The sequence below is a fragment of the Faecalicatena contorta genome (assembly GCF_001404335.1).
Taxonomy (GTDB): domain Bacteria; phylum Bacillota; class Clostridia; order Lachnospirales; family Lachnospiraceae; genus Faecalicatena; species Faecalicatena contortus_B.
Genome location: NZ_CYZU01000013.1, coordinates 1 through 53,407, shown reverse-complemented (window position 1 = coordinate 53,407; position 53,407 = coordinate 1). Strand labels below are relative to the sequence as shown.

General features: G+C 46.4%; 48 protein-coding genes and 1 tRNA gene. 32 read left to right on the top strand and 17 right to left on the bottom strand.

The window, feature by feature from the left end:
• Both xylB and ARB69_RS08655 read left to right on the top strand, forming a co-directional pair.
• The coding region (xylB, locus tag ARB69_RS08660) for a xylulokinase (protein WP_070102375.1) at nucleotides 1–1,422 on the top strand (1,422 nt) is incomplete at its 5' end.
• 308 nt (nucleotides 1,423–1,730) lie between these two features.
• Nucleotides 1,731–2,369: a lactate utilization protein gene (locus tag ARB69_RS08655; protein ID WP_055152642.1), complete on the top strand. Its 639-nt coding sequence runs from the start codon at nucleotides 1,731–1,733 to the stop codon at nucleotides 2,367–2,369.
• A gap of 135 nt (nucleotides 2,370–2,504) precedes the next feature.
• Here the strand turns inward: ARB69_RS08655 and ARB69_RS08650 are convergent, their stop codons facing one another.
• From ARB69_RS08650 to ARB69_RS08600, 11 genes are all read right to left on the bottom strand, one after another.
• The gene (locus ARB69_RS08650) at nucleotides 2,505–3,935 is read right to left on the bottom strand and encodes a HAMP domain-containing sensor histidine kinase (protein WP_055152640.1); all 1,431 of its coding nucleotides are present in this window, start codon (nucleotides 3,933–3,935) and stop codon (nucleotides 2,505–2,507) included.
• 18 nt (nucleotides 3,936–3,953) lie between these two features.
• Entirely contained in the window at nucleotides 3,954–4,643 is a 690-nt protein-coding gene (locus tag ARB69_RS08645; RefSeq protein WP_055152638.1) for a response regulator transcription factor, read from the bottom strand.
• Nucleotides 4,644–4,679: 36 nt separating this feature from the next.
• Complete coding sequence (locus ARB69_RS08640) at nucleotides 4,680–5,459, bottom strand: lantibiotic immunity ABC transporter MutG family permease subunit (protein ID WP_055152636.1); 780 nt, start codon at nucleotides 5,457–5,459, stop codon at nucleotides 4,680–4,682.
• Nucleotides 5,453–6,229 carry a lantibiotic immunity ABC transporter MutE/EpiE family permease subunit gene (locus tag ARB69_RS08635; protein ID WP_242857568.1) on the bottom strand — a complete coding sequence of 259 codons (777 nt, stop codon included), beginning with the start codon at nucleotides 6,227–6,229 and terminating at the stop codon, nucleotides 5,453–5,455. The genes ARB69_RS08640 and ARB69_RS08635 overlap by 7 nt, the downstream gene beginning before the upstream one ends.
• Nucleotides 6,226–6,927 (bottom strand): lantibiotic protection ABC transporter ATP-binding protein, encoded by a 702-nt coding sequence (locus ARB69_RS08630; protein WP_055152634.1) that lies wholly within the window; start codon nucleotides 6,925–6,927, stop codon nucleotides 6,226–6,228. The genes ARB69_RS08635 and ARB69_RS08630 overlap by 4 nt, the downstream gene beginning before the upstream one ends.
• A gap of 594 nt (nucleotides 6,928–7,521) precedes the next feature.
• Nucleotides 7,522–7,592 (bottom strand) — tRNA-Cys (locus tag ARB69_RS08625).
• A gap of 187 nt (nucleotides 7,593–7,779) precedes the next feature.
• The gene (locus tag ARB69_RS08620) at nucleotides 7,780–9,807 is read right to left on the bottom strand and encodes an FtsX-like permease family protein (RefSeq protein ID WP_055152632.1); all 2,028 of its coding nucleotides are present in this window, start codon (nucleotides 9,805–9,807) and stop codon (nucleotides 7,780–7,782) included.
• Nucleotides 9,797–10,561 (bottom strand): ABC transporter ATP-binding protein, encoded by a 765-nt coding sequence (locus ARB69_RS08615; RefSeq protein WP_055152630.1) that lies wholly within the window; start codon nucleotides 10,559–10,561, stop codon nucleotides 9,797–9,799. Before ARB69_RS08615 ends, ARB69_RS08620 begins: the two co-directional genes overlap by 11 nt.
• Nucleotides 10,562–10,798: 237 nt before the next feature.
• A complete protein-coding gene (locus ARB69_RS08610) occupies nucleotides 10,799–11,833 on the bottom strand; it encodes a sensor histidine kinase (protein WP_055152628.1) in 1,035 nt (344 codons plus the stop codon).
• On the bottom strand, nucleotides 11,830–12,504 hold the full coding sequence (locus ARB69_RS08605) for a response regulator transcription factor (RefSeq protein WP_083487053.1): 675 nt from the start codon (nucleotides 12,502–12,504) through the stop codon (nucleotides 11,830–11,832). Before ARB69_RS08605 ends, ARB69_RS08610 begins: the two co-directional genes overlap by 4 nt.
• A 31-nt stretch (nucleotides 12,505–12,535) precedes the next feature.
• Nucleotides 12,536–13,006, bottom strand: coding sequence for a YbaK/EbsC family protein (locus ARB69_RS08600; RefSeq protein WP_050640784.1), 471 nt, complete (start codon nucleotides 13,004–13,006; stop codon nucleotides 12,536–12,538).
• 186 nt (nucleotides 13,007–13,192) lie between these two features.
• Between ARB69_RS08600 and ARB69_RS08595 the strand changes: the two genes are divergently transcribed.
• Nucleotides 13,193–15,160, top strand: a complete 1,968-nt coding sequence (locus ARB69_RS08595) for a DUF7657 domain-containing protein (RefSeq protein WP_050640783.1) — start codon at nucleotides 13,193–13,195, stop codon at nucleotides 15,158–15,160.
• Between the two features lie 80 nt (nucleotides 15,161–15,240).
• Here ARB69_RS08595 and ARB69_RS08590 read toward each other — a convergent pair whose 3' ends face one another.
• A complete protein-coding gene (locus ARB69_RS08590; RefSeq protein WP_055152626.1) occupies nucleotides 15,241–16,230 on the bottom strand; it encodes a glycosyltransferase family 2 protein in 990 nt (329 codons plus the stop codon).
• A 224-nt stretch (nucleotides 16,231–16,454) separates the two neighbouring features.
• On the opposite strand from ARB69_RS08590, the gene ARB69_RS08585 reads away from it, so the two are divergent.
• The 4 genes from ARB69_RS08585 to ARB69_RS08570 all read left to right on the top strand — a co-directional run bounded on the left by ARB69_RS08585 (nucleotide 16,455) and on the right by ARB69_RS08570 (nucleotide 21,278).
• Nucleotides 16,455–17,414 (top strand): leucine-rich repeat protein, encoded by a 960-nt coding sequence (locus ARB69_RS08585; protein ID WP_055152624.1) that lies wholly within the window; start codon nucleotides 16,455–16,457, stop codon nucleotides 17,412–17,414.
• A 62-nt stretch (nucleotides 17,415–17,476) separates the two neighbouring features.
• Nucleotides 17,477–18,799, top strand: coding sequence for a VWA-like domain-containing protein (locus ARB69_RS08580; protein ID WP_055152700.1), 1,323 nt, complete (start codon nucleotides 17,477–17,479; stop codon nucleotides 18,797–18,799).
• A 33-nt stretch (nucleotides 18,800–18,832) separates the two neighbouring features.
• A complete protein-coding gene (locus ARB69_RS08575) occupies nucleotides 18,833–20,329 on the top strand; it encodes an AAA family ATPase (protein WP_055152622.1) in 1,497 nt (498 codons plus the stop codon).
• A 64-nt stretch (nucleotides 20,330–20,393) separates the two neighbouring features.
• Nucleotides 20,394–21,278, top strand: a complete 885-nt coding sequence (locus ARB69_RS08570; protein WP_055152620.1) for a Cof-type HAD-IIB family hydrolase — start codon at nucleotides 20,394–20,396, stop codon at nucleotides 21,276–21,278.
• Between the two features lie 4 nt (nucleotides 21,279–21,282).
• On the opposite strand, the gene ARB69_RS08565 is transcribed toward ARB69_RS08570, so the two are convergent.
• Both ARB69_RS08565 and ARB69_RS08560 read right to left on the bottom strand, forming a co-directional pair.
• Nucleotides 21,283–22,911: an ATP-binding protein gene (locus tag ARB69_RS08565; protein WP_055152618.1), complete on the bottom strand. Its 1,629-nt coding sequence runs from the start codon at nucleotides 22,909–22,911 to the stop codon at nucleotides 21,283–21,285.
• Nucleotides 22,912–22,939: 28 nt separating this feature from the next.
• Complete coding sequence (locus ARB69_RS08560) at nucleotides 22,940–23,662, bottom strand: LytR/AlgR family response regulator transcription factor (RefSeq protein WP_082202950.1); 723 nt, start codon at nucleotides 23,660–23,662, stop codon at nucleotides 22,940–22,942.
• A 188-nt stretch (nucleotides 23,663–23,850) separates the two neighbouring features.
• On the opposite strand from ARB69_RS08560, the gene srtB reads away from it, so the two are divergent.
• The 18 genes from srtB to ARB69_RS08470 all read left to right on the top strand — a co-directional run bounded on the left by srtB (nucleotide 23,851) and on the right by ARB69_RS08470 (nucleotide 42,482).
• Nucleotides 23,851–24,627, top strand: coding sequence for a class B sortase (srtB, locus tag ARB69_RS08555; RefSeq protein WP_055152616.1), 777 nt, complete (start codon nucleotides 23,851–23,853; stop codon nucleotides 24,625–24,627).
• A 68-nt stretch (nucleotides 24,628–24,695) separates the two neighbouring features.
• A complete protein-coding gene (locus ARB69_RS08550; RefSeq protein WP_055152698.1) occupies nucleotides 24,696–24,884 on the top strand; it encodes a DUF951 domain-containing protein in 189 nt (62 codons plus the stop codon).
• Nucleotides 24,885–25,011: 127 nt separating this feature from the next.
• Nucleotides 25,012–25,299, top strand: a complete 288-nt coding sequence (gene rpsF / locus ARB69_RS08545; protein WP_055152614.1) for a 30S ribosomal protein S6 — start codon at nucleotides 25,012–25,014, stop codon at nucleotides 25,297–25,299.
• Nucleotides 25,300–25,313: 14 nt separating this feature from the next.
• On the top strand, nucleotides 25,314–25,760 hold the full coding sequence (locus tag ARB69_RS08540; protein ID WP_050640774.1) for a single-stranded DNA-binding protein: 447 nt from the start codon (nucleotides 25,314–25,316) through the stop codon (nucleotides 25,758–25,760).
• A gap of 45 nt (nucleotides 25,761–25,805) precedes the next feature.
• A complete protein-coding gene (gene rpsR, locus ARB69_RS08535) occupies nucleotides 25,806–26,072 on the top strand; it encodes a 30S ribosomal protein S18 (RefSeq protein WP_025655760.1) in 267 nt (88 codons plus the stop codon).
• 264 nt (nucleotides 26,073–26,336) lie between these two features.
• Nucleotides 26,337–27,740, top strand: a complete 1,404-nt coding sequence (locus ARB69_RS08530; protein ID WP_055152612.1) for an MFS transporter — start codon at nucleotides 26,337–26,339, stop codon at nucleotides 27,738–27,740.
• A gap of 161 nt (nucleotides 27,741–27,901) precedes the next feature.
• Complete coding sequence (locus ARB69_RS08525) at nucleotides 27,902–28,516, top strand: TetR/AcrR family transcriptional regulator C-terminal domain-containing protein (protein WP_050640772.1); 615 nt, start codon at nucleotides 27,902–27,904, stop codon at nucleotides 28,514–28,516.
• Between the two features lie 579 nt (nucleotides 28,517–29,095).
• Nucleotides 29,096–30,388: a group II intron reverse transcriptase/maturase gene (ltrA, locus tag ARB69_RS08520; protein WP_055152610.1), complete on the top strand. Its 1,293-nt coding sequence runs from the start codon at nucleotides 29,096–29,098 to the stop codon at nucleotides 30,386–30,388.
• A 287-nt stretch (nucleotides 30,389–30,675) separates the two neighbouring features.
• Nucleotides 30,676–31,797: an alcohol dehydrogenase catalytic domain-containing protein gene (locus ARB69_RS08515; protein ID WP_055152608.1), complete on the top strand. Its 1,122-nt coding sequence runs from the start codon at nucleotides 30,676–30,678 to the stop codon at nucleotides 31,795–31,797.
• A 36-nt stretch (nucleotides 31,798–31,833) separates the two neighbouring features.
• Nucleotides 31,834–32,604 carry an enoyl-CoA hydratase/isomerase family protein gene (locus ARB69_RS08510; protein ID WP_055152606.1) on the top strand — a complete coding sequence of 257 codons (771 nt, stop codon included), beginning with the start codon at nucleotides 31,834–31,836 and terminating at the stop codon, nucleotides 32,602–32,604.
• A 9-nt stretch (nucleotides 32,605–32,613) separates the two neighbouring features.
• Nucleotides 32,614–33,756 carry an acyl-CoA dehydrogenase family protein gene (locus tag ARB69_RS08505; RefSeq protein ID WP_082202949.1) on the top strand — a complete coding sequence of 381 codons (1,143 nt, stop codon included), beginning with the start codon at nucleotides 32,614–32,616 and terminating at the stop codon, nucleotides 33,754–33,756.
• A 17-nt stretch (nucleotides 33,757–33,773) separates the two neighbouring features.
• Nucleotides 33,774–35,759 carry an FAD-dependent oxidoreductase gene (locus tag ARB69_RS08500; RefSeq protein WP_055152604.1) on the top strand — a complete coding sequence of 662 codons (1,986 nt, stop codon included), beginning with the start codon at nucleotides 33,774–33,776 and terminating at the stop codon, nucleotides 35,757–35,759.
• 16 nt (nucleotides 35,760–35,775) lie between these two features.
• Entirely contained in the window at nucleotides 35,776–37,194 is a 1,419-nt protein-coding gene (locus ARB69_RS08495; RefSeq protein WP_055152602.1) for an aldehyde dehydrogenase family protein, read from the top strand.
• A 23-nt stretch (nucleotides 37,195–37,217) separates the two neighbouring features.
• A complete protein-coding gene (gene buk / locus ARB69_RS08490; protein ID WP_055152600.1) occupies nucleotides 37,218–38,339 on the top strand; it encodes a butyrate kinase in 1,122 nt (373 codons plus the stop codon).
• 34 nt (nucleotides 38,340–38,373) lie between these two features.
• Nucleotides 38,374–39,180, top strand: coding sequence for an electron transfer flavoprotein subunit beta/FixA family protein (locus ARB69_RS08485; RefSeq protein ID WP_055152696.1), 807 nt, complete (start codon nucleotides 38,374–38,376; stop codon nucleotides 39,178–39,180).
• Between the two features lie 13 nt (nucleotides 39,181–39,193).
• The gene (locus tag ARB69_RS08480) at nucleotides 39,194–40,198 is read left to right on the top strand and encodes an electron transfer flavoprotein subunit alpha/FixB family protein (protein WP_055152598.1); all 1,005 of its coding nucleotides are present in this window, start codon (nucleotides 39,194–39,196) and stop codon (nucleotides 40,196–40,198) included.
• Between the two features lie 58 nt (nucleotides 40,199–40,256).
• Complete coding sequence (locus tag ARB69_RS08475; protein WP_050640764.1) at nucleotides 40,257–41,549, top strand: MFS transporter; 1,293 nt, start codon at nucleotides 40,257–40,259, stop codon at nucleotides 41,547–41,549.
• A gap of 27 nt (nucleotides 41,550–41,576) precedes the next feature.
• Complete coding sequence (locus ARB69_RS08470; protein WP_050640763.1) at nucleotides 41,577–42,482, top strand: phosphate acyltransferase; 906 nt, start codon at nucleotides 41,577–41,579, stop codon at nucleotides 42,480–42,482.
• A 118-nt stretch (nucleotides 42,483–42,600) separates the two neighbouring features.
• Here ARB69_RS08470 and ARB69_RS08465 read toward each other — a convergent pair whose 3' ends face one another.
• The 3 genes from ARB69_RS08465 to ARB69_RS08455 are packed head-to-tail and all read right to left on the bottom strand — an operon-like array spanning nucleotide 42,601 to nucleotide 46,116.
• Nucleotides 42,601–44,106, bottom strand: a complete 1,506-nt coding sequence (locus ARB69_RS08465) for a sensor histidine kinase (protein ID WP_055152596.1) — start codon at nucleotides 44,104–44,106, stop codon at nucleotides 42,601–42,603.
• On the bottom strand, nucleotides 44,090–45,679 hold the full coding sequence (locus tag ARB69_RS08460) for a response regulator (RefSeq protein ID WP_055152594.1): 1,590 nt from the start codon (nucleotides 45,677–45,679) through the stop codon (nucleotides 44,090–44,092). The genes ARB69_RS08465 and ARB69_RS08460 overlap by 17 nt, the downstream gene beginning before the upstream one ends.
• A gap of 8 nt (nucleotides 45,680–45,687) precedes the next feature.
• Nucleotides 45,688–46,116: a hypothetical protein gene (locus ARB69_RS08455; protein ID WP_055152592.1), complete on the bottom strand. Its 429-nt coding sequence runs from the start codon at nucleotides 46,114–46,116 to the stop codon at nucleotides 45,688–45,690.
• 318 nt (nucleotides 46,117–46,434) lie between these two features.
• Here ARB69_RS08455 and ARB69_RS08450 point away from each other — a divergent pair, with 318 nt between their 5' ends.
• The 7 genes from ARB69_RS08450 to ARB69_RS08420 all read left to right on the top strand — a co-directional run bounded on the left by ARB69_RS08450 (nucleotide 46,435) and on the right by ARB69_RS08420 (nucleotide 53,290).
• Nucleotides 46,435–47,469, top strand: a complete 1,035-nt coding sequence (locus ARB69_RS08450) for a substrate-binding domain-containing protein (RefSeq protein ID WP_070102382.1) — start codon at nucleotides 46,435–46,437, stop codon at nucleotides 47,467–47,469.
• A gap of 123 nt (nucleotides 47,470–47,592) precedes the next feature.
• Nucleotides 47,593–49,116, top strand: coding sequence for a sugar ABC transporter ATP-binding protein (locus ARB69_RS08445; RefSeq protein ID WP_050640757.1), 1,524 nt, complete (start codon nucleotides 47,593–47,595; stop codon nucleotides 49,114–49,116).
• Nucleotides 49,117–49,148: 32 nt separating this feature from the next.
• A complete protein-coding gene (locus ARB69_RS08440) occupies nucleotides 49,149–50,096 on the top strand; it encodes an ABC transporter permease (protein ID WP_050640756.1) in 948 nt (315 codons plus the stop codon).
• Between the two features lie 74 nt (nucleotides 50,097–50,170).
• Entirely contained in the window at nucleotides 50,171–51,421 is a 1,251-nt protein-coding gene (locus tag ARB69_RS08435; RefSeq protein ID WP_055152588.1) for a uroporphyrinogen decarboxylase family protein, read from the top strand.
• Nucleotides 51,422–51,678: 257 nt separating this feature from the next.
• Complete coding sequence (locus ARB69_RS08430) at nucleotides 51,679–52,017, top strand: DUF134 domain-containing protein (protein ID WP_050640754.1); 339 nt, start codon at nucleotides 51,679–51,681, stop codon at nucleotides 52,015–52,017.
• A 34-nt stretch (nucleotides 52,018–52,051) separates the two neighbouring features.
• On the top strand, nucleotides 52,052–52,864 hold the full coding sequence (locus ARB69_RS08425; protein WP_055152586.1) for an NAD(P)/FAD-dependent oxidoreductase: 813 nt from the start codon (nucleotides 52,052–52,054) through the stop codon (nucleotides 52,862–52,864).
• 51 nt (nucleotides 52,865–52,915) lie between these two features.
• Complete coding sequence (locus tag ARB69_RS08420; protein WP_001129922.1) at nucleotides 52,916–53,290, top strand: TnpV protein; 375 nt, start codon at nucleotides 52,916–52,918, stop codon at nucleotides 53,288–53,290.
• Nucleotides 53,291–53,407: the final 117 nt, after the last annotated feature.

The following is a 53,407-nucleotide window of genomic DNA, read 5'->3' as shown; positions in this document are numbered from 1 at the left end:
CTGATGGATGAAAACGGTAAGATCCACAATATCGTTTCTAAAGAATATCCCCTGTTTTTTCCACACCCCGGCTGGTCGGAGCAGAATCCACAGGATTGGTATGCGCAGACTGTTGAGGGAATCAGGGAATTGACTGCCGATTGCGACAGGCAGCAGATTGCCGGTATCAGTTTTGGAGGGCAGATGCATGGACTTGTGGTACTGGACGAGAAGGACGAGGTTATCCGGCCTGCAATTCTCTGGAATGACGGAAGGACCGGTAAAGAGACGGATTATCTGAACCAGGTGATTGGAAAAGACAAATTGTCTGGATACACGGCAAATATCGCTTTTGCCGGATTTACAGCGCCGAAGATTCTTTGGCTGAGGGAAAATGAGCCGGAGAATTTTGCAAGAATCAGTAAGATTATGCTTCCAAAGGACTATCTGGCATATAAGCTGAGCGGCGTGTTTTGCACAGATTATTCCGATGCATCCGGTATGCTTCTGATGGATGTGAAGAATAAATGCTGGTCTAAGGAAATGATGCAGATCTGTGGTGTTACAGAGCAGCAGCTTCCCACGCTCTATGAGAGCTATGATGTTGTAGGGGATATGAAAGCTGATGTGGCAGCAGAGTTTGGTTTTGGCAGCGGTGTAAAGGTTATCGCAGGAGCCGGGGATAATGCGGCGGCAGCGGTAGGTACCGGAACGGTGGGGGATGGGATGTGCAATATCTCTCTTGGAACATCCGGCACAATTTTTATCTCAAGCAGTTCTTTTGGCGTGGATGACAACAATGCGCTGCATTCATTCGCCCATGCAGACGGCCATTATCATCTAATGGGCTGTATGCTAAGTGCTGCATCCTGCAATAAGTGGTGGATGGATGAGATTCTGAAGACAAAAGAATATGCAGCAGAGCAGGAGGCTATTGTCAAACTGGGAGAAAATCAGGTATTCTATCTGCCATATTTGATGGGAGAGCGCTCCCCGCACAATGATCCGAAAGCAAGGGCAACGTTTACGGGAATGACTATGGATACTACAAGAGAGGAAATGACCCAGGCCGTACTGGAAGGCGTGGCATTCGGGCTGCGAGACTCTCTGGAAGTGGCCAGAAGCCTTGGTATCCGGATCGAAAGAACAAAGATATGCGGCGGCGGGGCAAAGAGCCCGCTCTGGAAAAAAATTATTGCGAATGTCATGAACCTGAAAGTAGATGTCATAGAAAGCGAAGAAGGCCCCGGATACGGAGGCGCGATCCTGGCAGCAGTAGGCTGCGGGGAATATGCATCCGTGGAAGATGCAGCAGGCAAGCTGGTAAAGGTGATTGAGACCGTGGAACCAGATGTACAGCTGGTAGAAAAATATGAAGAACGCTATCAGAAATTCAGGAAGATATACCCGGCCATGAAAAAACTTTTTCAAGAGCTGGCTTAATAAGTGCAAAAGGGGGGACTGACCCCAGTAGTACGCAAGGTTTAGTTTTTCGGCTGGTATATCCGACCGGTAGGAAAGGCTTGTCCACTGGGAGTGGCTCCAAAATGGTGACAGCGTATTAATTCGCTTGGCAGGCTTGCAGTTATTCCTTCATTTCGCGCCCCCATATGTCTACAAGACTTGAAGCTTGCGTTAACCTTCCTTTGAAACTTAAAAATGTTTCTGCCAGGTAGATTTTTCCACCCGCAATGCTTATAATGAATATGTGAAGAACATGTAAACCTTGTAAATGACAGGAGGATGAAAGTATGGATAATTACCGTGCAGAACGCAATCAAATACTTGCAGAACACATGATTAAGAATCTAAAAAGCCGTAATATGGCTGGTTATTATGCAAAGACGAAAGAGGAAGCCCTGAAAATGGCGCTTGAGATGATGCCGGAAGGAAGCAGCGTAGGCTGGGGCGGTTCTGCCTCCGTGACGGAGATTGGACTGAAGCAGGCGGTCTGTGAAGGCAATTATCAGGTGATCAACAGGGATGTCTGTAAGACTCCGGAGGAAAAGCGTCAGGCAGAACTGGCATGCTTTGAGAGTGACTACTTCCTTGCCAGCTCCAATGCCATTACATATGATGGAATACTGGTTAATATAGATAAGTTCGGGAACCGGATCGCGGCCATTGCCTTTGGAGCGAAAAATGTGATTCTAATCGTTGGAATGAATAAAGCGGTTAAAAATCTGGAAGAAGCACTGAGTCGTGTGCACAATGAGGCTACCCCCATAAATGCAGTTCGTCTGGGCATAGATACACCTTGCAGGAACAATGGGCTGTGCTATGACTGTAAAGGTGCAAATTCCATGTGCTGTCAGGTGCTTGTGACGCGTAATTCGGGAGTAAAGGAAAGAATAAAAGTCATACTTGAGAACGACAATCTGGGATTTTAAAGAGAGGATACCGCCGGGACAAGGGAAAAGTCCACCGGCGGTATTGCAGCAGTGCTAAAGTATGCAAGCCCCTCATGAGGGAGGGGGGAGGAGGTGAAGTGGGCTTGCCCAATTCACCTTTTATAATGCTTTTAGTTATGAAATACTATGACAAAACATCACACACGCTCCGCCCGCTTTTGTGTTTTCGATTTCCACAGTACCGCCAAGCTGTTCCACTAATTGTCTGACAATATAGAGTCCAAGCCCGGAATGCCCGCCGTCCGACTGCCGGGCTTCATCGCCGCGATAGAATTTTTCAAGAGCCTTATTTAAATCCTTGGGGCTAAATCCACAGCCAGAATCACAAATCTTATACGTAATCCGTTCTTTCTCTGCCTTTACGGAAATGTGAACCGTCCCACCTGCCGGGGTATACCGCAGACTGTTCGAAATAATATTATCAAAAATCCGCGACAGCCTTTCTGAATCAGTCCATATGGTATTCTCCATGTTACCCTGCATCTCCAAAGCAATTTTAATATCCTTTTGCCCTGCCTGCAGCTCAAATTCATGGACTTTCTGCGTCAAAAAATCAGGTAAGCATACAGGCACAAGATTGGGCTGTATGTCTGATGTTTCCAGACCGGATGAATATTGTATCTTTTGGACAAGAGCCGCACTTTTTTCAGCGTTTTCCCGAATAACGCTGAGATACCGGTATAACTTTTCGCTTCCCTCGGAATTGTTTTTAATCAACGCGTCAGTATATCCCAGAATAATAGAAAGAGGGGACTTCAAATCATGGGCCAGCGCCGCTGCCATTTCCACACGTTCCTGTTCCATTTTCCATTGGGCAGACAGCGAATTCTGAAGTTCCCCTTTCATTTCAGAAAAAGCATGGCAGAGCCTGCCCAGTTCATTGTCTGAATGATAGTCGATTTCAAAGTCGAGATCTTTTTCCTGTATCTTTTTGGACGCATCAATCAAAAGTTGGAGGGGCTGATTGATCTTGCGGGCAAAAACTTTTGAAAACAGGAGTGTAAAACCGATGATATAGAGAAACGGAGAGCACAGAGCCAGGACGACAGCTGCGAATACCATTTTTCCCCTGTTATTTGCAAAGGTTGTTTTAATCTGATAGGAGAGAAGGACGGCCCCTGCTGTATTTCCTCTGTTATCCAGGAGAGGAACTGTATAGATGTAATGCCCCTGCCGAAAAACAGTTGTCCCTGCAAAGCTTTGAAATAGTTCTTCCTTTGTCTCAAACGGTTTCCGGGAATCCGAACCATAGAGGATGTCTCCATTTTCATCTACAACCAGATAAAGCATCCCGCCGTCCGGAATGGTATTCTTTAAACCGGTTTCTTCGGACGGGGACAGCAGATCCAGGTTCGTTTCACGAATATAAGCCTCAATACCGGGAACCTGCCGCTCGTAGTAATCCGGAGTATAAATATCACGGTCCAGGGATTGGGTAAATAAAGAAAATGCAATCGCAGAGGTAAGCGCCGTCCCGATTGCGCTGGCTGTCAGAATCCATATTAAAGTACGCCTGAACTGGGAAGCAAGTGATTGATTCTTCATAGAATGTACCCCGCTTTCTTACGTTTTGTTCCACTTATATCCGATCCCCCAGACGGTGGAGATATACTCTTTGTCAGCCGCTGCTGAAAATTTTGCCCGGATTTTCTTGATGCGTTCAACAACGGTGGAGGAATTTCCTTCGGAATCAAAGCCCCATATCTTTTCGTAGATCTGTTCTCTCGAAAAAACCTGACCCGCATGGAGCGCCAGTAATTCTACAATGTCATACTCCCGTTTGGTCAATTCTATGTCTTTTCCATCAACCCTGACAGTGCGTTCTCTCATATCCAGGCACAGTTTTTCAAAGTACAGCTTAGACCGCTTGTTCTCCGCATTCAAGTACTGCGACCGTCTCTCGCGCCGCAGGTTTGCTTCAATTTTCGCCAACAGCTCATGCAGTCCAAAGGGCTTGGTTATATAGTCATCGCCGCCAAGTGTTAATCCTCTGATCTTATCGGTTTCTGACTGCCGTGCACTCAGGAAAATAACAGGGCACAAGACATCATCCCGGATTGCCCGACACACTTCAAACCCATCTATACCGGGCATCATAATATCCAGAATGATCAGGTCCGGCTGTTTTTGTGACAGATCAATACCCGTTTGCCCGTCATAAGCCGTAAGGACTTCATGCCCCTTTGCTTCCAGCTCGTCCTTGAGCAGCATGACAAGGTCTGTTTCGTCATCAATTATCAATATTTTACTCAATATGGCACTCCCTTCTACTTACAAAACAATCACCGTTTATTCGTAGCTTTTCCTTCCAGCCCATATATTAAACCATATCATCCCTCCAATCAAGAACACAATCAGACCAGCTGCTGCAGCGCTGAGTCCTGTGGATGCCGTTTTTATCAAGCCGGATGTAATCTCTGCCTGCGGTAGGGAAACGGTATGTTTGAGGAAGTAAGTGCCCGGGAGCATCCCCAGTTTGACCGGCCATGTCCATGGAATGAGCGGCCATAACCCTGAACCAAGGCCTGTCAGCCCAAGTATTGCCGCCATTAAAAGACCTCCAAAACTAATGCCGACAGAGGCTCCCATTCCCCATGCGAAGCTGATCCACAGGTGAAGTGCAAGCAGAGGGAGGGTTCCTATAACTGTAAGAGTGGCGCCTGCCACAAAGACCCAGACAGTAACTCCTGCCGGCATTGCGGCCTTCATTCCTGCGCAGAGGAGCAATACCGCGATAAATGTACACACGGCCACACAAAAAAACAATAGTAAAAACTTACCGGCATATAGCCTGACACGGGAAAGCCCGGTGCCTAAAAAGCCGGAAAAGTTTCCGGCAAGTTCTTCCTCCTGCACAATGAAACCTGCTAAAACACCTATGCCTGCCGGGATTATAAACACCGTCCAGATTGTAAAAAAACCTTCAAAAGCAAACGCCTGCGTGCTTCCCTCCCGGGCTGCCAGATAGGCAGCCGTACACAGAGAGAATATAACCGGCATACAAAAAGTAAGCCACCGGACAGCCGTCCGCTTTGTCCGGAGCCATTCTGATAATAAGAGATTCAGCATGTTTCTTCCCTCCTGTTAAACCATACAGCGGTAAGCAGTGTAGCTGCCAGAAATACAGCAAATGGCACCACGATTCCGATTGGGATCACGGATGTATCCAAGAGCGGATCGCCGTTTTCTAATATCGAACCATTTGGATGTACTCCAACAATGGGGCACATCAGCCGTATTGCCCAGCTCCAGGGTACCGTAAACCAGAAAGGTTCAGGCGCGGCAAGAACCCCGGCTGTCATGCCCGCAAATCCGATCCCCATGCTCAGAAACAGCCCTTTCCACGTAGCCGCCCACAATTGAATAGGAATCAGGGCAAGGGAAGCTGCCCAGCAGACAATACTTGCTGCTGCAATCTGCCGGAAGGGAATTGCGCCGGATTTTGCGAATACTCCTGCCAGAATTGCGGCAAGGGTCAGGACCATCGATGAAAGCAGGCTGTAGACCGCCATAGCAGCCACCTTATATATCCAAAGCAGCTTTGGTGAAATACAGCGTGAACGTAAGGCGCGATAATTTCCGGACTTCTTTTCCTGCCCGGCCGCTAATGCAGCAAAAAGTGCAAAACCAAGAGGCAGGAATACAAAGGTCCACCAGTTAAAGATCAGGGCTAAAAGGCTGTCCCACATCCAGGATCTGTTCTGCGACAAGGGATGTTTCATAAGCGTTGCCTGCATAATCAGCGCATACCCTGCGAAAAACACCGGAACCAAAACAATTAGTTTTCCCATAAAAGTTCTTTTGTATTTAAGGAGTTCAGATCGAAGTCCATTCATCATTTATACCCTCCATTCATTATAATATCTGTAAAAAAGTCCTCCAGGTCTGCGCAGGGATCAGGGGCGCCCTGAAACAGCAGCCGTCCGTTACTGATTATTCCGATCTGATCCACAACCTGAGCGGCCTCAGAGAGAATATGGCTGGAGAGCAGGACCGTAATGCCTTTTTCAGGAAAAGAAGAGATCAGTTCCCGCAATTCCTGAATTCCGAAGGGATCAAGTCCATTGGATGGTTCATCCAGCACCAGCAGGGCCGGATCATTCAGAAGCGCTACGGCAATACCCAGCCGTTGTTTCATCCCCATAGAAAACTGAGAAGCCGGCTTTTTACCGGTATTTTTCAAATTAACAGTATCCAGCACCTCATGAATCTTTTCGCCGGGTATCCCCAAGAGCCTGGTGTGTACCAGCAGATTTTCTTCCGCCGTAAGGTTGCCATACAAAGCGGGTGATTCAATTAAAGATCCGATTTTTTCCAGGGCATTTCGTTTCCAGGGCTTCCCGTTAAAATAAATTTGCCCCTCCGTGGGCCTTATCAGTCCGGTAATCATCTTCAGCGTAGTAGACTTTCCGGCTCCGTTCGGTCCCAGCAGCCCGTATACACAATTCCGCCTGATCTTCAGGCTGACTCCGTCAACAGCTAATTGATCTCCATAGCGTTTAGATAAATCATTTGTTTTTAGAATAAGATCATTCATATTAGTCGTTCCTTTCCATAAGATTTAAGCGAGCCAAAATTTCCTCAGGAAAAAGCTCATAGTGATTTGCAAAATATTGTACCTGTCTCTAAAGCCTGATAACGGTCCGGCCAACAGGCTATTTGTCTTTTCAGATACACTCTAACACTGAAAGATAACATTTCTATAACAATTGGTATAATAAAAACGATTTACTATTGAAGGTTAAATAAAAAAGTGGTACACACAAAAATGGGAAAGTATGCCTTAAAATGATCTGTTTGACGAAACAGTTGACGCAGGCCGGATCTGTTACTGTTTGACATTATTACAGGGAACTATTAGAATTGAAAAATATTGATTTATTTGTATTTATAGAAGTTTTTCAGAGAAATAGTATACAGCAGACCTAACAGCGGAAAAGACAGTGGGCTGGCAGCTGCCGGGGAGACACGGAATAAGTTTAAAGCCTTTAAAAAGAGAATAATACAGCATAAAAACGGACATACCGTCTTTTGACGATACGTCCGTCCTGGATCAAAGTCTGTCAGCAATCATAACAAGCTCTTAATTATGAACTCATCATTGTGCACCTTAAACTCTTAAGTTTGGGAGAGGCACAGACCGGATTTGAACCGGTGATCAGGGTGTTGCAGACCCACGCCTTACCGCTTGGCTACTGCGCCTTAGCTAATCGCTGTACTTTATATACTACTCAATCAGCTTTTAGATTATACCAAAAAAATCTCAAACCGTCAAGAGATCAAGCGAACTTTATGAGCGGATGGGGGAGAGGTCGCTTTTGTGTAACGGGACTTCTGCCGGCCCCGTTTCCAGACATCCCCATATCCGGTTCTCACGGCGCCCCCTTCATCAGACCCGTCCCCTTTCACCCCCAAGAATATTTCTCTTGAATTCAATATAAGTTGCTATAAAGTAGATCATATAGATCCCCCCAAAGAGCAGCAGTGATAATCCAAAATAAGACCACACCGGCGCCACCACTCCTGAATATGTGACGAATGCATGGCTGATATAGCCTGCGATCCCTCCGCTGATCAGAAGTGCACCGATAAAGGGGCAGAGGTAGTACAGGAACAGCTGTTTCAGGATGAGGCTGTTCAGTTCTTTTTCCTGCAGGCCCAGTTTTCGCAGCAGGTTATAACGGTAGCGGTATTTACTTGAATCGCTTAGCTGCTGCACTGCCAGTACGGTGAGCGCTACGCACAGGAAGACGAGTCCTATATAAAAGAGCGGGAAAATGAGGGTGGACATGAGGAATTTCATTTCCCGCATTTCGTTCTGCCGTACAAAGGTGTAGCTGTCGGAGACATAGATGTTGTCGGTTCCGTATCCTCTGTGTGCATCGGCATCGCCGTATCCTTCATACTCGTATTCTTCTTCATTCCATGTGATCCCCTGGATGCTCAGGAGGGTGTCTCCGAAGTCCTTGGGAACGGTGCCGTTTATCTGGGCCATCAGAAGCGAATAATACGGCTTCATGGATTCGGCGGTCTGATCCGGTACGATGAGGATGTAGTCAGCCCCGTTGTGCCCGCTCTGCTCGAAGCCTTCTGTGTATATGCCGGAGCAGGTGTACGGGTCGCCGCCTATATCGATTGGATGTTCCGTGAAGGGGGCGGCCGTCTTGGCCAGGCGGGACTTGATGTGGAGCAGATATTCCTTTTCCCCCAGAGATACTTCCGGGTACCCCAGCATTCTGCGCAGATAATTGTAATCGGATAGCTTCATATAGGTGTCATATTTGTAGTAAGAGCTTTTATCTGCCAGGGAATAATTATGAATCAGGAAATTGTTCATGTCATCGGATTCATTTTCAAATATCTGGTAAATATATGCGTCTTTTATTTCCGCCGCTTTTTGTATGGCCTCCTTTTCTCCTGTGAAATCGTAGTCCGGATCCTGATGGTATACGGCAATGTCGAAGGGCCATTTCTCGTCAGACTGTGTGTTCTGGAACTGGTTCAGCATGAGGGCGCAGGAGGCTCCTATTAAAGCGACCATAAAGAGGACCGTCAGTGTGCCAAGCGTGAACTGCATGGTCCGGATCTTGGAGGAAAGCTGGCGCAGCACGAAGATATTGGCCTGGTTCCAGACGCCGGCCCGGCCTTTTTTGATGTAGCCGATGAGGAAAGCGGAGAGCCCCATATAGAGCAGATAAACGGATACCACCAGCCCCAGGATCATGGGATACACGTTCCAATCGTTAAAGCGGCCGAAGAGCAGCATCCAGCCGAAAATGAGCATGAAAGCCACAGAGGCGAAGAACATCCACTGTTTGCCGGATTTGTTGCCGTTCTTTAATTCTTCGTTCTGATGATCCATATACATCATATCCCTGATGTTCATTTTCTTAAACCTGCGTTTATTCCTGAAAAGGGCCAGCAGATAGGATCCGCAGTAGATCCCCGCCGTCATCAGCAGGGTACCTATTTTCCATTCAAGCCGGATGCTGTAGTCTGCATTTACCATGGCATATATCAGGGTGGTGAGGATCTGCTGAAGAAATACTCCGGGGAGCAGGCCGATGACAAATGCCACCCCTCCAAGCAGGATCGTCTCTTTTAAGAAAAGGTTGGCAATCTGCTTTTTGCAAAAGCCCAGAAGGAGATAGGTGGCAAACTCCCGGCTTCGTTTTTCTGCCATGAATTTAACCATATAGTGCACAAGCCAGATAATGATCAGTACGATGAAGAAGGTTGCCATTCCAAGCATGGCCGCCAGCATTCCTGCTTCCGTGCAGATTTCCAGGACGGCATCGGAGAAGATCATAGAATTGAAGGCGAACATCATGGCGGTGATCAAGACCATTGTCATGAGATAAATGAGATAGTCCCTGAGAGAGCGCCTGGCATTGCGCAGGGCCAGCTTAGTCAGCATACCCGTCACCTCCAGTCAGGGAGAGAACGTCCAGGATTTCATTTAGAAATTCTTTCCTTGTCCCCGGGCCCCGGCGCAGCTCATGGAAGATCTGCCCGTCCTTCAGAAAAAGGATGCGGCTGCAGTAACTCGCGGAGAAAGCGTCATGAGTTACCATGAGGATGGTTGCATTGAGCGCGCTGTTCATATAGGAAAATGTTTCGAGCAGCATCCGGGAGGATTTGGAATCCAGGGCCCCGGTCGGCTCATCGGCAAATACGATTTTGGGATGGTTAATGAGAGCCCTTGCACAGGCGCAGCGCTGTTTTTGGCCGCCGGAGACCTGATAAGGGAATTTGTCACGGATAGACCAGATATCCAGCCTCTCCATGATATCTTTTGTCTGCTTTTCAATCTCCCGTTTTCCTTTTTTGGTAAGCGACATGGCAAGAGCGATGTTTTCTTTCAGAGTAAGCGTATCCAGAAGATTGTAGTCCTGGAACACAAAGCCGAGATTGTTTTTGCGGAAGTCCGCCATCTGATCCTCGTTCATGTTTGTAATGTCGTCCCGGCCATACCAGATATGCCCGGAGGTTACGGTGTCTACTGTTGCGAGCAGGTTTAAGAGCGTCGTCTTTCCGCTGCCGCTGGCCCCCATGATTGCGGTAAATTCCCCCTGGTCAATGGTAAAGCTTATGCGGTCAATTGCTTTGGTCAGATTGTTTTTGTTTCCATAATATTTTTCCACATCTTCTATATGGAGCAGTTCCTTCATGAAATCGATACCTTCCTTTCCCGTTACTTCTTGACGGGCGGCTTATCAACCCTTTTATTCCGCGGGTTGTGGATTGCGGGCCGCCTCTGGATATCAATATTGTAACGGAAAATGTGATCAGGTTGTATCAAATCAGCTTTCAGTAACCTTACAAAATTGAAAGATTGTTACTTTATTGGTTCGGATGCCTTGCGGCAAGGTGCACGGCCCTGTGAACAGCAGAGAAAGGGTTCTCTTTTAATCTCTCCCAAAATGGCTGCCGCCATCGGGAAATATCAGCAGGATACGGGTATAGGTTCCGTATTCTGACTGTGCATCCAGGGTGATTCCAAGTTTTCGGCTTAATTTCCTGCAGAGATAGAGACCGATTCCTGTAGACTGCCGGTTTTGCCGTCCATTGCTGCCGGTAAATCCTTTGTCGAAGATACGGCCTAGTTCTTCTGGGCGTATGCCGATTCCGTTGTCCTCAATGGATAGAATTGTTTTCCGCTCCTGTTTTTGTGTACGGATGGTGATAAGGCAGCCGTCTTCTTTTTTATACTTGACGGCATTGATGATGATCTGGCCGATGATGAACTCCAGCCATTTATCGTCGCAGTATACATTTTCACTGCCGGCCTGCATATTTATGGAAACGCCGTTCTGGATCAGATATGGCTGGAGGCGGCGGATTGCGGTATAAACGGGGTTCTTCAGCGGAAATTTCCGTATCATGTAATCCTGGCAGACTGTGTCTGACCGGGCATAGTAAAGGGCCTTGTCCACATCGTTTTCCAGCTCGCCCAGATGGGATTTCAGGCGTCGGGTATCCTCGGGGCTCCAGGAATGTGGTTCCCTGCGGTTGTCACAGATCAGATTCATGGCTGTGAGAGGAAGCTTGACTTCATGAATCCAGTTTTCTATGAATTCCTTATATTCGGTCCGCTCATTTTCCAGATGGTGTATGGCGTCGATGATGGATTTATTGGATTGTTTCAGCAGTCTTCGATAGAGCCTGTCTTCCAGCCGCCAGGATTCCGGCATGATCTCTGAGATCAGATAAGGCTTGTCCAGTCCATTGAGTATATGAAATATTTCACGGAAATAACGGTTTCTTCTGTACCAGGACACAAAAAACCAGACTGCCAGCAGGAAGAACCAGAGGAGATAAAGTAAAATCATCTGATTGTTCTTCAGGCCGCAGATGCCCAAATAAACATAACTCAACAGCATACAAAGTAAATGAAAGAGCAGAAGCAGGATCTTGTCCTTCATGAATTCTAAAAAGTTCATAGCTGATATCCCTGCCCTCTCCTGGTTACGATCAGATTTTCCAGGCCGATTTCTTTCATTTTACCGCGTATGCGGGTGATATTAACGCTTAAAGTATTGTCATCAATAAAAATCTGGTTTTCCCAGAGATCGTCGATCAATTCCTCCCGGGAAATGATTTGCCCTGCCCGTGAAAACAGGTTGCAGCAGATGCGCAGTTCGTTCCGGGTCAGCTGTTCGGATCTGCCTTCATATGTAAGGGTGCCCTGCAGCATATCCAGTTCGCAGCCTTTCCAGGTAAACCTGCAGGGATTCTCCGGTGCTTTGTTGTGCCCCGTCCGCTTCAGGACCGCTGCGATCCGGGCGAGCAGAATGGGCGCCTGGTAAGGCTTTGTTACATAATCGTCACCGCCCATCATCATGCCGTTAAGCTCATCCATGGAATTGCTGCGGCTGGTTACGAAAATGATGGGCACATCCGTCTTTTTTCGGATATCCCGGCAGACCTTCAGGCCGTCGGTTTCCGGTAGCTGGATGTCCAGAAGGATCAGGTCCGGGGCAGTTTCATCCACAAGGCGGGGGATATCAGAGAAATCCTCCGCAGCTTCTGCCTGGTACAAAGCATTTTCCAGCATCAGTTTCAGTTCCAGGCGAATATCTTTCTCGTCTTCCACAATTAAAATGCGGTACAAATAGCAGCCCTCCTGACAGCATTATCTGAATCTAATTCCAGTCTTTTGAAATGCAAATCCATTTCTTGGAATGGGAATGTTTCTCGAGCTCGTCAAGTGTCAGCTCGATTGCACTGTTTCCGCTTCCGGCAGCGGGGTATACAGTCGAGAACCGTTTTAAAGATTCGTCCAGATAGACCCCCACACCATCATTCACAACAAAAGGACAGACACCGCCCGGCGCATGGCCTGTCAGCACTTCAACCTGATCATGCGGGATCATGCGGGCCTTTTCGTGGAACTCTGCTTTAAACTTCTTGTTGTCTGTCCGCGCATCTCCGGCCATTACTATTAGAATTGGACCGTCTGCCGTCAGAAAAGACATGGTTTTGGCGATGCGTGCAGGTTCGCAGCCAACAGCACGGGCAGCTTCCTCCACAGTAGCGCTGGATGCCTCCGGCTCCAGGATTCTGTCCTCCAGGCCGTACCCGGCAAAATATGCTTTGACCTTTTCAATTGACATGATTATCTCCCTCTTTTCTAAAAAATACTTCTGTAATATAGAGTATAACTAATTTAATAGAATGTCAATTTTAGGATTTAGACTGTGGGCTGAAAGTTCATGATTGACGAAATATTGGCTATAAGCTATTATGTCAATAGACATAAGCAAAGAGGGTAAATTTTATATAAAGGAGAATAATTTAGCGTGAAGAATTTGAAGGAAAAAGGGTATTTTGCGGAAAGGCTGTATCAGCTGCGCTATCTTGTGGCGGCCGTTATCCTGTTATGCTCTGTCTTGTTTGAAATTAGCGGGTCTTCCATTGGGTTCTGGTCCGTTCTTCTCGACGGCACATATGAAAGCAGTGCCCAGGATAACAGTGGTGATCTGCTGGGAACCAGCAGGAGCATCAGAACGGATGAATGGGCGGTGAGTACGCCCATGGCTTTTTCGCAGGAATATAACCATACGGGAAAATACCCGTATTTTTCAGAAACAATCAGGGGAGACAGTACGGATGCATTTATTGTATACGGGCAGCCGGTAAAGTCATGGGAGGTCATTTTCCGCCCGTTCCAAATCGGTTATCTTTTTCTGGGACCTTCGCGGGGGCTGGCATTTTTCTGGTGTGCCCGGATGCTGGCGCTGTTTTTGGTATCTCTGGAATTTGGAATGTATTTGACAAAAAAGAAAAAACTACTGTCTTTGACATATGTGCTGTTAGTGTGCTGTTCTCCGGTTGTTGCCTGGTGGTTTGCAATTAACGGTCTGGTGGAGATGCTGGTGTTTGGCCAGTTGGCCGTTCTTATGTTTGTGCGGTGGATGCATACAGAATTCCTGTGGAAGAAACTGTTGCTGTCGGCGGGGATTGCATGGTGTGGGATAGCATATATTCTGGTATTTTATCCCTCCTGGCAGATTCCGCTTGGATATGCTTACCTTTTTCTGTTGATAGGCATTATTCTGCGGGAGCGGAGGAACGTAACATGGAAAAAGGGTTCTGTTATTTTGAGTGCGGTAGTTCTTCTTATGCTGATGACTGGAGCGCTGGGGGCCATTTTCCTGAAGTCTGCAGACACCATTGAGCTGGTATTAAACACATCTTATCCTGGCAGCAGATCCTTTGTGGGGGGAGCTTCGCTTCTAAGAATGTTCAGCTGGGCAGGAGGTTTGTTTTTTCCGTATATTGATCCAGGTCTTGGGATATCTAACGTTTGTGAAGAAGCGCAGTTTTTCTCTTTCTTCCCCTTAGGTATAATTTTAGGGATAATCCAGATTGTTAGGAGTAAAAAGAAGGATCCGCTGTTAATCACGATGACGGCGGGAACTTGTTTTCTTGCCTTGTACTGCGCGTTTCCATGGCCCTCTCTGCTTGCCAAAGCCACACTTCTGAGTATGTGCCAGGGAAGAAGGGTGCTGGTCGGAGTCGGATTTCTCAGTATTGTGCTGCTCGTCTATCTTATCTCGGAAAGTATTGTGAATTATAAGAGCAAAACTGCCGTCACTATTTCTTCTGTAATTGGAGCAGGACTTGCGGGAATCTGTTTTATATATTACACGCAGTTTATGGGAAAGAAGAAGGCACTGGTACTGCTTGCAGTCATCGCTGCTGGGGCAGTCCTCATTTTTGCGGCGATGAAGTGGAAAAGATATGCAGGCCTGGCCTGTTATGCACTGATGATCTCCTTAGTCTGTGGGATAGCGGTAAATCCAGTACATCAGGGGGCAGATTCTATCTATTCCAGTAAACTGACCATGGCCATAAAGGAACAAACAGAAGCGGATCAGGGCAAAGGTTTGTGGATGGTGGAAGGCCTGGGCTTCCCATATCTGAACCTGCCCATAACTGTGGGAGCGCCAACGATCAATACGACAAATGTATATCCGGATCTGGAGCGCTGGGAGCAGTTTGACACTGAAAAAAAAGATTTCAGCAAGTATAATCGTTACGCACATATTATCATAAATATTGTGGATGAGACCTCACAGGAGCCGGTATTTTTCAACCCGTATGATGATCAGTTGGTTGTAAATCTACAACCTGATCAACTGAAGGTACTTCAAGTAAAGCACATTATGACGGATAAAGATTTAAGTGGGTTGAGTTCAGAAGAAATCCAGTTTAATGAGACGGAAAAAATCGGAAGGTATTATCTGTATCAGGTAGAGTATTGACATTGGTTGATATTAAAAAAGAGGCCGCAAAGGGGTCTGACCCCTTTGCGGCTGTTTTTCAGAATTGTTTATCAATTTGTTTAAACCCATTCAGCTGGGTTTTCTTGTTTTATCCCGTCCTCGTCCTCGTTTCTATTTAACGTAAGGTCATACCGGTGCTGACATGCGATCAGTCGTATTTCGAAGTTCTGCCGCTCCTGATGCACGATCGAGGATAGAATCAGTCCGGCAAAGAACGCTATGATTGCGGTCAGGTAAACGAAGCCGCAGACGATCAGTGTCGGGAAGTTGGGCACCAGGCCGGTGTGCGCATAGGTTACGATGACCGGAATGATGAAAATAGTGCTGATAACCGCCAGAAGAAGTGCGAAGGCGGAGAAGAATCCCAGCGGTTTGTAGCTTCTGTAAAGTCTTGCGATTGTACGGAGAACCTTCATTCCGTCACTGTAAGTGTTCAGCTTGGACTCGCTGCCTTCGGGGCGGTCTCTGTATTCGATAACGACATTTTCTACGCGCATATTTTTATCGACGGCGTGGATGCTCATCTCAGTTTCGATCTCAAATCCTTTTGAGAGTACCGGAAATGTTTTTACAAAATTGTAACTGAAAGCGCGGTATCCGGTCATAATATCCTTGATATCATTTTTAAAGAGCAAATTGATTGCTTTTCGGACAAGAGAATTGCCGAAATTATGAAACGGACGTTTGTTTTCTGTGAAATAGGTGGAGGAGAGTCTGTCGCCAACTACCATATCGGCATTGCGGTTAAGAACCTTGTCCACCATGTCCCGTCCGAATTCTGCCGGATATGTGTCGTCACCGTCTACCATTAAATATGCTTCTGCGTCAATTTCACGAAACATGCGGCGGATAACATTTCCTTTCCCCTGCTGGTATTCATGGCGGACAACGGCGCCGGCTTTTTCTGCCAGTATGGCGGTGTCATCTGAAGAATTGTTATCATATACGTATATGGTTGCCTCGGGAAGGGCTTCTTTCCAGTCGGTAACTACCTTGGTGACGGTCTTACCTTCATTATAGCACGGAATTAATACTGCGATTTTATCCATAATATGTTAATCCCCCTAATTCATTTGTAAAATCACTGATTTTATACTACACTATTGATTTATCATATGCAAGGACAAATCTTAAACTTAATCCTGTATCATTTAATGTAAGGAAGTAATACGTGAGTATAAAAGATAAAATAACCAGAGCAGTTGAAAAAAATGCCCCGCACTTTTATAATGAGTAGGTGGCAAAAGGAGTAAAAAGAGGTCAGTAGAAATTTATGAAGTTTTATTACCGGGAAGAGAATCAGTCTATTGAAATTATCAGATGTTTTGGGTGCGACGGGAAAGTAGTTCTGCCGGAGTGTATTGACGGTTTGCCTGTGGAAAAGGTGGCTGCTTATACATTTTCTGACCGCAGGGACAGTGAAGATCGGGAATACCTGGTCTATGAGACGGAAGATCATGCCCTTTTTAAGGGAGAAGAGGAGCTTCTTGCAGGGGGGAATGTGGAAGAAATCATTTTTCCGGATACGGTGCGGGAAATCGGTAATTATATATTTTATGGCTGCAAAAAATTGCGAAAGCTGGAATTCTCCGATGCGCTGGTACGGATCGGCGGCGGCGCTTTTACCGGCTGCGGGGGACTGGCCTTCTTAAAGGTGCATATGAAGAGCGGCAGGCAGTCCTGCGTGAAGGAAATCTTAGGAGAACTGTGGCAGCGGATTGATGTTACGTTCTGCTATGAGCAGGAAGGCAGAAAAGCGGTTCTTGTGTTCCCGGAACATTATGAGGAAGCGGTAGAGAATACGCCGGCACGGATATTATTTACACAGCATCATGGTTCCGGAAATAATTACAGACAGTGTTTTTATAATAAAGTAGTGGATTACCGCAAATATGACAGTCTTTTTTCGGTTGCCGCGGCACGGGATAAAGCAGATGTTCTGGCAGATATGGCATTGTGGCGGCTGGCCTGTCCATATGATCTGTCTGACAATCATAAGCGTTCCTATGAAAATATGATAAGAGACAGGTATCAGGAAGTTGTGCCGTATCTTATAAAAGAAGAACATTTTGATCAAATCAAATTATTTACGGCGCATGCGCTGTGGGATGCGGGGATGTTGGAGTTTGCGCTGGAGACAGCAGCAAAAATGGGCAGGACAGAGATCCTTAGCTATTTGATGAATGAGAAGCAGAAATTTTTCCCAACGGTTAGAAAAGAGTTTAGGCTTTGACGGGAGGGATACGATATAATAAGACTTTGCAGTGCGCAGGAGAAAGGAGGGAACCGGCGGTGATCGAATTAGACAGTGAGCAGAAAAAGGAGATAGCAGTGCGCCTGGAGGCGGTGGGGAATAAGATTCTATTTGCGGCGCGGGATGAACTTTATTTGGGAATGCGTTTTCTGGATGTAGCGCTGAGCAGTTTCTTATATCAGATGGATATTACTGTAAATCCTTTTGGGACAGACGGGAGTTCCATATATTTTCATCCCCAGTATCTGGGGGGGATGTACAGAGAAAACAGGATTCTGGTAAACAGGGGGTATCTGCACATGGTATTCCACTGCATTTTCCGGCACATGGTCAAACGGGAACTGGATGACAGGTACTGGGACCTGAGCTGTGACATTGCGGTTGAACATATGATAGACGGGAACCAGCACCGTTGTGTCCGGTTTTCGAGGAGCCTTCTTAGAAGAGAGACTTACCGCAGGCTGGAGGCGGAGCGGAAAGTACTTAATGCGGAGCGGGTCTATGCGCTGCTGATGGGCTGGAATTTGGAAGAGAAGGAACTGGCGCGTTTGGAGCAGGAGTTTTATGTGGACGACCACAAATATTGGGAAAATAAATACCCACAGCAGAAGCCGGATCCAAACCTGCAGCAGAAATGGCAGGATATGAATGAGCGCATGGAAACGGATCTGGAGACATTTTCAAAAGAATCATCCGAACAGGCGGGGGATTTGCTGGATCAGATAAAAATTGAGAACAGAGACCGGTATAATTATAAAGAGTTTTTGAGAAAATTTGCGGTACTTCGGGAAGAAATCGGCGTGGATGCAGACAGTTTCGATTATTCTTTTTACAGTTACGGGCTGCGGCTTTATGGGAATATGCCTTTGATTGAGCCGCAGGAGACAAAGGAAGTAAAGAAGATTTCGGAATTTGCGGTGGTGATCGATACCTCGATGTCCTGTTCAGGAAGCCTGGTAAGAAGGTTTTTGGAAGAGACGTATTCGGTGCTGAGTGAAGAGGAAAGTTTCTTTAAAAAAGTAAATATTCATATCATACAATGTGATGAGAAGGTGCATTCGGATCAATGTATTACCAATGCAGAAGAGCTGGCAAAATATATGGAACAGCTGACTCTGTACGGGGAAGGCGGGACGGATTACCGGCCGGCTTTTGCCTATGTGGATGCGCTGGCGGAGAAAGGGAGCTTTGAAGATCTGCGGGGGATTCTGTATTTTACGGATGGGTATGGCATATATCCCCGGAAAATGCCTGCTTATAAGACGGCATTTGTTTTTATGCAGGATGATTACTGTGATACGGATGTACCGCCGTGGGCGATCAAACTGACATTGGGCCAGGAAGATCTGGAAGAGACAATATAGTTACTATTTATAAGCTGGAGGACAGGGAAAGCCATGGATATAAAAAGGGCAAAACAGGAAATTAAAGATTCCATAGAAGCATATCTGGCGAAGGATGAGTTCGGCGAATACAGGATTCCCGCCATCCGCCAGAGGCCGGTTCTGCTGATGGGGCCGCCCGGAATCGGGAAGACGCAGATTATGGAACAGATTGCGAAGGAATGTCAGATTGGGCTGGTGGCCTATACCATCACCCATCATACGAGGCAGAGTGCGGTTGGGCTGCCGTTTATTAAGGAGAAGGTGTATGGCGGGAGGAATTACTCTGTAACCGAGTATACGATGAGTGAGATCATCGCGTCGGTATATGAGAAAATTGAGCAGACCGGGATTGCAGAGGGGATTCTTTTTATCGATGAGATCAATTGTGTATCGGAAACACTGGCGCCGACTATGCTTCAGTTTCTGCAGGGCAAGACCTTTGGGAACCAGAAGGTGCCGGAGGGCTGGATTATCGTGGCTGCGGGAAACCCGCCGGAGTATAACAAGTCTGTCCGGGAATTTGATGTCGTGACGCTGGACCGGATCAAGAAGATTGATGTGGAAGAAAACTTCGATGTCTGGAAGGAATATGCATACAGGCAGGGGATTCACCCGGCTGTGATTTCCTATCTGGAACTCAGAAAAGAGAACTTTTACCGGATCGAGACAACGGTGGATGGCAGATACTTTGCAACGGCCCGGGGCTGGGAAGATCTTTCCCAGTTGATCCAGGTTTATGAAAGTCTGCATAAAACGGTGGACAGGGACGTGGTGTACCAGTATATCCAGCACCGCACGATTTCCAAGGATTTCGCAAATTATCTCGAGCTCTATTATAAGTACAAACAGGATTATGGCGTAGAGGATATTCTGAAAGGAAATTGGAGTACGGCAACCCTGCAGAAGGTAAAGGCGGCTCCGTTTGATGAGCATCTGAGTATCGTCAGCCTGCTGAACGGTAAACTCTGCGCGTTATTTACCGAATGTTATATGACGGATGCCTACGTGACAAAACTTTATGAGTATCTGATCTACTACAGGGAGAACCAGGTCACTTCCATGGTAGAGGATATCTGGCATCTGGCGGAAAAAGATCTGGAACAACAGATGCGTTCAGAACTGCTGACCCGCCGGGATGAATTGGTATTAAAACGAGTCATTGCGGCGCTTGAGAGATTTGCTATAAGTATCAAAGGCGAACTATTTATCGGGGACGGTGTGTTCGATGAGGTCAAGGCACTTTTTGAAAAAGAAGTGGATAAGCGGGAAGACGAAATAGACCATACAGCCCGGACACTTCAGTATGTATTCGATTTTTTGGAAGATGCATTTGGACAAAGCCAGGAGATGGTCGCGTTTATAACGGAACTGAATGCAAACTATTATAGTGTCTGGTTTATCAAAGAGAATGGAAGCGACAGTTACTACCGGTATAATAAGGGGCTGCTGTTTGACGAACGGCATCAGGATATTATACGCCAGATGGACGGCGTGGAAGGAATGCTGTAAAGGGGTCAGACCCCTTTACGTTCCGTTTTCAGAATAGTTTAACAATTTGAGAAGGAGATGAAGTATGATTAAAGTTATTGCATCGGATATGGACGGTACGCTGTTGAATGATGACCACCGGCTGGCGCCGGAGACACTGGAGGCGGTACGCCGGGCGTGTGATGCGGGCATACGATTTATGCTTGCAACCGGGAGAAACTTCCGGGGAGCCATGGAAGTTATAAAAGACGCAGACCTGTACTGTGATTACATAGTGGGGAGTGGAGCTGAAGTGCGCAATCCGGAAAAACAGGTCGTGTTTACGGCGCCGATTGATCTGGATTTGTGTGCGGAAATCTATGAAACGCTGCAAAAATATCCGGTATCTCTTGTTTTCTCTACAGATGATTACGATTACAGGATTGGAAGTGAAGAGGAAATAGAGGAGAGTTTTATCCGGCAGCTTAAGGTGTTTCATCTGGATAAAGACATCGATGAAGTACAAGCTAAAAAGGAACCTTTATATGAGCAGATTAAAAAAATGACAAAGAAGATTTCTGATTTTGAAGAACTAAGGGAAGCAGGAGTGCCGGTATATAAAATTTTCCTGTTTTCCGGTGATATTCCTATGTTGAAAAGGATATGGGCGGAACTGGAACAGAACGAAGATATCGCAGTAGCGTCTTCTTTCGAAACAAATCTGGAGATTACGGATGTGAAGGCGCAGAAAGGCCCCGTGCTCAAACAGTATATTGAGTCACTGGGATATAAGATGGAGGAAGTGATGGTGCTGGGAGACAGCATGAATGATTATTCCATGTTGTCCATGGATTTTGGGGCTGTTGTGGCTATGGAAAATGCCGTGCCTGAGGTAAAGGCCGTGGCCGGATATGTGACAAAATCGAATGAAGACCTGGGAGCTGCGCATGCTATCTATAAAGTTCTGGAGCAGTACGGGGCAGGGAACTGAAACATTATACAGTTCCCTGCTTCTGTATATCTAACATGATGGTGACAAGAAAACAGCCTCCCTTATCCACACTTTGAATATCTCCGTTGTATTTATTCACAATGGTTCTGATAATCTGGAGTCCAAGCCCATGCCCGTCCCCTTTTGCAGAAATAAAATCTAATTGTTTCGGGTGCTCCAAAGGTGATTTAGAATTCTTAACATCCACAATCCAAAAATTTGCCCGTTCCTGCATACAGATATTCAACAGGCGTTTGTCCTGCGGTACCCGGAGGCAGGCTTCGATTCCGTTGTCTATGAGATTCACCAGCAGACCGGTGATTTCTACGGACTGCAGCGAACACTCCGGCGGAATATAAACATGCCAGTTTGTGGAAATATGGTTCTGGAGGCAATACTGGTATTTGGCATTCAGCATCGTATTGATCACGGGCTGTGGTGTAAAGGGCTTTAGTTCTTGAGCAGACAGCGTACTATCTTCTAATGGCGGATTTTCGACCATAACCATCATATCTTCCCACTGTTTTCTGAATGTTTGGGCACCTTCCAGCGTCTGAAGGGCTCTGTGCCTTTTGTATTCCAGATATGCGCCAAAGCAGACTACGACACAGGCAACCGCAAACAGGATGAAAAACCAGTAAAAGGCCGTCCATTCGTACACGGTGTACCGATGATCCATAAAAGGAAAGAATATTTCCCACAATATAAAGAATCCAAGGAAAGAAAGAATAAGAAGCGGAATGATTTTTCGTAAAATCCCGCTTTTTGCATCCGCAGAAGAAGCTTCCTTCCCGAAGGAGGTCAGGATACTGTCAAATAACTGCAGAAGAGACTGCTTGTACTTTTGCTCTTCCAGTTCCAGATGGCTTTGCGACAAATTCCCCAGCACCTGCAGATGATTGGCAAGATCGTGGCGGAGCTGATGGACGGCATCCTTCTGAATTTGAATATTCTGATAAAAAGAATATTCCTCCTGTAGGATCCGTTCATAATGCTTCCGCAGCTGGAAAGCCTGCTTTTGCCGGTACCAGACAAACACAACCAGAAAAATAAATAGTATTGTTCCGGAAGCGATCGTACTGGCCAGTACGGTTAAGCTTCCATTGGTAAGACGCATAAACAGCCCCATCGCCAGATCGAGCAGCAATACCGCCGCGAACAGGAACTTCATGACAGTGTAGGGGACGCGGTCGAAAAGCTTCAGCCGCAGGATTCCGAATACGCATAAGAATGCAATACAAGACAGCAATGTCGGAAACAAAGTATTCTCCAGGAACGCCATACCCTGGAGAAAATACCGCCAGTTGCCGAGCACAAGTCCCTCGATGGTTGTGAAACCGGAAAAAATGCAGTTGAACAGAATGAAATGTACCATATATTTTACGAAATAATACATTCCCCGTCCGGTAAAGAGATAGCAGACTGCCAACTGGAACAGGAAACGGAAAAGCTCGCTGACAGCGGCAATCTGCCAGTCACCATGGTAAGTGGTTGGGATAGAGACACTTGCGGGCAGGAAAAATGCAGCTGTAAACGCCAGTGCAAACGAAAGGCGCCGCTCGACATCCGGGCTTATTAAATAGATTATCAGGGAAGTTACCAGGGTCAGCCTGATGATATTATAAAGAACCATAACATTTTCCTTTTACGAGGCAATCGTTTTATGTATCATAATCTTCCGTACTAAAAAAGCGTAGAAATTCTTCTCTTGACTTCTTATATCTGGAACGGCTTACCGGTATCTCGGCCTGATTGAGCAGAATCATCTTCTGCGCCGTAAAATTCTGGATATAATTCATATTGACCACATAGCTTTTATGGCAGGATAAAAAACAGCCGGGGAGTTTTTCCTTCAGCTCATTCAGTTTCATATAAACCGTGAATTTTTCTTCCGATGTATATACATGCAGCCGGCGCTTTTCGCTTTCTATGTAACAGATCTCGCTGCTTTTTAGTGTGAAGATTCTGCCGTTGCTCTGCAGAACAACCGGCGTATCCTGGCAGCAGTCCATAAACGCAAGGGCCCGTTCTATTGCCGCCGTAAGCTTGTCCGTATCGACAGGTTTCACAAGAAAATAGGCGGGACGTATGGTAAAGATATCTCTGGCATAATCCAGATATCCGGTGATCAATACAATCGCAATCCAGGGATAACGGGTCTGGATGTCAGAAGCCAGACTGATCCCATTTTCAGCTCCAAATTGAATATCCATAAATATAATATCCGGCAGAGAAGCGGAAGTTTCTAAATATAAACGCAGGTCACCGGGAGCAAGAAACGTTTTGATATCCCAGTTTTTAGGAAGAATATGGGACAGACGCAAGCTAAGATCCTCCAGGATGCTCTTATCGTCGTCGCAGATCAGCAGTGTTTTCAATGGCATCACCTCCCCTGTCTCAATATACTTATTTTACCATACCGCGCAGTTAGAAGGAATGGATAAAAGCTATTTTTGTGATTTTTGCAAATTCATATTTTTTTAGAATGTTTTTAAGGCAGAGATATGATACAATAATCAGGATTAGAACGCTATGAGACCGGAAGAAGAGATGGGAAGAGGAGAAACACGCGATGAGTAAGAAAAAAAGGCATAAAAAGGAAAGCTCTGTTGGAGAAGTTATATCTACCGCCATATTGATTATTGCAATATGCGTATTTGTTTTTTGCGCGTATCAGCTTACCATAATGCTGGTACCTTATTATTCAGGCGGAAAAGAATATGACGATGTGAAGAAACTGGCGCTTACGGTTGATAAGAATGAGGAAGAGGACGGAGAACCGGGCTATACTGTGGATTTTGATGCATTATTGAAAGAAAATCCGGATACCGTAGCATGGATTAGGTTCGATGAGCCCTCAGTAATTAGTTACCCTGTTGTAAAAAGTGCAGATAACAACGAGTATCTGACAAAAACATTTACAGCTAATGACAACAAGCTGGGTGCAATTTTTATGGACATGCGTAACGCCACGAACCTCAGCGACAGAAACACATTTATATACGGACACAACCTGAAGGTGGGCGGAGAGATGTTCTCCCAGCTGAGCGAGTACGCCAGTGAGGAATTCTGCAAGGAACATCCGTACTTCTACATCTATACCCCGGAAGGAGAGTTCAAGTATCAGGTATTCTCCGCAGGAACAGTGAAAGATACGGCAGAAAATTACAATTTGACTTACCTGAATGACGAGGAATTCTCCAGCTATCTCCAGATTTGCAAAGAGTCTTCTAACTACCAGGTGGATGTAGAGGTGAATGGCCAGTCCAGGATCGTCAGCTTGTCAACATGCACCAACGTAAACGATGATGAGCGCTTCCTGCTCCAGGGAGTTCTTGTGGAGGAGTAAAGGGGTCTGACCCCTTTGCAGCTCGTTTTCAGAATATTCAGAATATATGATGGATAAGGAGGATGAATGTGGCAGAAATATTTGATATCGGTGATATAATTCGTATGAAAAAGCCCCATCCCTGCGGAAGCCATGAGTGGGAGGTGCTGCGTGTGGGCGCGGACTTCCGGCTGAAATGTGCGGGATGCGGCCATCAGATCATGGTTCCACGTAAGCTTGTGGAAAAAAATACAAAAGAAATTCGCAAAAAGTCTTGAACCGGACAAGTTCTTATGGTATGATAATTACTCGTGACGTACCCGTAGGATTCTATATCCACGGACATCAAATTTCCTTGTTCCCGGGTGATCCGGGGGCCAGAGACCATAAGGAGGTGCAAGAGACATGAACAAGTATGAGTTAGCTGTTGTTGTCAGTGCAAAAATCGAAGACGACGTTAGAGCAGAAGTTGTTGAAAAAGTGAAAGCATTAGTTTCACGTTTCGGCGGCAATGTGACTGACGTTGATGAATGGGGTAAGAGAAGATTTGCTTACGAAATTCAGAAGATGAAAGAAGGATATTACTACTTCATCCACTTCGAGTCTGACAGTACTGTTCCTGCAGAAGTGGAACAACGTATCCGCATCATGGACAATGTACTCAGATATTTATGCGTTAGACAGGAAGCATAGAGAAAGAGGTATATATGAATAAGGTAGTTTTAGTAGGACGTCTCACAAGAGACCCGGAAGTTAGATATTCACAGGGTGATAGTGCAACTGCAGTTGCTAGATATACATTGGCTGTTGACCGCAGATTCAAGAGGGACAACGAACCTACAGCGGATTTTATTCCGTGTGTTGTATTCGGGCGTTCCGGTGAGTTCGCGGAGAAGTATTTCCGCCAGGGAATGCGTGTTTCCATTTCCGGACGTATTCAGACCGGAAGTTACACGAACAAGGACGGCGTGAAAGTATACACAACAGAGGTAATTGTAGAGGATCAGGAATTTGCTGAGAGCAGAGCGGAGAGTGAAGCCAACAGAGGCTCTTCTTTCCATCAGGCGGCTCCAAGTCCTTCACCAAGTGTTGATGCAGGCGACGGATTCATGAACATCCCGGACGGGATCGACGAAGAATTACCGTTTAATTAAGACACGGTTGTGAAATCTTTCTATTAATATAGGAGGTAAAAAGACATGGCTTACGAAAAAGGCGGCAGACCAGAAGGCGGCTTCAAAAGAAGAGGACCGGCCCGCAGAAGAAAAAAAGTATGCGTATTCTGTGGTAAAGAGAATAACGAGATCGATTATAAAGACGTAGCAAAGTTAAAGAAATACATCTCTGAGAGAGGCAAGATTCTTCCGAGAAGAATTACAGGAAACTGTGCAAAGCATCAGAGAGCTCTTACCGTAGCAATCAAGAGAGCTAGACACATTGCTTTAATGCCATACGTACAGGATTAATAAGAGTTGACAGACCGTCACTGCGAGAGCAGGGGCGGTCTTTTTGTGTTACACGAAGGGCGCTTCGTGCACTGGCAACTGAAGATAAATCAATCACAGGCCTTCTGCCGGATATTATTTTGATAATGTTGATATAAAAGAAAAAATGTCTACTTCTGGAAATTAACTAAAAGATGTAAATTGAGAAAAAACAGGGTAGAATATACAATTTTTTTAAGGAATAAATGGACATTATAGTCATATTAAACAAAGGAGGCGGAGGGAATGGGAACGATGGTAACAAGAAATCTGGAACCAGAACAGGCAAAAGAGAAGATAACATTTAAGACGTATATTTCATATGCGCTGGGAGATACAGGGGATAATATTATGTTTTCTACAGTATCTTCTTTACTTGTTTTGTTTTACACAGACTATATCGGCTTATCACCGGCTTCTGTGGCACTTGTCATGCTGATTTCCAGGGTGTTGGACGGAGTATCTGATTTTATAGCCGGCCTGGTCATGCAGAAGACAAAATCAAAATGGGGGACGGTGCGTCCATGGATATTATGGATCAGTGTTCCGTTTTCGGTTGCCTGTGTGGCATGTTTTACGGTGCCGCAGGGGTCGGAGACAATGAAAATATGTTACATTTTTATTGCATACAATTTTGCAAACACGGTATGCTATACGATCAGTAATCTGGCTCAGGCAACCTTGTGTTCTTTTATGTCAAGAGATACAAAAGAACGTGAAAAATTGGGGGTATGGCGTCTTGGTCTGGCTCCGGTAGGCCACATCATATCTTCAGGCCTTTCACTTCCATTAGTGAAACTGTTAGGAAATGACCAGAAGGCATGGGTAAAAGTCATGACAATCTGGGCAGTCTATGCATTGGCAGTGCATTTGATCTGTTTCGTAAACTGTAAGGAAACCGTTCATATTGCAGCTAGAAAACAGGGGAGCAGCATACCGCTGCAAAAGCAGCTGAAGGCACTCTTTTCAAATCAGTACTGGTGGTGGGCAATTTGTTTTTGGGTATTCTGGGCGACTACGTTCGGAGTAAACGGTACCACGATGTCTTATTATACAAAGTATGTGCTGAACAGCGATACAATGTACAGCTCTCTATTTATTATTGAAAAAATATTCTGGGGAATATCAATCTTAATGATGCTTGTAATAAGAAAAACAGGAATAAAAAGAGTGACCCTGCTGGTTATGGGAAGCGGGCTGGTAATTCTGGGACACCTGCTGCTGCTGGCGGCGCCCTATAGTATCCCGGTAAACTATGCGGTGGTGGTGATCCGCGGGCTTGGACAGGGCCCATCGTCAGCGTTCTTCAATGGTATGGTGGCCGATGTGATTGAGTTCGGACAGTGGAAGACACATCAGAGGCAGGAAACACTGGTCTTTTCGGCTAGCTCTGTGGGACAGAAAGTAGGAGGCGGGATTATCCTCTCACTGATTACGGCGATTATTGGAGCGTTTGGATTTGTCTCATCCACTACAGGGGGAGCGGTGCAGCCGGACCGGGCAATCCAAGCAATCAAAACACTTTACATCTGGGCGCCGATTGTTATGTATGGTCTGTTGGGAATTATATCTTCGTTTAACAGGCTGGATGCGAAATTACCGGAGATTATGAAAGAATTATCCAGACGGGAAGCTCGGGGCGAGCTGTAAAGCCTTTTAGATTATTACGATTTGTGTATGTATATTCACATTGATTTATCTATTGGTTATTAATGAAAATCCTATTTTTATGTATTGAAATCTGTTCCTTTCGGCAGAGACTTGGTATAATAATCTTATGATAAATATCACAAGATGAAAGGAGTGTTTCCATGGGGATCGATGTAAAATCAATTATTGTGGATGCAATGTTGCAGTTATGTGAAGAGAAGCATTTGAAGAAAATCACAATAGGCGATATCCAGGCTAAATCGGGTATCAGCAGGCAGACCTTTTATAATCATTTTAAGGACAAACTGGACCTAATCCAGTACATTTATGAACATCGCATCATTGCCGACTGGAAGAGAGAAAATCTTCACGAACTGAACTATTATAATGCGACAGTAAATGCGTTCAAAAATGATTTGAAATACCGCAAGTTTTTAAGACAGGCGTGCGAGATTACCGGTACGAATTGTCTTGTGGATTTTATGTACAAACACAGCCAGACGTATGACCGGGACTGGCATCAGTCCCACAATGCGGGGATCCCTCTCACAAAGGAACAGAAATTTTCTTCAGATTATCATTCGGTTGCCGGGATTTATATGAGAATCCATTGGATTCTGGGGGAAATTGATATGACACCGGAGGAGCTGGCAAAAAACATTCTGCGATCCAGGCTTATGTCCCTGAATTCGGTTATATTTGAGCCGATACAATCAGGAGAAGAGTCCGGAAGTCCGTATGTAGATGCCGCTAAGAAAATGGATTTTCACTTTTAAAGTCGTGAGGAAGAATACAATATAGGATTATTTTTAAAAATGAGAGCCCCTTTTTTAGGGACTCTCATTTTCTAGTGTGCCAAGCATGGCACTAATCTAGCTGGTGCAAGTCCAGTCGCGGGTATTTACCGCCAAGCGTAGCGAACCACAAGTTGGTATCAGTAATGGTATGGATGAAGGAAGTGGTGTAGCAAAGTTCTTGAGCCCACGTACAGAAACTTGATAAGGCGATGAGGTGGGTAAGGTTGCTAGACAAACCAAAGCCCTAATGGTAAACGTATAACCGAAATTGTAAATCAAGAGGTTGTGGAACGAAAGATTAGTGTCTTACCTTGGGAGACCCTACCCACATGTCAGAAGATATGGTCGAAAAAGGTTTAGGGAGGGAGTCAGATGATGTCAAAGTAGGTGTAACAACCGAAGGACTGAAACGATTTATAGTACAAATCGTTATTAAGAGAATAATGCATTAGCCAGAATTCAGATGGATGGAAAAAGTAGGAACGTAACCGAGAAATACTGTCTATATCGAGAGGGGTGATGTGCATAAATTTAGTGATAATCAGAGGAGTAACGACAATGGAATTAATAGATGTGATTACATCAAAGGAAAATCTAAACAGAGCCTATAAGAAAGTAGTGGCGAATAAAGGTGCAGGTGGAGTTGACGGAATGGAAGTCGAAGAACTAGGTACATATATCAAGGGAAACAAAGATGAAATAGTCCAATCAATCAGAAACCGAACCTATATGCCAAAGTCAGTACGTAGAGTTTATATTCCAAAAGATAATGGAAAGCAAAGACCACTAGGAATACCAACGGTCTTGGACAGAGTGATACAACAAGCTATTGCTCACCCCATTATAGAAATATATGAGGAAATATTCAGTGACTTTAGCTATGGCTTCAGACCACAAAGAAGTTGTCATGATGCCATACAACAAGCATTGGAGTATCTGAACGAGGGATATGAATGGGTAATAGATATTGATATAGAGCAATTCTTTGATAAAGTAAATCATGATAAGTTAATTCAGATTCTTAGAGAACAAGTAAATGACAGTACCACATTAAACCTAATTCGGAAATACTTGAAAGCGGGAGTGATGGAAAACGGACTGGAACAAGCAACTATGACAGGGGTACCGCAAGGCGGCCCGTTGTCTGTTGTGCTATCTAATGTGTATCTTGATAAGTTAGATAAAGAGTTGGAACAGAGAGGACTTCGTTTTACAAGGTATGCCGATGATACAATGATTTTTACCAAAAGCGAGATGGCAGCAAACAGAGTGATGAAGTCTATTACAGATTGGATAGAAAGAAAACTGTTCCTCAAAGTAAATGCTACAAAAACAAAAGTAGTCAGACCGACACGAAGCAAATATCTTGGATTCACATTTCTGAAAAATGGTGGTGAATGGAAAGTAAAACCAACCACAGAAAAGAAAAAGAAGTTAAAACAGAAATTAAGTGAATACCTCAAAAGAAATAAAGCAATTGCCCGACCACTTGCAGTAACAATTAAACGGGTGAATGAGATTGTGAAAGGATGGATTAACTACTTTAGAATCGGAATGATGAAACAGTTTATGGAAGAGTTTGGACAATGGTTAAGGCATAAAATAAGGATAATCGTTATAAAACAATGGAAAATCCCAAAGACCATTTATAAAAATCTATGTTACATGAATAGAAAATATAAATGTGGTTTTGACCATGAATCAATCTTTAAAGTAGCAAATTCAAGACTTGGGTGGTACAGACAAAGTGGAATGAATGTAGTTAATTTTATAATCAGTCCAATGGTGCTTGAAACAAAAATAAAGGACGGAGCTGGTTTGCTCAATCCTTTAAATTATTATCTAAGATAGGTTGGAATATAAGTTGTAGAGCCGTATACGAGACCCGTACGTGCGGTTCAATGAGAGGGAGATAACTTCTGCAGTCATCTCTCTACTCTATTGCCGAGAAATATTCCTGACAGAGGGAGGAAATTTCTGCTTTTCAATTTACATAATTAAAAAATGTCAATATATGGACAGTTAAATGCAGGAATCTACATCTCGACAAGTAAAAAGTATCGTAAATTGTAAGGCCTTCGGACGTAGTTTAAGATACATATATAAGAAAAAAACGAAAACCAAAGGAGGATATTCTTATGTCAAAAAAAATGAAAGCAGCGATATTAGACGGGTTCCACCAGGATTTCCATTGGGAAGATGATGTGGAGATTGCAGATCCAAGAGCGAATGAAATCCAGGTAAAAATTGTAAGCTGCGGCTTGTGCCATACGGAGCGTGCGGAACAGGTTAATCTGTGGGGGCTGGGCCTCCCATTCCCGATTGTTCTGGGTCATGAAGGTGCAGGGAAAGTCGTTCAGGTAGGACCTGGCGTTACCAAGTTTAAGGTAGGGGATAAGGTGGCCATGTCTACGCCATGGTGCGGTACCTGTGCAGCCTGCTCCAGCGGCCAGCAGTGGGCGTGCGAACATGTGGATGATCTGGAGATCCGGGGTGTGGACTATTACGGAACGCCGGGGCCTCTGAGCAGAAACGGAAAACCTGTATATACCTTCTTTAATCAATCCGCTCTGGCTGAGTACAGTACCATTCATATAAACAACTGTACAAAACTCCCGGATGATTTTGACCTGAGGATTGCCGGACCTCTAGGATGCGGGTTCCGCACCGGAGCCGGTTCAATCTACAATGTTGTGAAGCCAAAACTGAATGACTGGGTGATCATCACGGGAACAGGCGCGGTTGGGTTTGGCGCTCTGTGGACGGCAAAAGCAATGGGAGCCAAGGTCGTGATGGTAGATATTCTGCAGAACAGGCTGGATATTGCCATGGAGCTCGGTGCAGATGCTGCTTTGAACAGCAAAGGGATGACAGCAGATGAAATGGGAGAGGCCCTGAACGACATCACGGGCGGCGGCGCCCAGGGGATGGCCGAATGTACCGGACAGGGAATCTGTTATAAAGGTGGAATGAAGGCATTGAAGATGGGAGGCCGTTGTGCATCCGTGGCATTCATCAATGAACTGAACTTCGAATACTTTACGACAGAGTGCCAGGACTGTAAGAATGTTCAGTTTATCCGTATGGGAAATGTGGAAGGGGACACCATTATTCCGATTATGGCAGAGCTTTACAAAAGAGGAATGTTCCCGTTTGACAAACTGATTAAATTCTATCATTTCACTGAACTGGAACAGGCTATGGAAGATGCCCATACGGGTGTAACCATTAAGCCCGTGCTGCTCTGGGACATGGATTAAGTCAAAAGACTGTGCTGCTTAGGAAAGGAAAACGATATGTCGGAAGAAATATCATATAAACAAGAACAACGCATCGCTACAATCACTTTTAACAGGCCGAAAGTACTAAATGCCTTAACAATCCCGATGCTTGATGAACTGGAGGGTATGATCGACAGGCTGAATGAAGATGAATCCTGCAAGGTTATTATTATAACAGGCGAGGGAAGGAGCTTTGCGGCAGGAGCAGATATATCATGCATGAAAGAGGCGTCACCTCAGGAGGCAATGCGGTTCAGCAAGACTACAACCCGCCTTTTCCGAAAAATAGAATTAGCCAGGCCCTTTACGATTGCAGCAGTGAACGGCTACGCACTTGGCGGCGGGCTTGAGCTGGCGCTGGCCTGCGATGTCCGGGTGGCGGCAGACACCGCAAAGCTTGGGCTTACGGAAACCGCTATCGGTTCCTTTCCTGGGTCGGGCGGTACTATGCGCCTGCCCAAGCTAGTAGGGCTTGGTAGGGCAAAGGAGCTTCTTGCGACGGCAGAAAAGGTTCCGGCCGCCCGGGCAATGGAGCTTGGAATGGTGGAACATATCGTGCCATCGGATAAACTGATGGAATTCTGCAGGGAGTTGGCAAAACGCATTTGTAAAAACAGCCGGAATGCAATCGCGGATGGCAAAAGACTTATGACACTCAGTTATGAGATGGATGCAGAAAAGGCATGTGAGCTGATGACATTTATGATCGGGATGAACTATGGAAGTAAAGATCAGAGGGAAGGAATGCGTGCGTTTCTGGAAAAACGGGAACCACACTTTGAGTAGAAAGGAGAAATGATGGGATTTAATGGATTTGAGCTGGACGAAGATTTGAAGGCTGTCAGAAATCTGATCCGGGATTTTACAGACAGGGAGATTCGTCCGTTGGCAGAACAGTTTGACCAGGAGAATTTATACATCCCTGAAGAGCTTTGGAGGAAGATGGGGAGACTGGGATTGTTCGGGTTTACGATACCGGAGGAATTTGGCGGGAATCATCTGGGATATCTTGCACTTGCAGTTGCAATTGAGGAGGTCTCAAAGGGCGCAGGAGTTATGTACTCCCCCGTAGCCGGTCAGAACGGGGCGTTTAATGGGGCGATTATAGACAGCGGGACACCGGAACAGAAGCAGAAATATTTGCCGGGTACTGCGGAGGGAAGATTGAAGGGCGCATTTGCCCTGACAGAGCCGAATGTGGGTTCCGATGCGCGGGGCATGCAGACCGTGGCAGCGTTGGAGGGCGAATGCTGGATCATAAACGGACAGAAGACCTTTATTACAAATGCCGACCGCGCAGATTATATTATTACGTTTGCAAAAACGGAAGAGGGGACGGTCTGCCTTATTGTAGATAAAGATGCTAAAGGACTTAGCATTGGGGCAACAGAGAGAAAAATGGGGATCCACGGCGTGGGACTGAACAATGTATTCTATACCGATTGCAGAGTACCCGTGGAAAATCAGATTGGAAAAGTAGGAGAAGGTTTCCTCAATGCAAAGGATAGTCTGATGGGGGCCCGTCTCGGTGTGGCGGCCGGTGCGCTCGGTCTGGCACAGGAAGCCATTGACGTGGCTGTAGAATATGCAAAACAGAGGGTACAGTTTGGCAGACCGATTTCACAGTTCCAGAATACCCAGTTTGTCCTTGCTGAGTGCCAGACTAAACTGGATGCAGCAAGACTGCTTACATATCGGTGTGCGGCCGCACTGGATGCGGGAAAGCATGAGACGTATATGGCTTCTATGGCAAAGTATTATGCGACGGAGACGGCGAACCAGGTTGCGGACAAATGTCTGCAGGTATTTGGCGGATATGGTTACTGCGCAGGGTATCCGATCGAGAGGATCTACCGGGATCTCAGGATCTTTACAATTTTTGACGGAACATCGGAAGTACATAAAATGATCATTTCCAAGAAGATGGGTGTCAGATAAAGGAAGAAGGTGAAGTTATGGGCAATCAATTTCAACATTTGTTATCCCCTTTGAAAGTTCGCAGAACAATATTCAAAAACAGAATGTGTGTAGCGCCAATGGGCGGCGGATATGGCGATCTCCAGGGGGCGCACGGGGAGTATACGGAGACTGCGCTGGAATATTTTACAGAAAGGGCGCGCGGCGGCTTCGGAATCATATTCGCCGGCGCGTTGTATCCGGACAGGGAAGTGGATCCTACGGACCAAAGCTTTAATTTTATGAATCATCCGGATGACTTTGCCAAGATGGCAGCCCGCATGAATGAAAGGGCTGATTTCTATGGGGCTAAGATCATCCAGCAGGTAACTATGGGACTGGGAAGAAATTATGCAGGGCTTTATGCACCTTCCGCTGTGGAGGTATATGGCTCTCCGGAAATCAAAAGTCTTGTGCTGACAAAGGAACAGATCAAAAAGAAAATTGATTCGGTAATACAGGCATCCGAACTTATGAAGCGTTCCGGCTTTACCGGAGTGGAGGTTCATGCTATGCACTGGGGCTATCTGCTGGATCAGTTTGCGATGGCAATTACCAATCATCGGGAGGATGAGTATGGCGGTTCATTGGAGAACCAGATGCGAGCAGCATCAGAAATTGTACAGGGCATTAAGCAGACTTGCGGAGATGATTTTATTGTCACCATGCGCCTGGGATTAAAGAGCTATATTTCCGGACTGAACAAGCGGAACTTTACCGGTGAGGATGAAAAAGGGAGAACATTGGAAGAAGCGGTCAGAATTGCAAAGATCCTTGAGCAATCAGGGTATGACATGCTGAATGTGGATGTGGGGATCTACGACACGTTTTACCATGCGGCTCCGCCCATGTATATGCCGAAAGGCCATGTGATTCCGCTTGCAAAAGAGGTAAAGAAGGCTGTAGGAATTCCAATCCTGTGCGGATCCCGTATGAATGACCCGCGGATGGGGGAAGAAGCTATTGAAAAAGGAGAAATCGATGGAATCGTCCTTGGACGGCCGTCCTTGGCGGACCCATATTATGCGCATAAAGTAGAAATGGGACGTCCGGATAAGATTCGTCCTTGTATCGGATGCACGACCTGCTGCTATAAGATCTTTGACGGTTGTGAACATGTGGCCTGCGCCGTAAATCCACAACTGCAGAAAGAGAGTTATTATCAGACGGTACCTGCGCTTGTGAAGAAAAAGGTTGCGGTGATCGGCGGAGGGATTGCCGGAATGGAGGCAGCCAGAATTGCAAAGATGCGGGGGCACGATGTCACAATCTACGAGAAAAGCGGCTGTCTGGGAGGACTACTGCTTCCGGCCGGAGCACATGTATTCAAAGAAGAAATACGGCAGTTAGTCAAATGGTACATACAGGAGATTGAAGAACTTAAGATACCGGTGATCTATCATCGGGAGATGGATGCAGATGCAATCAAAAGACTGAATCCAGATGTTGTCATCAACGCGGTAGGAGCTCATGCGGTTGTCCCGGATATTCCGGGAGCGGATCACAAAAAATGTAAAACAGCGGTGGATGTACTTGCGAACCATCTTAGGATCGGGGAGAAAGTGGTCTGTGTCGGAGGCGGACTGGTCGGCTGTGAATGTGCGATTGACTTTGCGGCGCAGGGGGCTTCGGTCACTCTGGTGGAAGCATTGCCCGAAGTGCTGAAGGCAACGCCGATGATATCTCCAAGTGTACGACAGATGATTCCGGATCTCCTGGACCATCATCATGTTGATGTAAAATGCGGCTGGCTGATCAGCGAAGTAAACGATCGGGGGGCTGTCATCACATCGGCGGATGGTAAAGCATCACAAGAGGTTGCGGCGGATACCGTGATACTTTCTTTGGGGACAAGGGCAAATCTGGATATGAAAGAAGAATTCAAAGGATCCGGCATCGAGTACTATACGGCCGGAGATGCGCAGAAGGCAGGAAACGTCTATACATGCGTACATAGTGCATATGACATCGCACGGATGATTTAAGAAAGGAGCAGTGAATATGGAAATATCAGCAGCAACAGAGGAATATATAGACCAATTGGTAAAAAAGGCAAGAGAGGCACAGGCAGTGTATGCTTCGTTTGACCAGGAAGGGCTGAACCGGACTGCAAGAGCAGCGGCACGTTGTGTGTATGACAATGCAGAAATTTTTGCAAAAGAAGCAGTGGAAGAGACAGGCATGGGAACCGTGGAAGGAAAGATACTGAAACAGCGTGCCGCGATGACGACACAATGGTGCTATACAAAAGATAAGATCTCAACCGGCGTCGTTGGCTGGGAGCAAGGTAAGCTGGATGTGGATTGTATCCTCAAAATTGCGAAGCCCATAGGTGTTATCGCAGCAGTACAGCCTGTAACAAATCCGACCACTTGTTTTGGAGGTAATGCGATGTATGCGTTGAAAAGCGGGAACGCCATCATTATCTGTCCCCATCCAAGAGCAAAAAATGTATCGAATCACTGTGGACAGCTAATGCGGGAAGCCATCGTAAAAGCAGGCGCACCGGCAGATTTGGTACAGGTGATTGAGGAGCCGTCCATAGAGATGACGGCAGCGGCAATGGCAGCCTGTGACGTTGTAATCGCTACGGGCGGTCCAGGCATGGTAAAGGCTGCAAACAGCAGCGGAAAGCCATCGCTCGGCGTTGGACAGGGAAACTGTCAGGTTGTGATTGATAAAGGGATGCAGGACTACTTTGACTCGCTGGCGGAAGGTGCTATCGAAAACCGCATCTGGGATAGTGGAATTCCATGTACCGGAGAACAGACGGTGATCATGCCGGAGGAGGACGCGGAAGCAATCGTTGCGGCGTTTGTGAAGCATGGGGCTATGGTAATCAAAGAGGAGGAAACCGTGGCAAAACTTAGGAACCTGCTATTCGAGGAGAAAGGGGGCTCTTATCGTGCTAATCCGGACTATGTCGGACAGTCTGTACAGACAATAGGAAAGGCAATCGGCCTGGATGTACCTGCTGAAGTAAAGTCCTTCTTTGTAGAGATCCATAAATATGGAAAGGATGAACTTCTCTGTAAGGAAAAGATGTGTCCGGTGACTAATTATATTACTTATTCCGGAGATTGGGCGGAGGGTGTTGCAATTGCAAAGGCTAATCTTTTGAACGAAGGGGCCGGACATTCCAGTGATATCTATACTTTGAATAAGGAACACCAGCGCTATGCCGGTCTGGAACTTCCGGTCTGCCGCCTGATCGTAAACAATAACAATGGCATTATCGGCGGTGAACCGTATTATACCAATGGAATCATTGCAACAACCGGTCTTGGCTGCGGTTACTGGCAGCAGAACGTGCTGGGAGAAAATCTGACTTTTGAGCACCTTCTGAACTATACCAGACTTTTCTATACGGTTCCCGGCAAAGAGTCTCCTACAGAAGCGGAGATCTGGAAAGAAATATAATCCCAGGAAAGGAGACAGAAAAAATGTATAGAATTCTGACTTTAAATTTCGGCGGTACGTCTGCAAAATTATCGGTCTGGGAAGACGAAATCTGTGTGGAAGACTATTCGATGGATTATACACAAGAAGAAATCGACCTCAGCCTGACTTCTGAACAGGAAGTGGAGCTAAAAACAAAGAAAGTTTTGGAGTGGCTGAATTCCATCCATATGGAGGTCGCTGATTTTGATGCAATTGCACCCCGTTTTGGCGGAATGTTTTATGGGGGAGAGGGCGGCACCTTTGTGGTGGAAGGTGCTCTGGAAGAACATTTGAAATCCATGTACCATCCGGACAAATCTGCAACGCACGCAACCTATCTGACTTATGAAATAGCAATGCGCCTGCAGGAAGGGATAAAGAAAGAAATACCTCTGCTGACAACGGATCCTTCTACTGTAAACCAGTTTCTTCCGGAGGCGCGGATTACCGGGAATCCACTGTTTTATAAGAGGGCGTCGTTCCATGCGCTGAACCACAGGGCAGTAGCCAGAAGGGCTGCTAAAGACCTGGGCAGCAGGTACGAAGACGTGAACCTGATTGTGGTGCATATGGGAGGCGGCGTTTCCGTAGGGGCGCATGAACATGGACGGATCATCGACGTCAATGATTCCAGCGGTGATGGCGACGGCGCATTCTCACCAAACCGTGCTGGGACACTCCCAACAGGCCAGCTGGTACACCTCTGTTACAGCGGAAAGTATACGGAAAGACAGGTATTTAAACTATTAAAAGGGGAAGCCGGGCTTAAAGCATATCTTGGAACGGAAGATTTGCGGGAAATCGAAAAGCGGATTGAAGAAGGAGACACCGAAGCGGAATTGGTATTCAAGGCGCTGGCATATCAGATTTCCAGGGAAATCGGAGCCTGCTATGCCGCATTATGCGGAGAGGCAGATGCAATTGTTCTGACGGCGGGAATGTCCCACAGTACCGCTTTGGTCGAACTAATACGGCAGAGAGTTGGAAAATTAGCTCCTCTTTGTACTTATCCCGGCGGGTTTGAGAATGAAGCCCTGGCATTGGGGGCTCTGCGTGTTCTCAACGGAGAGGAACAGCCGGCCGTTTATGAGGGTGAGAGCAGGAATATGCAGGCAATTATATAGGAAGGCAAAGGAAGAGAAAGGAAAAAGAAATATCATGAATATACTTGTTTGTGTGAAGCAGGTACCGGACACAACTGAAATTAAGATTGATCCGGTACGGAATACATTGATTCGTGCGGGAGTACCCAGTATTCTGAATCCTTTTGATGCATACGCTATGGAAGCGGCGGCCAGGCTGAAAGATGCGGATCCAAAAGGAACTAAGATCATAGTAATGTCCATGGGTCCAGAAGCAGCAGAGGCGGTTCTCAGAGAATGCCTGTCTATGGGGGCTGATGCGGCTTATCTGATGTCGGACAGAGCGTTTGGGGGATCGGATACACTGGCTACGAGCTATATACTGTCACAGGGCCTTAAAGAGGTCCAAAAACGGGAAGGAAATATAGATCTCATATTCTGCGGAAAACAGGCAATTGACGGAGATACCGCCCAGGTGGGGCCGGAGCTTGCAGAACATCTTGGATATCCCCAGATTACATACGGACTGGAAGCGAAAAGGGAGGGGGCATGTATCCGCATCAAAAAGGAAGTGGAGGAAGGTTTTCAGATTATCGAAGCAGACCTCCCGGCTGTCGTTACCTTTACGAAAGCATCATGGGAGCCAAGGCTTGCGACAATCAAAAGTCTTCTTGCATCCAGAAAAGCTGAGATCCATGTCATTACGTATGCAGATACGACAGACATCGAGGATGCCATGATAGGATTAAAAGGTTCGCCGACAAAGGTAAAAAAGACGTTCGTTCCGCAAAAGAAAGTGGGAGGGATTAAAATTACCGGAAAGAATGCGGTACAAGCCGGCAAAGAATTAGCAGCGCTTCTGGATGAGGCAAAAGTAGTCTAAAGGAGGAGTGGTTTTGGATACAAATACAAATGACTTATGGGTCTTTATTGAGACAAAGGAGGACGGCAGTGCGGTCAAGGTCGGCCTGGAACTCCTGAATCCGGGACGTGGCCTGGCAGATAAGCAGGGAGGTCAGCTTGCCGCGTTAGTTATTGGTTATCAGACAGCAGCGGCGGCAGAGTCGGCCGGCCGGCTGGGAGCGGATAAAATCATTGTCGTAGACGGGCCGGAATACAAGCAATACCGGACAGATGCCTATGTGGACGCCTTGTATGCGCTGGTCGGAAAGTATAAGCCGGCGAGCATGCTGATTGGGGCTACCAATAACGGGCGGGATCTGGGTCCTCGTATTGCATGCAGGCTGAAGACAGGGCTTACCGCAGATTGTACGGCCCTGGATATTGATGAAGAAAATGGAAATGTGGCATGGACGAGACCCGCATTTGGGGGAAACCTTATGGCAACAATCCAGTGTCCGGACCATCGCCCGCAGATTGGAACGGTACGCCCCGGAGTATTCAAAAAAGGGGAAGAGAAGGGATCCCACGCAGAGATTATTTATGAAGATATCCATATACACGAGAAGGATATCCGTACCCGGATTGTAGAAATGATTCAGGACATGAATGCGGAGGATGTAGATCTGGAAGGAGCCGAAATTATTGTCTCGGGCGGCAGAGGAGTTGGAGGGCCGGAAGGCTTTGATACTATCCGGGCGGCGGCCGATGCTCTGGGCGGGGCAGTGGGGGCCTCCAGAGCCGCGGTAGATGCCGGTTGGATTGCACATAATCATCAGGTGGGGCAGACCGGAAGGACGGTAGCGCCGAGGCTTTATATTGCCTGTGGAATATCCGGGGCCATCCAGCATGCGGCAGGTATGAGCGGGGCTGACTGCATCGTGGCAGTCAACACAAACGCTGACGCCCCTATCTTTGATATTGCGGATTACGGCGTGGTGGGAGATTTGTTCCAGGTGCTGCCTGTATTGGTGGATGAGATAAAGAGATTACGTATGTAGAAGGAATTTGTGAGATTATATTCCCTTGTTTTGAGGAAGGGTAAAAAGGAGAGAGAATATGGAAAATCAGATAAAATTAAAAAAAGCGCCGGCATACCGCTTCATACCGTATCTTCTGGTTGTACTTGCATATTGTCAGATTTATGTCGGGACAAGTCTGGTGCAGCAGGCCGGAGTACAGCTGAAAGAATGGTTCAGTATAGGGGATACCGGGCTTTCTTATTTGCAGACAGTCTGTACGGTTGGTATGGGAATCTTTGAACTGATAGGCGCTTTGCTTGTCCGCAAAATCGGAGCAAAGAAAGTCTGCATGAGCGGTATGCTTGTATATGTAGCTGCAGGCCTGCTTTTCTTCCTGAAGCCGTCCAGTTATGGCCTGATGTTTGCTACGCGTCTGTTCCAGGGATTTGGGTCAGGACTGATGTCGTGCTGTGTAATGTCACTGGCTATTGTATGGTTCCCAAGAAAAGAACGTTCCCTCGCTTCCGGATTTATGGCATGTATGTATGGTATGGGGAACCTGATATCCACCAATATCTGTACCCAGATGTTCCTGCATGGATTTGAATGGAACCAGGTATTCGGAATACTTTTGGTGGCAATGAACCTGGCCGGATTCCTCCTGTTTTTATTTGTATATGTGGATATCGAGAAAAAATACGGCTGTACCAATATAGACGAGATCATTGAGGGATCGGAGCTTGACGAGACAGCGGAGGTGAAAACTTATGAAAATAAAAAATTTACCCCTTATAAGAATACAAGAGAAATGATAAGGAGCGGTTCCTTCTGGACATTTATGGTGCCAATTTTCTTATACTGCTGGAATGTATATTGTCTCGCGTTCGTCCTGCCGATCCTCTTTAATGAAAAAGGATTTACTCCGGAGCAAAGTGCGGCAATCCAGTCGCTGACGTTTTTAGGGGCAATCATTGGCAGTCCGGTCGGCGGATTGATATCCGATAAGTTTCTGAAAGGGCGGAGGGCAGCGATCAGCGGTATCGCGTTTATTGGGAGCGTGATCCCATTGATTATCCTTCCTATGGCAATCAATTCAGGGGCTTCGATCATGACATTATCCATGCTGTGCCTGGCATCTTATCTGATCATGCATTTCGCGGCAGGGCCTCAGTGGGTTATGCCGAATGAAATGTGTACGCCACAGTTTGGAATGGTGCTGATGGGGATTACATTAATTGTCACGAAGATCGGCGGAATTATTGGACCGATTGTAGCGGGATATATTTCTGATACGGCAGGCAGTATTATGGGCGGTATCTGGTCCATCGTTATCATTTCAGTCATTGCCGGTATTGCCAACTTTGTTCTTGCAAGAAAATGGGGCTTATAATATGACGGCCGGAAAGGAAAGAGAACTATGGTATTAAAAACAATTGAGGAAGCCATCCGGGCTGCATCCGCGGGAAAGCAGAGAAAGGTGCTGAGTGTGGCGGTTCCGGAAGATCCGCATACGCTGGAAGCTGTGCTCAGGGCAGCCAGGGAGGGGTACGTAAAGCCTCTCCTGGTTGGAAACAGAGACAAAATATTAGAAATAGTATCAAATGATTTAAAGACGGAGATAGAAGACGAATGGGTGATCGATAAAAAGAACCGTGAGGAGGCCGCGGATGAGGCGGTTGCACTGGTACGCGATGGAAAAGCGGACTTTCTTATGAAAGGGAGTATCAATACGGCAGAGATTATGCGTGCTGTTTTGAATAAGGAGCACGGCCTTCCACATGAAAAACTGATTACGGATATCGCTATCACAGAACTTCCATGGTATCATAAACTTTTGTTTTTTGCAGATGGCGGTCTGGTTGTCTATCCCACATTAGAACAGAAAGCGGCAATGATCCGGTTAATTGTAGATTCCATGCATAGATTGGGATATGGCGATCATATTAAGGTCGGAATCCTTTGTGCTGCAGAGACATTTTCACCCAAAATCCAGGAGTCTGTGGATGCAGTGGAGCTGAAAAGGATGAACCGGGAGGGAGAAATCACGGGCTGTATCGTAGAAGGCCCAATCTCACTGGACCTTGCAATGAAGCCGGATGTGGCCAGGGCAAAACAGTATGAAAGCCCTTGTGCGGGGGATGTCGACGTGCTGATTATGCCCAACCTTGTGACGGGCAATGTGTACAGCAAGTCTATAGAAATGCTGGGAGCAGAACCGCTTGGTATTATAACCGGGGCAAAATGTCCGATTGTATGCGTAAGCCGCGGTGCCCCCGCGGAACTGAAGTATAAGACAATCGTTATGGCATCCATGCTGGCATGATATAATGGAACACTGATTCAATTATGTAATATACAGCGTTAAATGAGGGATATTGAAAATGAAATTGCAATATCCCTCCTGCCAGATAAATTATTTTATAAGCCTGCCTTTGGCGGGCTTAATAATTTTCCTGATTTTCCTGGCCTGCGGCCGGCTCCAAAAGCGGCAGCCGCAGCGTAATACAAGTGCCCTCCCCCTGGGCACTCGTGATTTCCATGACGTTAAGGCTGTAAATCAGATGAAGCCGTTTCTTTACATTGTAAATACCTATACTGCGTTTTTGCTCCTTCCTAGCAGAATGTCTATCAGTCTGCAGTTCTTCCAGCAGTTCAGGAGCAATACCGATCCCGTTGTCTGCCACGGAAAGTACAAGAGTATCCTCGGTCTTCTCTGCAGTAATCAGAATATTCCCTTCCTCCGGCCGATCCTCCAGCCCATGGATAATCGCATTTTCCACAAGCGGCTGCAGAATCATGGCTGGAATATTCTCGTTCAGGCAGTCAGGGGAAACATCCAGCCTGTATTGAAGCCGGGACTGGAATCGGACTTTCTGGATCTGCAGGTAATAGGTGAGTGTCTGGATTTCCGTTGCGAGAGGGATGGTCTCGGACATAACGGTCAGGCTGTTACGGAGCAGCCCGGAGAGGCAGTCCAGCATGTCCTTTGTGAGGGCGGCAGACTCAATAATCGCCATGGCGGAAATCGTATTCAGTGTATTATACAGAAAATGCGGATTGATCTGCATCAGAAGATACTCCAGTTCTGAACGGTTCAGGGAATTCTGCATCTCGATATTTTTCAGCATCTCATTCTGCAGCCGGGCTTCTACGCGCTGTTTTTCCAGCAGGCGCTCTTGGTTTTCCTGCAGCTGCAGCACCATCTTGTTGAAAGAGCTGGCGAGCAGGCAAATCTCATCATTCTGCCGGGAGGGAGGCGTATAACTGACCGTCAGGTCTCCCTGTGCAACCAGCCGGAATTTTTTGCTCAGCTCCACAATCGGCTTTGCAAAATATGCGGATATCTGATAGGAGATAAACAGGCAGAACATGGTGAAGAATACAAGCAAAATATAGAGACTGCTCTGGCTGGTATTCAGGCCGTTTGTATTCTGGCGGATCCGCGCATCCGCCAGTTCCAGTTCCGTGGACATTCCCTTATAAATATAATTGTAGATGTTATTTCTTATGTAGTCCAAACTGACGCGCTCTCTTGTATACAGGTAGGAGGCGGCATCCGGGTTATAGTTGTCAAATAATTTGGTTGTGGCATCCATATAGGACTCGGTCATGACCTGAATATCCCGGTAGAGGTAAGAGTCCGGGTAAAGAAGCCGCATAGAAGCGCTGCAGGCTATTGCGTCTAAACATTGGTCCTGGAACTTTCTGCGGTAGTCGGGGGATGGATGTGCATAGTAATTGGACGCGGTGGTAGCGGATTCTTCCAGGGAAACAAGCAGAAGCTGGAGGCTCTGGATATGCTCCAGCGTCTCGTTGTTTGCCCGGTTCAGGCTGCGGCTGGACTGTATGGAATAGAAAGAAATCCCGGACATGATCAGGATAATGATTAAAAAATACCGTAAGAGCCTTGTGGACAGCCTGGAGGCGGAGTTAAAGAGTTTTCGCATATTTCTGGTACTCCTTTGGGGTAAGCCCTGTTATTTTCTTAAATATTCTGCAGAAATAGTTTTGGTCGCTGTAGCCCACCTGAATACTGACATCCTGAACGGAAAGCGTACCTTTTTCCAGGAGTGGTTTGGCAAGGCTGATCTTTTTCTGCGTGATATAGTCTGTAAAATTAAGATGGTATTCCTCCTTAAATACTTTGCTTACGTACTGTGGGGTCAGATTTAGATAACTGGACAGGCCCTCCAGGGATACCATCTGTATCGGTTCGCGTTCCATATAATAATTGATCTTTTTCATAAGTGCATAGTTTTTTTCCTGAGATTCATTCTGGAGGAACTCTAAAAAGGAATTCAGTGCATAGTTGACGTGTTCTTTTAACTGGTGTTCAGAGACACTGGATTGGATCTGGCATAGGAATGGATACAGGTCAAAGCTGGTCTGCCTGAAACCAAGCTGGTGGAGCAGGCTTTTTAGGGCAGACAAAAACTGGATGGAATATTCTTTTGAAATCTGCAGAGAATTCCGGGCCGTAAAGATCTCGTTCAAAAGCTGCTGTGCATACTCATGGGCCCTTTCCGTATTCCTGCTGCGAAGGGAGTCAATAAACAGTTCTTCCAAAGAGTATGGGTAGACGGCATGGGCGGAATTGAAAACCGGGGTGTACTCTATGACGGTGCCGGGCAGAAGCGCAGGGAGCACCTCCAATGCCTCCTGGTAGGATGATTTAAATAACTGGCAGGTATGATAGACGCCGCCAAAGGCCGCTCCGCTTTTCAACTTAAAACGCTGGTTTAAAAGAGTGATAATCTTGCGCGCCAGCATGCAGGCTGTCTCGTGCCAGGACGGATCGGACGGTGAAATGTGGAAGAACAGGGGGAGAACATGAAAAGAGACTTCCCCGATCAGTACGTTCTTATGAAAGCTTATCATCTGGGAAATGCTTTCGATGATCTGTTTGTATGTATCTGCCGGTGGCTGGGGCGAAAAAGGCAGGGTGCTGTCCGGGGACTGGGTAAGTGGGAACAGCATAAAAAAGCCTGAGTCGGTCAGCCCGGGCAGCAGAGGACTGTATTCCGCCAGCAGAGCCGGCGCAGCCGTGCCATTGATATAACTGGCTACCAGATTCCTTTTTATAACCGGGATTGCCAGAGAGACAATCTCCTTCTCCTCCACATCTTTATTTTTTATTGCTCTGTTTTGGGACAGGCTGTCTGTGATTTTTTGAAGTGTTTCCGTGACTTCCTTTTCTATCAGCGGCTTTAACAAATATCCTTTGACGCCTATTATGAGCGCTTCTCTTGCATATTCAAAGCTGTCGTAAGCCGTAAGGATCAGGATCGTGGTTCCCGGCAGATTCTCCAGAATTGTTTTCGATGCAGTGAGTCCGTTCATGCCGGGCATTTTGATATCAATGATTACAATATCGGGCTTGTATCTCAGGGCGGCCTGAACCGCAGAGGCTCCGTCCTCACATTCAGCAGCCACGTTCAGATCAGGCATATTTTTGCTGAGCATTACGTGCAGCGCATACCTGGATAAAGCTTCATCGTCTACTATGATTACAGAATACATAGGGCCTCCTAAATCGTAATTTCGTACAGGGCAGAAATGCTTCCACCGGGAAGCATGCCGGTGAGTTCCAGGGAACTGTGCGGGCTGTTCCAGGCAAAATAAAGGGCAGTATAGGTCTGGGAGGCATTGGAGAGCTGCTCCAGATTTTCCCAGATCTGTGCCAGAATGCAGTTTCTTGGAATCAGCAGATCTTCCGGAATATCCGGGAGATTCTCATCCAGCATCTGAAAGAAGGGGATCGAGATAAAAACTTCTCGGATCAGCATCAGCATGTCCAGCTCCTGTTTTAAAGGCGCCGCCTTATCCGGGCGGCTGATATACCTCCAGTAACTGCTGAAGCAGTTGATAAAATGCAGCGTCATAGGAGCCTGTTCGAGATAGGCTGCCTGGGAAACCGTAACCAGAAAATTCCGGACGGAAATCGTCTCTGCGGACATGTAAAAACCTCCTTTTACCCAAATACATTTTATAAAAATGAGTGTCGAGGCAGACCGCGCTGCCTGTTAAGATATATCGTTTCCTCTATACTATAAGTATATATTACATTTGCACCAGTGCAAAAACAAGAAAGATGTAAGAAATTAGCATTATTTTAAAGTCCAAGTGAGGCAATTTATAAAAAGTGTAGAATATTGTGGGGGAAATATTATAAAAATATGCTAATTTAGTAAGCTATTGTTGATTACAGAACCGAAATGTTTATGTAAAATGAAATTAACATGAACGAAGTGAAAAAAGGAAAGGAAGGTTATGTTATGAAAAAGAAAATGGTTGCGGTTGTTTTGGTTCTGGCGATGGCGATAGGTCTTACTGCCTGTCAGGGAGGAAGCAAGGATGCGGACAGCACGGCAAAGACGGAAGACACGAAGAGTGATGCGCAGGGAACGGATGGGGATTCACAGAGCAATCTGTCGGATCAGCTTTATATTCAGGTATCTGCATTGGGGTCAGACCCTTATTTCTACGACCACAAAATGGGCATGGAGATGGCAGGCGAAGAGCTGGGTGTGCGCACAGAATTCGTGGGGCCTGCGGAACTGGACATGAATGCCATGGTTACAGCATTTGAGCAGGCAATTGCAAAGAAACCGAACGGAATCGTGGTGGTAGGTTTCAACGAGCAGCTGACTCCGACAATTAAGAAAGCCATGGACGCAGGTATCCCGGTTGTTACGGTAGATGCCGATCTTCCGGATTCAGGCAGAATTGCATTTGTCGGAACCGGAAATGTGGAAGCGGGAATCACAGGCGGAGAGAAGATGAAAGAGCTTTTGGGCGACAGCGGAAAAGTAGCGATCATGTATAATCCGGGCCAGACGAACCTGGAAGAACGTGTGGCAGGCTATAAGCAGGCATTTGAGGGAACGGGAATCGAGATTATCGAGGAAGTGGATACCAAACAGGACAGCGTAATTGCGGCACAGAATATCGCGGCAGTTCTGCAGAAACATCCGGATCTGAACGGAATCGTCTGTGTGGATGCGACCGGCGGCACGGCAGCGGCCACTGCAGTCAGAGAAGCAGGACGTACAGGAGATGTGAAGATCATCGCAATGGACCGTTCCAATGAGATTCTGGAGGCGATTGAAGATGGTATTATTTCCGCATCTGTTGCTCAGCAGACGGCGTTAATGCCATATTATGCTACACAGCTTCTGATTAATCTGAATAACTCCAAGGTGGAGATCACATCGGATAATGCAGCGGCAGGCGTACTCGGAGTACCCGGTTATATTGACACAGGCGCTATCATTGTGGATGAATCAAATTACGAGTATTTCAAGAGATAAAGACAAGGGTATGGGCGGGATTACACCGTCCATACTATTTTAAAGGAATTATAAAGGGATTCAAAAAAGTAATTTTAAAATAAATGCATAAAAAGGAATTCGTAAAAAGGAAGGAGGGCGCCTGTGTCTGAATACATACTGGAGGCAAAAGGAATCGTCAAGATATTCCCGGGGGTCCGCGCCCTGGACGGGGTAGATCTGAAAGTGAAAAAGGGAGAAGTGCATGCCCTTGTGGGAGAAAACGGTGCAGGTAAAAGTACCCTGATGCTGACACTCGGCGGGATCCATAAGCCGGACGAGGGGGAGATCTGGATTGAAGGAGAAAAAGTGGTATTTACTTCCGCCCACGATGCACTGCAGAAGGGAATTAGTATCGTACACCAGGAATTGAGCCTGGTTCCGTGCCTGAGTGTGGCAGAAAATATATTTGCCAACCGCCAGCCGGTCAATAAGTTAAATCTGATCAAAAGAGAAGAGTTGTATAATAAAACGAAGGAAATGCTGAAACTGTTTGAGATTGAAAATATCGACCCCGCCACGCCTGTAAAGGAACTGGCGATTGCCAACCAGCAGGTTGTGGAAATCCTGAAAGCAATGTCTTTTAGGCCGAAAGTACTTGTACTGGATGAGCCCACATCTTCTCTTACGGAGGTGGAGAAGCAGAAGCTGTTCCAGAATATCCGCATCCTGAAAGAACAGGGAATCAGCTTTATCTATATATCACATCACCTGCAGGAGATTTTTGAGATTGCAGACAGTGTAACGATCCTGCGGGACGGGGCATATATCGCGGAAGCGCGGGTCACAGATATTGGCGAGGACTTTCTGATAACTAACATGGTAGGCCGGAAAATTGAAAATATTTACGGGCGCCGGAGGCCGGAACAGAAGATAGGGGAGGTGCTTTTCGAGGCTGAAGGAATTTCCAGGGGAAAAGCATTCCAAGATATATCTTTTCAGGTCAGAAGAGGAGAGATTCTCGGCGTATCGGGTCTGGTAGGAGCCGGCAGGACAGAAATCGGAAGAGGAATCTTCGGAGCAGAGCCTCTGGAGACCGGAAGGGTAGTGCTGGAGGGGAAACCGCTGCAGATCCGCTGCCCGCAGGATGCGATCCGGCAGGGTATCGGTTATATGAGCGAGGACCGGAAAGAGCAGGGGCTGTATGTAAAATTTGACATCAGGCAGAACCTGATTGCTAACCAGCTGCGCCATTTTTCGAAAAGAGGATTCCTGAGGGAAAACCAGGTTGACCAGATGGTGCAGGATGCGGTAAAGGACTTTCGCATCTCTACGCCCGGAATCCGGCAGCTGGTCAATAAACTCTCGGGAGGGAATCAACAGAAGGTGCTTCTTGCCGCCTGGTTCGGGATCCGCCCGCGGGTGCTGATTGTTGATGAGCCAACAAGAGGTGTGGATGTAGGGGCGAAAAGTGAAATATACAATCTTCTGAGAAATCTGGCGGAAACCGGCGTGGGTATTATCATGATCTCGTCCGACCTGCCTGAGATTCTGGGGGTCAGCGACCGGATTATGGTGATCAGAGAAGGCAGGAATGTGGGAATCATCCCGGCTTCGGAAGCAACAGAAGAGAAAGTAATCTCCCTGGCATCCGGCGTAGCAAAGGGTGACTGTGTTAGTACAGAGTAAAGGTGCCGCTTGGCGGCAGAGCGGAGGCAGATATGAATATGATTAAGAAATTATTAAAACAGAGGGAGGCGGCAATTGTGCTGATTGTGTTGGGACTGTCCATCATTATGACGATTGCATCCTCTGTTTTCCTGACATATCAGAATATTGTGGCATTGCTTCTGGGCATGTCCATTGAGGTAATCATTGCAGTGGGGATGGCGAATCTTATGGCCAGCGGCGGATTTGACATGTCTGTGGGGTCCATACTGGCATTTTCAGGAGTCTGTGCGGGGCTGGTGCTCAAAGCAGGAATGCCGCCAATTGTGGCGGTTGTGGTAGGAATAGTAATCGGCGGGCTGGTAGGACTGTTTAATGGGTTTATTATTGCAAAACTGGAAATCAATGCATTTGTAACAACACTGGCGTCACTCAGCCTGTTCCGCGGCCTGACTCTGATCGTGACAAGAGGCCAGAATGTAAGCGGGCTGGGGGATGCATTCAACGCCATAGGGCAGAAGGTGGTACTGGGTGTGCAGGCGCCGATCTGGTATGCCATAATACTCGTAATCATAGGCGACATCCTGATGCGGCATTCCAGGTTTTTCCGGCAGAACTACTACATAGGCGGAAACGAAAAATCCGCAAAACTTTCCGGAATCAAAGTAATCAAGATCAAGATTCTGAACTATGTGACCGTCGGCCTGCTGGCAGGTTTTGCAGGAATCGTGGCAACAGCCCGTATGGGAACTGCATCCGTACAGCAGGGCACGGGCCTGGAACTTCGCGTGATCACGGCTGTTATTATTGGCGGGGCCAGCCTGCAGGGCGGTGAAGGAAGTGTTTTCGGCGCCTTCCTCGGGTCACTTCTGATGGCACTGATCACCAATTCCCTTACACTGTTGGGGGTGGATATTTACTGGCAGACTTTCGTAACCGGTGCAACGCTGCTTACGGCAGTTTTGATTGACCAGCTGGGGAAGAAAAGAAAGAAAATGTGATCTGAGAAAAAATGAGAATATTCTGAAAACGGTGAGCAAAGGGGTCAGACCCCTCTGTGAAAGGAGAAGCTTATATGGATAGCAGGGAAAAAATCAGCAGGGCTCTGGCGCATCGCAGCGGCCCGGTACCATTGGATATCGGCGCAACCTCGGTGACCGGGGTGCATATATCAATTGTAGAAAAACTAAGAGAGTATTATGGCTTGGAAAAACGTCCGGTGCGTCTGATGGAGCCGCTTCAGATGCTGGGTACGGTAGATGAGGATCTGAAGCAGGTAATGGGAATAGATACTACGCAGATTTGGAATCCAAACACGATTTTTGGTTTCAGGGATGAAGGATGTAAGGAGTGGCGGACTCCATGGGGGCAGGATATTTTAGTACCGGATAACTTTGAAACGTTTACGGATGCCAGGGGAGATGTGTTCCTATATGTGGCAGGAGACCGAAGCCTTCCTCCTACCGCAAAAATGCCTCTGGGCAGCTATTTTTTTGACTGCCTGTTAAGGGGAGAGGACTATGATGAGGACAATCTGCATGTGGAGGATAACCTGGAGGAATTCGGTTATATATCGGATGAAGATCTGGAATCTATCCGGACACAGTGCGAATCGGCAGACAAAAGTGGTTATGGCGTTATAGCTGCGTTCGGAGGCACCGGTATCGGTGATGTGGCATTTGTACCCGGCAGTATGCTTAAACATCCAAAGGGAATCCGGGATATTGAGGAATGGTATATTGCCACTTTGACAAACCAGGATTATCTTCACGCAGTTTTTGAAAAACAGACGGATATAGCTCTTGAGAATCTAAAAAAAATAAAAGAGACAGTAGGAGATGTTCCTCAGGCCGCATTTACCTGCGGCACAGATTTTGGAACCCAAAAGTGTCCATTTTGCTCGAATGAAACTTTCCGGAATCTGTATATGCCGTATTATAAGAAAATTAATAAATGGATCCATGCAAATACATCGTGGAAGACATTTAAACACTCCTGTGGGTCAATTAAGGCTCTGATCCCAGAGCTGATCGAATGCGGATTTGATATTCTGAATCCGGTTCAGTGGACAGCGAAAAATATGGATCCCCGGGAGCTGAAAAAGGAGTTCGGAAAAGATATTGTATTCTGGGGCGGCGGAGTGGATACGCAGAAAACATTTGCCTTTGGAAAAGCTGAGCAGGTTCGGGAAGAAGTACTGGAAATGTGCCGGATTTTTTCAGAAGGCGGCGGGTTTGTTTTTAACACGATACATAACATTCAGGCAATGACTCCTGTGGAAAATGTAGTAGCAATGATTGATGCGGTGAAAGAATTTAACAGGTAAGTCGCAGGATGGAACTCCGAAACGGCAGGAGCCGTCGAACCGGATATTTGGGATCTGGTTTGGCGGCTCCTGATAATATTTTTTCCTGCAGCTGGGTTAGCGTTTGTAAGGGGCATGTAGTTGTTTAGGTAAAGGATGGCTGGAATATATTACAGATATTGTCTAAATTTAAATTAAACTTCAATATAATTTTTTGATTTTATTATTGACATATGTTCATAATGAGGTATACTGAAAAAAGGAAAAGAGGTGATGATATGGCCAGACCACAAAAGTGCAGATGCATCTGTTCCATTCCGGGGACTACGGGATTTTTGCCTGAGGGCAGTACTCCTAATGGGACGGTGACAATCGGATATGATGAGTACGAGGTGATCCGACTGCTGGATTATGTGCAGCTTACTCAGGCAGAGTGTGCGAAGAAGATGGATATATCCCGTCCTACCGTTACGAGAATTTATAATGAGGCAAGACAGAAAATGGCTGATGCCATGGTGAATGGCAGAAGTATCAGAATCGAAGGCGGCGATGTGATCGTATGCCGTGCTATGAAACCGGAATGTGTCAATGAATTGCATTGCTGTCATAGAAAATAGTATGGATATATTATAAAACCAAAGGAGAATAAATATGAAAGTATTGATTATTGGAGGAGTGGCTGCCGGTACGAAGGCTGCAGCAAAATTAAAGCGCCAGGATCGCAGTGCTGAAGTTATGATTATAACAAAAGATCAGGATATATCCTATGCAGGCTGTGGTCTGCCATATTACGTGGGTGGAATGATTGAAAAGAGAGAAGCATTAATTGTCAATACACCACAGAAGTATTCTATGCTTACCGGTGTGGAGGTTAGGATCGGCATAGAAGCTGTGGGCCTGGATTCAGATAAGAAAGTCGTAAAAGCCAGAAATCTTCAATCCCAGGCAGAAGAAGAGTATTCCTATGATAAGCTGATCATTGCTACAGGCGCTTCTCCGTCCGTACCGCGGGTAGAAGGGATGCAGCTTGCTGGTGTATTTCGTATGCGAACACCTGATGATGCAATTGGAGTAAGGTCTTATGCAGAAGACCGCGGAGTGAAAAAAGCAGTTGTAGTTGGAGCCGGTTTTATAGGCCTGGAGGTTGCTGAAAACCTGAAAGCGAGGGGGATACAGGTCACAGTGATTGATTTTGCTGCCCAGATTCTACCCAATATTCTGGATCCCGAAATGGCTGCCTATGCGAAAAAGCATCTTCAGAAGGAGGGTATACGTGTAATAACGGGTACAAAGGCCGAGGCGATCATGGGTACGGACAGTGTAACTGCTGTGAAAACAACTGCGGGAACGCTGCCTTGCGAAATGGTGATTATGGCTGCAGGTATACGGCCAAATACGGCATTTTTAAATGAAAGCGGCATTGAAATGTTCAAAGGAACTATTCTGGTAGACGGACAGATGTAGGACGGATTTTGCGGACATTCAAAATAAAAAAGAATGTGGAGGTAACAGACAATGGCAAAATCATTATTTGAGGAACTGGGCGGCAAATACGAAAGGCAAGGGGATTATTTGATACCGTGCTTAACTGTACCCGCCGAAGAAGAACAGGCAATAGGCATCTGGGGGCAACGGCATTTAGATTATCTAAAACAGTACCGTAAAGTTACATACACCAATCTTCTTACAAGCGGCAGGCTAAACGCCTACCTTGCCGACATCAACAGACAGGCACAGGAACGCTTTGAAAGGCTCATAGAGGGTATGAAACAGGCACAGGGCATAACGGAACAGCTAAAGGCAGAAAACGCCTTAGAATGGACAGGATGCCTCAATAACATAAGGGCTTGTGCGAGGGAGATTGTGGAAAAGGAAATTATTTTTGCATAAACAGATGATTAGTGGCAGGGGGAAATCCTGCCGCTTTTTCTGCTTTAGTTTGTCAGCTTGACAAATAAAGGGTTAAGGAATATAATTAGATTCAGTATTATACAAGGAGTTAATAAA

Coding starts and splice junctions, on each gene's coding strand:
- ARB69_RS08615 (WP_055152630.1), bottom strand. CDS start 10,561: ATGAAGGAACTGCTCCATATAGAAGATGTGGAAAAATATTATGGAAAC.
- ARB69_RS08640 (WP_055152636.1), bottom strand. CDS start 5,459: ATGCTGAATCTCTTATTATCAGAATGGCTCCGGACAAAGCGGACGGCT.
- ltrA (WP_055152610.1), top strand. CDS start 29,096: ATGGAATTAATAGATGTGATTACATCAAAGGAAAATCTAAACAGAGCC.
- ARB69_RS08560 (WP_082202950.1), bottom strand. CDS start 23,662: ATGCCATTGAAAACACTGCTGATCTGCGACGACGATAAGAGCATCCTG.
- ARB69_RS08450 (WP_070102382.1), top strand. CDS start 46,435: ATGAAAAAGAAAATGGTTGCGGTTGTTTTGGTTCTGGCGATGGCGATA.
- ARB69_RS08650 (WP_055152640.1), bottom strand. CDS start 3,935: ATGAAGAATCAATCACTTGCTTCCCAGTTCAGGCGTACTTTAATATGG.
- ARB69_RS08635 (WP_242857568.1), bottom strand. CDS start 6,229: ATGATGAATGGACTTCGATCTGAACTCCTTAAATACAAAAGAACTTTT.
- ARB69_RS08420 (WP_001129922.1), top strand. CDS start 52,916: ATGGCAAAATCATTATTTGAGGAACTGGGCGGCAAATACGAAAGGCAA.
- ARB69_RS08530 (WP_055152612.1), top strand. CDS start 26,337: ATGGGAACGATGGTAACAAGAAATCTGGAACCAGAACAGGCAAAAGAG.
- ARB69_RS08460 (WP_055152594.1), bottom strand. CDS start 45,679: ATGTATTCTGTAATCATAGTAGACGATGAAGCTTTATCCAGGTATGCG.
- ARB69_RS08500 (WP_055152604.1), top strand. CDS start 33,774: ATGGGCAATCAATTTCAACATTTGTTATCCCCTTTGAAAGTTCGCAGA.
- srtB (WP_055152616.1), top strand. CDS start 23,851: ATGAGTAAGAAAAAAAGGCATAAAAAGGAAAGCTCTGTTGGAGAAGTT.
- rpsF (WP_055152614.1), top strand. CDS start 25,012: ATGAACAAGTATGAGTTAGCTGTTGTTGTCAGTGCAAAAATCGAAGAC.
- ARB69_RS08630 (WP_055152634.1), bottom strand. CDS start 6,927: ATGAATGATCTTATTCTAAAAACAAATGATTTATCTAAACGCTATGGA.
- ARB69_RS08505 (WP_082202949.1), top strand. CDS start 32,614: ATGATGGGATTTAATGGATTTGAGCTGGACGAAGATTTGAAGGCTGTC.
- ARB69_RS08510 (WP_055152606.1), top strand. CDS start 31,834: ATGTCGGAAGAAATATCATATAAACAAGAACAACGCATCGCTACAATC.
- rpsR (WP_025655760.1), top strand. CDS start 25,806: ATGGCTTACGAAAAAGGCGGCAGACCAGAAGGCGGCTTCAAAAGAAGA.
- ARB69_RS08440 (WP_050640756.1), top strand. CDS start 49,149: ATGAATATGATTAAGAAATTATTAAAACAGAGGGAGGCGGCAATTGTG.
- ARB69_RS08485 (WP_055152696.1), top strand. CDS start 38,374: ATGAATATACTTGTTTGTGTGAAGCAGGTACCGGACACAACTGAAATT.
- ARB69_RS08495 (WP_055152602.1), top strand. CDS start 35,776: ATGGAAATATCAGCAGCAACAGAGGAATATATAGACCAATTGGTAAAA.
- ARB69_RS08600 (WP_050640784.1), bottom strand. CDS start 13,006: ATGTCAATTGAAAAGGTCAAAGCATATTTTGCCGGGTACGGCCTGGAG.
- ARB69_RS08590 (WP_055152626.1), bottom strand. CDS start 16,230: ATGGATAAAATCGCAGTATTAATTCCGTGCTATAATGAAGGTAAGACC.
- ARB69_RS08470 (WP_050640763.1), top strand. CDS start 41,577: ATGGTATTAAAAACAATTGAGGAAGCCATCCGGGCTGCATCCGCGGGA.
- ARB69_RS08430 (WP_050640754.1), top strand. CDS start 51,679: ATGGCCAGACCACAAAAGTGCAGATGCATCTGTTCCATTCCGGGGACT.
- ARB69_RS08655 (WP_055152642.1), top strand. CDS start 1,731: ATGGATAATTACCGTGCAGAACGCAATCAAATACTTGCAGAACACATG.
- ARB69_RS08565 (WP_055152618.1), bottom strand. CDS start 22,911: ATGGTTCTTTATAATATCATCAGGCTGACCCTGGTAACTTCCCTGATA.
- ARB69_RS08455 (WP_055152592.1), bottom strand. CDS start 46,116: ATGTCCGCAGAGACGATTTCCGTCCGGAATTTTCTGGTTACGGTTTCC.
- ARB69_RS08425 (WP_055152586.1), top strand. CDS start 52,052: ATGAAAGTATTGATTATTGGAGGAGTGGCTGCCGGTACGAAGGCTGCA.
- ARB69_RS08435 (WP_055152588.1), top strand. CDS start 50,171: ATGGATAGCAGGGAAAAAATCAGCAGGGCTCTGGCGCATCGCAGCGGC.
- buk (WP_055152600.1), top strand. CDS start 37,218: ATGTATAGAATTCTGACTTTAAATTTCGGCGGTACGTCTGCAAAATTA.
- ARB69_RS08610 (WP_055152628.1), bottom strand. CDS start 11,833: ATGAACTTTTTAGAATTCATGAAGGACAAGATCCTGCTTCTGCTCTTT.
- ARB69_RS08585 (WP_055152624.1), top strand. CDS start 16,455: ATGAAGTTTTATTACCGGGAAGAGAATCAGTCTATTGAAATTATCAGA.
- ARB69_RS08575 (WP_055152622.1), top strand. CDS start 18,833: ATGGATATAAAAAGGGCAAAACAGGAAATTAAAGATTCCATAGAAGCA.
- ARB69_RS08465 (WP_055152596.1), bottom strand. CDS start 44,106: ATGCGAAAACTCTTTAACTCCGCCTCCAGGCTGTCCACAAGGCTCTTA.
- ARB69_RS08525 (WP_050640772.1), top strand. CDS start 27,902: ATGGGGATCGATGTAAAATCAATTATTGTGGATGCAATGTTGCAGTTA.
- ARB69_RS08540 (WP_050640774.1), top strand. CDS start 25,314: ATGAATAAGGTAGTTTTAGTAGGACGTCTCACAAGAGACCCGGAAGTT.
- ARB69_RS08620 (WP_055152632.1), bottom strand. CDS start 9,807: ATGCTGACTAAGCTGGCCCTGCGCAATGCCAGGCGCTCTCTCAGGGAC.
- ARB69_RS08475 (WP_050640764.1), top strand. CDS start 40,257: ATGGAAAATCAGATAAAATTAAAAAAAGCGCCGGCATACCGCTTCATA.
- ARB69_RS08570 (WP_055152620.1), top strand. CDS start 20,394: ATGATTAAAGTTATTGCATCGGATATGGACGGTACGCTGTTGAATGAT.
- ARB69_RS08515 (WP_055152608.1), top strand. CDS start 30,676: ATGTCAAAAAAAATGAAAGCAGCGATATTAGACGGGTTCCACCAGGAT.